The organism is Pseudonocardia spirodelae, from assembly GCF_037727765.1.
Lineage (GTDB): Bacteria > Actinomycetota > Actinomycetes > Mycobacteriales > Pseudonocardiaceae > Pseudonocardia > Pseudonocardia spirodelae.
The window spans coordinates 1-57671 of the sequence record NZ_JBBJUP010000015.1; the positions used below are offsets into that span (position 1 = coordinate 1).

Here is a 57671-nt window from a genome sequence, read left to right on the forward strand (position 1 = left end):
GAAGCACACCGACAAAATCGGCGAACCACCCGGGGGTCACTGTCCGCGGGACCTGTTGACCGGGCCTCTCAGGGCCCGTTCTGTCCGGCTCTCTCGCTGACAGGAACTAAGTTACACGGCGCTTCCGGGCCCGTGAACAGGGGGGTCGGTTCACGGGATCACCGCAGGTCAAGGACCGGTTTCAGGCCGCGCGGGCCGCCGCACCGCGACGGAGACCGCGACGCTCGCGCCGGTGCTCCCGCTCGCGGACCCCGCGTGCGGGCAGCGAGAGCCGCCAGATCGACCGGGTCGCCTGCCAGAACTGCCGGGGGAAGGGCCCCGTGGTGTAGGGCAGCTCGTACTTCTCGCAGAGCGCGCGCACCTTGACCGCGATCTCGGGGTACCGGTTGGACGGCAGGTCGGGGAACAGGTGGTGCTCGATCTGGTAGCCGAGGCTGCCCGACATGACGTGCATGACCCGGTTGCCCGTGAAGTTGGCCGACCCGAGCAGCTGGCGCAGGTACCACTCCCCGCGGGTCTCGCCCTCGAGCTCCTCCTCGGTGAAGACCTCGGCGCCGTCGGGGAAGTGCCCGCAGAAGATGATCGCGTAGGACCAGATGTTGCGGATGACGTTCGCCGTCGCGTTCGCGGCCAGGGTCTGCGCGGCGGCGGGTCCGGTGAGCAGCGGGAACAGCACGAAGTCCTTGCGCATCTGGCGCAGGTGCTTGCGGCCGACGTCGAGCAGCTTGCGGCGGAACTCCTCGGGGTCCTCGAGCTGCCACTTGATCAGGCCGTCGACGTCGAGGTCGTGCAGCGACACCCCGTGCTCGAACAGCAGCATGAGCAGCACGTTCCAGAACGGCTGGCCCAGGTAGGCGGGATGCCAGGGCTGGTCGGCCCGGACGCGGAGGATCTCGTACCCGACGTCCTTGTCCTTGCCGATGACGTTCGTATAGGTGTGGTGCAGGTAGTTGTGGGAGTGCCGCCACTGCTCGGCCGGGCACACGTTGTCCCACTCCCAGGTCGACGAGTGGATCTCCGGATCGTTCATCCAGTCCCACTGGCCGTGCATGACGTTGTGCCCGATCTCCATGTTCTCGAGGATCTTGGCGACCGACAGCATCGCGGTGCCGGCCAGCCACAGCGGCGGGATCCGGCTGCCGAACAGGGTCACCCGGGCGGCGACGTTCAGCCGTCGCTGCCAGGTGATCAGGGTGCGGACGTAGTCGGCGTCGGCCTGGCCCCGTCGCTCCTCGACGTCGGCGCGGACGGCATCGAGCTCGCGCCCGATCGCCTCCACGTCGGCCTCGGTGAGGTGCGCGAACTCCTTGACGTCGGAAATGGCCACGGTTCCTCCAGCGGTCGGGACGGGGGCACTCAGATCTCGAGGACGCAGTCGCCCGCGGCGGCGGTGACGCAGGTCTGCACCTTCTCCGCGGGCGTGTCCGGGTCGCCCCGGCGCTCGGAGCCGTCGCGCAGGTCGCGCACCGTCCCCGAGCGGAGGCCGACGGTGCACGTGTGGCAGATGCCCATGCGGCAGCCGTAGGGCAGGTCCAGCCCGGCCTGCTCGCCGGCGTCGAGCAGGGTGGTGGCTCCGTCGATCTCCACGGTGGCGGCGGTGTCGCCGCCGTCGGGGCTCGACGTGCCGCGTGCCGCGGAGCCCGCGCGCAGGAACGTCACGGTGCCGCCCTCGGCCTCACCGCCGCGCAGCGACGCGGAGAAGCGCTCGACGTGCAGCCGGTCCTCGCAGCCGGCGGACTCCCACAGCTGCTCGGCCTCGTCGAGCATCGCCTCGGGGCCGCAGGCCCAGGTGCTGCGCTCGCGCCAGTCCGGGCAGTACCCGGCGAGCCCGTCGGGGGTGAGCCGCCCGTGTTCGCCGGTCAGGTGCAGCTGCACCCGCAGCGACGGGTGGCGCGCGGCCAGACCCTCGAGCTCGCCGGCGAAGATGACGTCGCCGTCGCGCGGGGCGGAGTGCACGAGCACCACGTCGGGGACGGTCCCGCGACGGTCCAGGGTGCGCAGCATGGCCATGATCGGCGTGATGCCGCTGCCCGCGGTGAGGAACAGCAGCTGCCCCGGCGGCGGGTCGGGCAGCACGAACTCGCCCCGCGGCAGGGCGAGACGGACCACCGTCCCGGGGCCGACGCCGTCGACGAGGTGGCGGGACAGGAACCCCTCCGGCATGGCCTTCACCGTGATGGAGATGTGCCGGCGGCCGCGGCGGGGCTCGGAGGTCAGCGAGTAGGACCGCCAGTGGAACCGGCCGTCCACCTCGACGCCGATGCCGACGTACTGCCCGGGCCGGTGGTCGAACGACCAGCCCAGCCCGGGCCGGATCACCAGCGTGGCGGCGTCCTCGGTCTCCCGCACCACCTTCACCACCCGGCCGCGCAGCTCGCGGGCCGACCACAGCGGGTTGAGCAGGAGCAGGTAGTCGTCGGGCAGCAGCGGCGTCGTGAGCCGGGCGGCGGCCCGGCGCGCACGGCGCAGTCCCTTCGGCAGTACGGCCTCGGTCATGACCCCACCTCGTCGTCGCGGTCGGGAATCATCGGACCCGATCTCCGCGGCGACGGCAACTTGAAGACGCGACACCGTCATCACCAGTGCGAACGCGCTGCCCTGCTGACCACCGAAAACGTTACATTGATTTTCTCGGCAACGATGTCGAGATCGCGGGTCTAGGATCGGCCGGGTGCCGGACTTCCCCATCGAGGAGCTGGCCCACCGGGCCGGGATGACCGTGCGGACGGTGCGCTCCTACATCACGCGCGGGCTGCTGCCGCCGGGTGAGCGCGCGGGACGGGCGGTGCGCTACACCGACGTCCACGTCGACCGCCTGGACCTGGTGAACGGGCTCCGGCGCCGCGGCTTCTCCCTCGGCGCGATCGAGGTGCTCGTCGCCCAGCACACGGACCGCACGGCCGAGGACGCGCTGCGTCTCTACCGCGGCATGCTCGCCCCCTGGCAGCCCGAGGAGCCCGTCGAGGTCGCCGAGGACGAGCTGCCGGACCTGCTGGGCCCGGACGCGCAGGCCCCCGGCGGGGCGGCCGACGAGCTGCTGGTGGCCCTGCGCGAGGCGGGGGTCGTCGAGACCGCCGGTCCCGGACGGGTACGCGTGCTGCGCCCCGACCTCGCCCGCGCCGCGGCCGGGGCGATCCGCCTGGGCATCCCGCCCGGCGCGCTCGTGGGTATCCGCCGGCGGCTCGACGACCACACCGGCGCCGTCGCGCAGATGTTCGTGGAGCTGTTCGCCGGCCAGGTGTGGGCGGGGTACGTGGCGGCAGGCCTGCCCGCCGACGGGGCGCCGCGCATCCAGGAGACCGTCGAGCAGCTGCAGCCGGTCGCGACGATGGCGCTGCTGTCGTCGTTCCGGTTCCGGATGCAGGCCGAGATGGACACCTTCATCGCGCGGATCTCGCGCGACCTGTCCCCCGAGGCCGGTCGCGCGATCGGCGTCCGCACCACGGACCTGGACGATGGTTGACATCGCAACCATACTTCCGCAGGTGAGCGCCACCGTGACGACCGACGTCCTCGTGATCGGCAGCGGGCCCGCGGGCTCCTCGGCCGCCCTGTTCCTCGCCGGGCTCGGGGTCGACCACCTCGTGATCACCAAGTACCGCTGGACCGCCGACACCCCGCGGGCGCACATCACCAACCAGCGCACCGTGGAGATCCTGCGTGACCAGGGCGTCGAGGACGACGTCGTCGCCGAGGGAACGCCGTCGCACCTGATGGGCGAGACCGTGTTCTGCACCGCGCTGGCGGGCGAGGAGCTGGGCCGGGTGCGGACCTGGGGCACCCACCCCGCGCGGCGGGCGGACTACACGCTGGCCAGCCCGTCGTCGCACTGCGACCTGCCCCAGGACATCCTCGAACCGATCCTGGTGGGGCGCGCCGCCGAGCGCGGCAGCCGGTTCCGCTTCGACACCGAGTACCTGGGCCACGTCCAGGACGAGGACGGCGTGACCGTCACCGCGCGGGACCGGATCACCGGCGCGGAGCTGACGATCCGTGCCCGCTACGTCATCGGTGCCGACGGCGGGCGCAGCGCCGTCGCCCGCGACGCCGGGCTGCCCTTCTCCGGGCGCGGCGAGCTCGCGGGCAGCATGAACATCGTCTTCGACGCCGACCTGACCCGGCTGGTCGAGCACCGCCCCAGCGTCCTGTACTGGGTGCTGCAGCCCGGCGCGGACGTCGGCGGCATCGGGATGGGCGTGCTGCGCATGGTGCGGCCGTGGACCCGGTGGATGGCGATCTGGGGCTACGACCTCGCCGGTCCCCCGCCGGAGCTCGACGACGCCGCCGCCACCGCGATCGTGCACGACCTGCTCGGTGACACGTCGGTGCCGGTGACGGTCCGGTCGACGTCGCTGTGGACGGTCAACGAGCTGTGGGCCACCCGCTACCGCGCCGGGCGGGTCCTCTGCGCCGGCGACGCCGTGCACCGCCACCCGCCGTCGAACGGCCTCGGGTCCAACACCTCGATCCAGGACGCGTACAACCTGTGCTGGAAGCTCGCGATGGTGCTGCGCGGGCAGGCCGGCCCCGGGCTGCTCGACAGCTACGACGCCGAGCGCGCGCCGGTCGGCGAGCAGGTCGTGCGCCGCGCGAACCGCTCGGTCGAGGAGTTCGGCCCGATCTTCGAGGCGCTGGGGCTGGCGCCCGGGACCGATCCCGCCGTCATGCGCGCGTCGATGGCCGCCCGCGGCGACGACACCCCCGCCGGCGCCGAGCGGCGGGCCGCCCTGCGCCGCGCGCTGGAGCTGAAGGACTACGAGTTCAACGCGCACGGCGTCGAGATGGGCCAGCGCTACACCGGCGCCGTCGTCGAGGACGGCACCCCCGAGCCCCCGCCGGAGCGCGACCCGGAGCTGTACTACCGGCCCACCACCCGGCCCGGGGCCCGGCTGCCGCACTGCTGGCTGGGCCGCGACGGGCACCGCGTCTCGACCCACGACGTCACCGGCAAGGGCCGCTTCGCGCTGCTCACCGGCATCGCCGGCGGCGCGTGGGCCGGCGCGGCCCGCACCGTCGCCGACGAGCTGGGGATCGAGCTGGCCGCGCACGTCGTGGGGCCGGGCCGGGAGCTGACCGACCTCTACGACGACTGGGCCCGGCTGCGCGAGGTCGGCGAGGACGGCTGCGTGCTGGTCCGCCCGGACGCGCACGTCGCCTGGCGCAGCCACGCCGCGGTCGCCGACCCGGCCGGCGCGCTGCGCGGCGTCCTGCGCGCGATCCTGGACCGGGCGGCGTGAGCGGCGTCGTCCACGAGCCCCTCCCCCGCGGGGTGCGGGCCCTGCTCGGGCGGGCCTGGGCCGGGGAACGGCCCGGGCCGGTGACCGCCGGGTGAGGGTCGTCGGCCTGCACGTCGCCCCGGAGCGGGGCGCGCCGATGCACGACGTCGACCGGGTCGAGACCGTCGCCGGGCGGGGCGTCGTCGGCGACCGGTACTTCGGCACCCGGCACCGGCACGTGTCGGTGCAGAGCCGCACCGAGCTGGACGAGGCCGCCGCGCGGCGGGGCGGCCCGGTGCCCTCCGGCGCGACCCGGCGCACCGTCACCGTCGACGCGGGGACGGTCCCGATCATCCCCGGCACCCGGCTGCGGGTGGGCGGGGCCGAGCTCGAGGTGGTGCGCAGGGCGGCGCCGTGCCGGGTGATGGAGACCGCGGTCGGCCCGGGCGCGCGCCGCGCGCTGCACGACCGGGGCGGCGCGGTGTGCCGGGTTCTCGGGTCGGGCCCCGTCGCGGTCGGCGACGCCGTCACGATCGTGGAGCCGTGACGACGCACCGCATCGCGGGCGCCCCGCCCGTCCCCCACCGGTCACCCGGGGTCACCCGTCGGTGACGCGATGTCGGCACCGGACCGTCACGCGGGGGCCGTCCGCGCGTTGGACATCCCGAGGGACCGGGACGAGCGAGGAGCGGGACACGTGCCGAAGGCGACCACGCGCAGGATCCGGATCGCGACCGGTGTCGTGACCGGGCTCGTCGTCCTGGCCGGGGTCGCGACCGCCGGCGTCGCGGCGGCCGACGCCGAGGCCGAGAACAGCCAGGTCGCCCGGGCGACGCACGCGGAGAAGCAGGTCGCCGGCACCCCGTGCTCGGTGTCGGCCCGGGCGTGCGTGGACCTGGAGTCGCAGCGGGCCTGGCTGATCACCGACGGCGAGGTCGCCACCGGTCCGGTGCCGGTCGCGTCCGGCGGCGCGGACCAGGAGACCCCGGTCGGGCACTCGTTCCGGGTGTACCGCAAGGAGGCCGACCACCGCAGCGGCGAGTTCCGCACCCCCGAGGGCGAGCCCGCACCGATGCCGTGGGCGGTGTTCTTCGCCGACGGCGGCGTCGCCTTCCACGGCGGCGACCGCGACCGCGCCTCGGCGGGCTGCGTGAAGCTCGACCCCGGACCGGCCCGTCAGTTCTTCGACGGCCTGCAGGTCGGAGACAAGGTGCAGGTGCTGAACGCCTCCACCGAGCGCGAGCAGCGCGCGGCGCTCAACGCGCGCTGAGCGGCGGGCCCACGGTCCCGGGCGCGACCGGACCGTGCGCACCGAGGTGCACGACGAACTGCTCCACCGGCCGGCGCAGCTCGCCCGGCCACGGCCACTCCGCCCCGTACGGGTCGCGCCGGACGTGCCCGGCGAGCGGCTCGCCGAACACCGCGTGCGCCCACGCCTCGGCCCACGCGACCGGCGTCGTGACCTGACGGCCGTCGCGGACCCGGAACAGCGCGGCGCGCACGTGCCACACCGTCGTCGCGGGTCCGGCCGGGCCGGCCCCCGCGGCCAGCACGAGCCGGGTGCCCGCACGCGGCCCCGGCACCCGGGCGTGCGCGTGGAACGCGGGTTCGGCGCCGCCGGGTGCGGGGTGCGGGTGCAGCACGTCGCGCAGGTGCAGCACGACGTCGGGATGGCGCTCCCGGATCCGCTCCGCGGCGGCGCGGACCCGGGCGGCGCGACGGCGGGCCGTCACGGCTGCTGGGGGCGGCCGCCGTCGTCGGGCCGGCCGGCCAGCTCGCGGTGCGCCCCACCGGTGATCCGGTCGTCGTGCTCGGCGAGCTCGCGCTCGTGCGCCTGGTCCCGGGCGCGTTCCAGCGCGGCGGTCTCCCCCGCCGGGTCCGGCGTGAGCAGCGAGCCGGGCACGGCCCGCCCGGAGTAGCCGAGCTGGTTCATCCGCTTGGGCACCGAGGCGCCCTGGTAGGCCAGCGGGACCGGGTGGCCGTGCGCGTCGACCCCGGCCAGCGGCTGGTGCACCTCGATGAACTCCCCGCCCGGGGTGCGCCGGATGACGCCGGTCTCGATGCCGTGCTCGAGCACCGCCCGGTCCGAGCGCTGCAGCCCGATGCACCAGCGGTAGGCCGCCCAGTAGGCGATCGGGGGCAGCACCAGCATGAGGATGCGACCGGCCCAGGTCGTCGCGTTCAGCGAGAAGTGGAAGAAGTAGGCGATCCAGTCGTTGAAGCTCGACAGCACGAGCACCATGTAGAACGCGATGGCCATCGCGCCGAGTGCGGTGCGGACGGGCACGTCGCGCGGGCGCTGCAGCAGGTTGTGGATCGCGTCGTCACCGGTGAAGCGCCGCTCCAGCACCGGGTAGGACGCGGCCAGCACGAACAGCACCGGGAGGAAGCCCGCGGTCGGCAGGAACACCGACGGGATCGTGTAGCGGTCGAAGAGGTAGAACTCCCACGGCGGGAAGATCCGGGCCATGCCGTCGGACCACATCATGTAGAAGTCCGGCTGGGAGCCCGCCGACACCTGTGAGGCGTCGTAGGGGCCGAGGTGCCAGATGGGGTTCATCTGGAACAGCCCCGAGACCGCCGCGAGCACCCCTGCGACGACGAAGAAGAACGCGCCGCCCTTCGCCGCGAACTGCGGCATGATCCGCACACCGACCACGTTGTTCTCGGTCCGCCCGGGCCCGGGGAACTGCGTGTGCTTCTGGTACCAGACCAGGCCGAGGTGCGCGGCGATCAGCGCCAGGATGATCCCGGGAAGGATCAGCACGTGGATGATGTAGAGCCGCGGGATGATCTCGGTCCCGGGGAACTCGCCACCGAACAGCGCCCAGTGCACCCAGGTACCCATGATCGGCACCGACATCGTGATGCCGGACGCGATGCGCAGCCCCACCCCGGAGAGCAGGTCGTCGGGCAGCGAGTAGCCGGTGAAGCCCTCGAACGTGCCGAGCAGGATCAGCACGATCCCGATCGTCCAGTTCGCCTCGCGCGGCTTGCGGAACGCTCCGGTGAAGAACACCCGGAACATGTGGACGATCATCGCCGCGACGAACAGCAGCGCCGCCCAGTGGTGCAGCTGGCGCATGAACAGCCCGCCGCGGACCTCGAACGAGATCTCCAGCGCCGACTCGTACGCGCGCGACATCGGCACCCCCCGCAGGGGGTCGTACGGGCCGTTGTAGACGGTCTCGGCCATCGACGGATCGAAGAACAACGCCAGATAGGTGCCCGACAGCAGCAGGATGATGAAGCTGTAGAGCGCGATCTCCCCCAGCATGAACGACCAGTGAGTCGGGAAGACCTTGTTGAACTGCGTCCGCAGCCCGCTCGCCGGGTGGTACCGCTGGTCGGCCTGGTCCAGCGCCGCTGCCGCCCGGCCGGGCCCGCGTGGGGTGGTGCTCGTCGCCGGACTCATCGCCGCTCCCTCGCTCGCCCGTCGTGTTCCTTCCAGCATGAAACCCCGCGGCGGAACGGCAAGTCGATCTTGTGGTCAGGCCCCGGCGGTGGACGCGGGCCGCGGGAACGTCGTGTGCCCGACGGTGGCGGCCTCGCCGACCTCCTCGAGGACCCGGGCCACGTCGACCGGGCCGAAGGACCCGCAGAGCTCGATCAGCCGGACGCCCTCGTCCTCGACGAGCGCGCGGGCGACCAGCGGCGCGTCGAGGACGTCGGGGACCGCGACGAGCAGGGTGCGCCTGCCCTCGCGGTCGAGCTCGGTGCGGTCGAGCGCGGGGTCGGTGCCCGGGTGCAGGAACACGTGTGCGCGGATCTCGGTCATCGGTCGGTCCTCTCCCGGCCGCGGCCTCGCTGTTCGAGCCGCTCGGCGCCGGAACGAGGGTAGGTCGATCTTCGCCCGGTCCGCGCGCCGGACCGGGCCGGGTCAACGCGCCCGGGACGCGAGGCGGCGGGCGTTGGACCGCACCCGGGTCCGGACGGGCTCCAGCGCGCGGGCGACCGTCGCCGGCCCCGGCGGGGAGGTGAGCAGCACCGTCACGGACCGGGAGAACCCGTCCACCTTCTCCGCCCCCATCCGGTGGAACTCCCGCAGGTCGGCCGCCCGTGGCGGCAGGCCGGCGGTGACCATCCGGGCGGTCCGGCGCGCGATCACCAGCGGCGCGAGCGCGGCGATCTCCACGACGGAGCGCACGACACGCGCGGACGCGGACACGGAGCGGGGCACGCCCGGACCGTAACCGGTCACCGAGGGCCCGGGACCGGTCACCGCCGGTTTCCGGGCGACACCCTGTCCCCCGTTAACGATGGAGCGGCCGAGCGCGACAGGCAACCGACCGCGAGCCCGGGGAGGAACCACACGCATGGCCGTCGAGACGTTCTGGGACGGGCTGGAACGGCGGATCGCCGCCGGCGAGACGCTGCACACCGAGCACGCCGGCGCCGCACCGGACGGTGTCACGCCCGAGGCGCTGCGCCGTGTCCTGGACCTCGAGGCGCACCACCTGCACCGGCCCGGGCCGGGCGCGGTGGCCCAGCAGCTGCTGGCGGGCGCCGTCGTCGCGGGTGAGGCCGCGCTGGCCGGCGCCGCGCGGGCCCGGCTGACCGCGCAGGGCGTCCCGGCGCTGGCCACCCGCTGGCGGACCCGGCCGCCGTCACCCGCGCTGTCGCGGGTGCTGGACGGCCACGGCGACGCGGTCGTCGCGCTCGCCGCCGGCCCGGACGGGCTGCTGCTGTCCCTCGACGCCTCCGGTGAGTCCGGTGCCTGGGACACCACCGGCGGGCAGGCCCTCCCCGACCCGCTCGCGGGACCGGGCGGCCCGCGCCCGGCCGCGGCCGCGCCCCCGGCCCGGGTGCTCGCGCTGTCGGCCGACGGCGGCCTGCTCGCCGTCGCCGGCGACGGGCCGCTCGTGCGGGTGCTCGCCACCGACGGAGCCGCACGCGGCGCCGAGGTCACCGCGCTGGCCGGCGCGTCCGCCCCGGTCACCGCGCTGGCGGTGACCGCCGGGCGTCCCACCCGGGTCCTGGCCGGCGGCGCCGACGGCGTGGTGCGGGTGTGGGACGCGACCACCGGCTCGGTGCCGGTGGCCGCGCACGGCCACCGGGGCGCGGTGACCGCGCTGGCGGAGACCGGGTGGCGCACCGTCGTCTCCGGCGGGGCGGACGGCACGCTGCGGACCTGGGACCCGGTGACCGGCGCCGCGCTCGGGCTGCTGGAGGGCGGGCCCCCGGTCGTCGCCGTCGCCGAGGCCGCGCCCGGACGGCTCGTCGCCGCCACCGCCGACGGCGCGCTGCACGTGTTCGCGCTGGACGCCGGCGTGCCGCACGACCCCGTCCGGCTCGAGGTCCCCGGCGACGGCGTGCCGGTCACCGCGGCCGCGGCGGCGGGGGCCGGGCGGGTCGTCGTCGGGCGCGCCGACGGGTCGGTGCAGCTCGTCCCGGTCGCCGGGGCCGGCGACGTCCGCACGCTGACCGGGCACGGTGCGCCGGTGCGCGCGGTGGCCGCGGACCCGGCCGGAGCCGTGCTCGCCTCCGGCGACGACCACGGCCGCGTGCTGCTGTGGGACCCGCGACGCGAGAGCGGGCCCGCCGTCGCACCGCCGGCCGGCGCCGTCGGCGCGGTGGCGGCGACGGCGGGGCTGGTCGTCGCGGCGGGCCGGCGCGGCGGGCTGACCGCGCACGACCCGCTGACCGGGGCACGCCGCTGGGGCGTCGGCGCGGGGTCGGGACCGGTGTGGTTCGACCCGTCCGGGACACGGCTGTTCGCCGTGTCCGGGTCCGCGACGGTCGAGGAGCGCTACGCCACGACCGGCGTGCGGGCCGGTGCGGTGTCGCTGCCCGGGCGGGTGCTCGCCGGGCGGGGCGCGCTGGTCGTCGCCGCCGAGCCGGACGGGACCGTCGCGGTGCGCGACGCCCGAACCGGGCGGGCCTACCGCAGCATCCGGCTGCCCGCGCCGCCGCGGCACGCGGCGCCCACCCCGGGCGGGGCGACGGTGGTGCTCGCCGCCGACGGCGCGCTGACCTGCTGGCGCCCGGCGAGCGGGGAGACCACCACGGTCGGCCTGCCCGCGGGCCTGGTCACCGCGGTCGCCGTCGACGACGACGGCTGCCACGCCCTGGCCTGCGACGCCGACGGCCGGGTGCACGTCTGGGCACTCGGCGCGGCCGCGGTGAGCACGGTGCGCGCGGACGCGGTGCACCTCACCGGGGCCGTCGGCGCGGGCCGCTGCCGGGCGGTGACCACCGGCTCGGACGGCGTCGCCGTCCTGTGGGACCTCGCCGGTGCGACGGCGGCCGGGCGGGCCCCGCTCGACGCCCCGCTGACGGCCGTCGCGGCGGGGGGCGGCGCCGTCGTCGTCGGGGACGGGGCGGGCGAGCTGCACTGCCTCGACGTGCTCGCCGGGGCCGCGACCGAGCTCCCCACCGGCACGATCCCGGAGCAGGGCGCACCGGCGGCGGTCCCCGCACCGCGTACGGGGACCGCCGACCGGGAGGCCGCGGCTCAGCTCAGCGAGTAGCCCGCGAACTTCTCGCGCAGCGTCTTCTTGGAGAACTTCCCGACGCTGGTCTTGGGCACCTCGTCGATGAACTCGACGGCGTCGGGGAGCCACCACTTGGCGACCCGGTCGGTGAGGAAGGCGATCAGCTCGTCGGCGGTGAGGGTCTCGCCGTCCTTCACCACGACGCAGGCCAGCGGGCGCTCCACCCAGCGCTCGTGCGCGACCGCGATCACCGCGGCCTCGGCCACGCTCGGGTGGGCCATGATCTCGTTCTCCAGCTCGACCGAGCTGATCCACTCGCCACCGGACTTGACCAGGTCCTTGGTCCGGTCGACGAGCTTGACGTAGCCGTAGCGGTCGACGACGGCGACGTCGCCGGTGCGCAGCCAGCCGTCGGCGGTGAACTGGGCGCCGCCGCCCTCCCCGCCGTAGTACTCGGCGGCGATCCACGGGCCCGCGACCTGCACCTCGCCGGAGGTGACGCCGTCCCACGGCTGCTCCTCGCCGGTCTCGGGGTCGGCGATGCGCAGGTCGACCAGCGGGACGGTGGGGCCCTGCAGGGCGCGCACGGAGGCCTTCTCGTCGTCGGACAGGTCGTCGTGCTGGGTGCGCAGCACGCCCAGGGTCGCGACCGGGGAGGTCTCGGTCATCCCCCAGCCCTGCAGCACCGGCAGCCCGATCGCCGCCCGGAACCCCTCCGACATCGACTTCGGCACCGCCGAGCCGCCGCAGAGCAGGACCCGCAGCGAGGAGCAGTCGTAGTCGCCGAGCCGGGGCAGCAGGCCCATCCAGATCGTCGGGACGCCGGCCGCGACGGTCACCCGCCGGTCCTGGATCAGGGTCAGGACCGCGTCGGGCGTCATCCCGGGGCCGGGCAGCACCAGCGAGGTCCCGGCCAGCAGGCAGCCGTAGGGCAGGCCCCAGGCGTTCGCGTGGAACATCGGCACGACCGGCAGGACGACGTCGCGCTCGCGCAGGCCGACGCCGTCGGCGAACAGCGTCGCCAGCGAGTGCAGCACCGTCGAGCGGTGGGAGTAGACGACGCCCTTGGGGTTGCCGGTGGTGCCGGAGGTGTAGCACATGGCCGCGGCGCTGTTCTCGTCCTCGACGACGAACCGGCCGGCGTAGGGCTCGGCGGCGGCGAGCAGCTCCTCGTAGTCGAGCACGCGCGGGTCGTCCGGGATCTCGGTCGGGGCGCCGTCGTCGATCACCACGACGTGGCGGACCGACGGGATCCGGTCGACGTGCGGCCAGAACAGCCCGAGCAGGGAGCGCTCGACGAACACCACCTCGTCGTGGGCGTGGTCGGCCACGTAGACGAGCTGGTCGGGGAACAGGCGCAGGTTCAGCGTGTGCAGCACCCGGCCAGTGCAGGGCACGGCGAGGTAGAGCTCGAGGTGGCGGTCGGTGTTCCAGCAGAACGTGCCGACCCGCCCGTCGGCGGAGACGCCCAGGGTGTCGAGCACGGTCGCGAGCCGGCGGGTGCGGACGGCCCACTCGGCGACCGTCGTCGTGCGCACCGTCCCGGCCGGGGTGGCGGTGGCGATCTCCTTGTGCCCGAAGTACTGCTCCGCACGGTGGAAGACGTGCGGCAGCGTCAGCGGACGGTCCTGCATCAGACCGAGCATCGTTGCTCCTGGTGGCGTTCCGGAAAGGTCGGCACAGCCTACCGTAACTCGCGTTATGTAACGACGAAATCGGTCAGTCCGTCCGGCGGATCAGCAGGACGCACACGGCCCAACCGGACACCCGCCGTCAACACCGGTGACACGCTGTCCTACCGTCTTCTCCGGCGTCCCCGAGCCCTGCGGCCGGCGGCGCGAGCACGCAGGGTCAAGCAACCGGCCCGGCATCCCCGGGCTGGTCCCGGGGAACCGTTTCCGCAGACATCATCTGCCGGACACGCCGGGCCTCCGGTGCCGCTCGCGCGGCACCCGTCGAACCGTCGCTCCGGCGCGGCGGAGGTCGACATGCTTTCCGGGTCCTCGGACGCGCAGGTGCTGCGCGCCTGCTGCGACGATCCCGCGTTCCGTGCCACCCGCTGTCCGTACCTGGTCCTCGACGGGGAGCTCACGGTGGTGGGCGCGAACGCCGCCTTCCGGGCGGCGACGCTGCGCGAGCCCGGCGAGCTGACCGGACGTCCGCTGCCCGAGGTGTTCCCGGACGCCCCCGGCACCGACAGCGCCGACCTGACCGCGTCGCTGTCGCGGGTGCTGCGGCTGGGCCACCGCGACCACCTGCCGGTGCGCCGCCACGACGTGCCGGCCCCCGCCGGTGCGCCCGGTTTCGTCGAGCGGGTGTGGGTGACGGTGAACTCGCCGCTGGTGTCCCCGGACGGCCGCGTGATCGGGGTGCTGCACCACGCCGAGGACGTCACCGGCCTGCTCTCCCCCGGCCCGGACGGCGCCGACCTGCCCGCGGCCGCGCTGGCCCGCGCGCTGGAGCGGGAGAACTCCCACCTGCGGGCCCGCTTCGCCCGCCACGCCAGCATCGAGCAGGCCAAGGGCGCGCTCATGGCCCAGCGCGGGTGCTCGGCCGACGAGGCGTTCGCGCTGCTGCGCCGGTTGTCGCACGAGACGAACGTGAAGCTGCACGTCGTCGCGGAGGCGTTGCTCGCCGACACCGTCGGGGGGTGAGGGCCGCCGCGGGTCAGGACGTCCGGGCGGCCAGCTCGCTCCAGCCGGGCGCCCGGGTCCGCGCCCGCGCCCGCGCGTCGGCGTGTACGCCGGCCGCGAGCGCGCCGGACCGGACCAGGGCCGGGACGTTCACGTGCCGGGCGGCGCGGGCCGCCGCCACCGGGACGGCCGGGCCCCCCGACAGGCCGGCCGCCGCAGCCCGCCCGCAGCTCGCCGCGGCGACCGCACCGTGCGCGACGAGCAGCAGCTCCTCGCGCTGCGCCCGCCCGGCCGGGGTGAGTTCGGCACCGCCGGTCGCGGCCGCCGCCCGGGCGTGCACGTGGGTGCGGACGACCGTCTCCACCGCGAGCACGACGAGGGCCGGGGTCAGCGCACCGGAGCGCAGGTTCAGCCCGCCGCCGCGGGAGTCACCGCGGTAGGCGGTCTGGGCGAACGTCCGCACCGCCCGGTCGGGGGCCTGGGCGAGCCAGGTCATGCCGGGCAGCGGCAGACCCATCGGCGTCACGACGTCGGCGGCCAGGTGCGCGGCCCAGTCCCCGAGCGCGGCGGCGAACGAGGCCGAGGGGGTGTAGGCACCCGGTGGGGTCACGACGCGGCGACGGACGCCGTGCTCCCACCGGTACCCGGTGAACTCGCCGCGCAGCAGCTGCCGCAGCGCCGCGAGCGGCCGGGCGAGGTCGTGACCGGCCGAGCGGATCCGGTGGTCGGGTCCGCCGAACCCGGTCCCGGTGTGGTCGATCGGCAGGCCGCGGCCGCGCCGCTCCCAGCCCCGCACGGTGCGGGTGTGCCGGAGCCGGCCCAGGCCGCTGCGCACGGCGTCGTCGAGCCGGGTGTCCAGCACGGTCGCCGCCACCCCGAGAGCGACGGCCAGACCCACCACGGCCAGGTCGTCGGCCCCCCAGCTGATCCGCCGGTGGGCCGCCCAGGTGTCGAGCGCGGCCCGCTGCTCCGAGGTCAGTGCGGCGAGCAGGTCGACCTCGGTCCAGCCCTGCTCGGCACGGGCCCGGTCGCCGTCGCGGAGCAGGTCGTCGAAGCCGGCCGCCGGCGCCGGGCGGGATGTCGGCGGGCCCGGGTCCCGCTCGGCCAGCAGCGCCTCCGTGGCCGCCTCGAGCCGGCCGAGCAGACGGCTCTGGGTGTCGAGGGCGCGCAGCACGTCCCGACCGGTCATGCCGCGTTGTCGGTGCGGTCGGTGCGGTCGGTGCCGTCGGTGCCGTCGGTGCCGTCGGTCCCGTCGGTCCCGTCGGTCCCGTCGCGCAGCGGGGCCGCCCCGAGCTGCGGGACACCGTCCGCGAGCCGCTCGACCACGGTCTCGATCACGTCCCGCAGCCGCCGACAGCGCTCCTGCTCCCGCAGCAGCTCGGCGCGCAGCTCGCTGCTGCGCTCGCGCTCCTGCGCCAGCCGCTCGGCGAGCTCCTCCAGCCGCGCGCCGACCGCGGCCAGCCGCTCCTGCAGCGCCAGCACGACCCGGCGGGCCGCCTCGTCGTCGCCCTCCTCGGCCCGCAGGACCAGCTCGGTCACGACGCCGAGCCGGATCAGCCCGGCCTCGAGCTCGCCGTCGCTCCAGCCGCCGAGCCGCGACCCGGCCGCACCGGCGCCGAACCCGAGCAGCGCGCCGAGCGAGTTCAGCAGCATCATCCCGCCGGCCATCCCGGCCCCACCGGAGGCGAGCGAGCCGCCGCCGAGCGCCGCCAGCCCGGCCGACGTCGCGGCCGCGCCGGACAGCCCGGAGCCTGCGACGACCAGCCCGGCGACCACCGGCGCCGCGAGACCCGCCGCGACGACCCCGGCCCCGAGCCCGGCGGCGGCCCCGACGACCACCCGGCGCTTGCGGACCGACCGCAGCCGCAGCCGTCGCACGGTCGCGGTGATCTCCCGCTCGATCCGGACCAGGTCCGACGGCCTGGTCTCCGGCAGCGCGGCGGCCGCCTCGGTCGCGACGGCGCGGACCGGGCGGCTGCGCGGACCGGCGGCGTCCCGCCCGGACAGGCACAGGTCGATCAGCACCAGCATCGCGCGCGACCGCCCGGCGACGTCGGCGCTCAGCTCCGGGGCCAGCCACTCGGCGATCGCGGGGCGCATCTCGGGGTCGGTGTCGAGCAGCTCGGCCCGGGCCGCGGCGGCCCGCCCGACACCGTCGCCTGCGGCCTCGGCCAGGGCGCGGACCAGCTCGGCGACCGCCCCGGCGAGGCGCGCGCCCGCCGGGTCCGGGCCGAGGTCGGCGGTCCGGCGCAGCAGCACGACCCGCCACGCGGCGAGCGCGGCGCGCTCCGGGGCGCGCAGCTGCATCTCGACGGCGACGGTGGGGTCCGGGACGGTCCGGGTGCTCACGGCTGCTCCTCACGGCGTTCTCGGCGGTCGGTTCCTCCCGACCACCGCCACCGGGGGCGCCGTCGTTACCCGCGGTCCCCAGAGTTGATGACTGCTCCGTCCGGAGCAGCGCTGCGACCGGGTCACGGGTACGGCACGATGAGTGACGACGACGTCGATCAACGGAGGCGACATGACGGACCCCCGAGCGACCGTGCCCGGCCGCGTCGGCGGCACGCTCACCGGCCGTTACCTGCTGGTGCTGAGCGACGACCTGACCGGTGACGACGACGCGGCCCGGTCGGCGGTCGCGGAGATCACCGGGCTCGCCGAGGTGACGAGCAGCCGCGACGCGGGCCCGGGCGTGCGCCCGACGCTGTTCGCGCGGCTCGGGGTCGCGGTCGCCGAGCTCGCACCGGAACGGCTGCGGGCGGTCCGGGACGACCGGCGGTTCGTCGCCGTCGAGCCGGAGCGGGTGCTGCGCGCGCTGGGTACGTCGCCGGGCGGGCTGTCCGCGGACTACCTGCGCGGCTTCGCCGACGCCGCCGGCGTCCTCGCCGAGAAGGCCGCGGGCGCCGCGGCCGCCGACACCCCCGCCCCGGCGCAGTTCGCCGACGACGACCGGACCACCTGGGGGCTCAAGGCCACCGGCGCGGACGCCGCCGCCGAGACCGGCGCGGGGATCACCGTCGCCGTCCTCGACACCGGCCTCGACCTCACCCACCCCGACTTCGGCGGCCGGGAGATCGAGTCCCGCTCGTTCGTCGACGGCCAGGAGGTGCAGGACGTCCAGGGCCACGGCACGCACTGCATCGGCACCTCGTGCGGCCCGTCGGCCCCCGGGTCCGGGCGCCGCTACGGGATCGCGCACGAGGCCCGCATCATGGTCGGCAAGGTGCTGGGCGACGACGGCTCCGGCACCGACGCCGGGATCCTCGAGGGCATCGAGTGGGCGATCGCCGGCGGGGCGCACGTCGTGTCGATGTCGCTGGGCGCGGACCTGAACGAGGTCTCCGCGGCGTACGAGAACGCCGGGCGCCGGGCGCTCGACGCGGGCACGCTGATCGTCGCCGCGGCCGGGAACAACGCGCAGCGCTCCGCGGGCGACGTCGGGTTCGTCGGCGTCCCGGCCAACAGCCCGTCGATCATGGCGGTGGCCGCGGTCGACGCCGCGCTGGCGATCGCGGACTTCTCCGCGGCGAGCTCCGCGGTCGAGGGCGGCCAGGTCGACATCGCCGGTCCGGGCGTGGACGTCTACTCGTCGTGGCCGATGCCCCAGCGCACCAACACGATCTCCGGCACGTCGATGGCCACACCGCACGTGTCCGGGATCGCCGCGCTGTGGTCGCAGCGCACCGGGGCCCGCGGGCGGGACCTGTGGACCCGGCTCACCCAGTCCGCGCAGCGGCTGACGCTGCCCTCGGGCGACGTCGGCGCGGGCCTCGTCCGGGCGCCGGGGCGGTGACGGCGCGATGACCACCACCGGGCGGCTGCTGGTGTCGGTCGCCGACGGGCACACCGCCGACGACGTGGCGCGGGCCTGCGCGGCGGCCGGGCTGGCCGTGGAGAAGGTGCTGTCGGGGATCGGCGTCGTCGTGGGGACGTGCGCCGACCCCGAGGCGCTGCGCGGGGTGACCGGGGTGGCCGCGGTCGAGCCGGACCGCGAGGTGCGGCTCGACCGCGACGCCTGACCGGCTCAGACGACGGCGGGGAACGCCGGGCGGCCCGCCGCGCGGGCGGCGAGCCGCTCGGCGGCCAGCTCGTGGGCGACGGCGACGGTGTCGGTGCCGCGGCGGGCGGCGGCGTCGAGGACGGCGACGGCGGTCGTGCCGATCGCCTCGATCTTGGCCTCGATGCCGTCGTCGCAGCCGTGCACCTCGGCCTCGCACGCGATGACGCCACCGGCGTTGGCGACGAAGTCGGGCACGTGCGCGACGCCGCGGGCGTGCAGGGCGGCCGCGACGGCGTCGCCGGACAGGGGGTTGTTCGCGCCCGGGACCAGCGCGCGGGCGCGCAGCCCGTCGACCACGGCGGGGGTCAGCACGCCGCCGGCGGCGCACGGGCAGAGCACGTCGACGTCGGCGGTGAGGATCTCCCCGACGCCGACCGGGACCGCACCGGCGACGTCGCGGGCCTCGCGGACCCGGGCGTCGTCGACGTCGGCGACGAGCACGGTGGCGCCCGCGTCGCGCAGCAGGCCGACCAGCGAGCGCCCGACCTTCCCGAGCCCCTGCACGGCGACCCGGCGCCCCTCGAGCCCGGTGCCGCTCCACTCCAGCGTCGCGACGACGGCGCGCAGCACCCCGCGCGCGGTGAACGGCGACGGGTCGCGGCGGCTCGACACGACCGGGACGTGCTTGGCCAGGACGTCCATGTCGGCGGCGTCGGTGCCCATGTCGGCGCCCGGGACGTAGCGCCCGCCCAGCGACGCGACGTGGCGGGCGTGCACCGGCAGGAAGCGGTCCTTGTTCGCCCGGGTCGGCTCGGCGTCGATGACGCTCTTGCCGCCGCCGAGGTCGAGCCCGGCCAGCGCGGACTTGACCGTCATCGCGCGGGCCAGCGCCATCGCGTCGCGGACGGCGTCGGCGTGGCTCGGGTAGCGGCGCATCCGGACGCCGCCGAGGGCCGGGCCCATCGTGGTGTCGTGGACGGCGACCGCGGAACGGATGCCCGACTCCGGGTCCCGGACGAGGGTCAGCTGCTCGAAGTCGTCGGCGTCGAGGGCGTCGAGGATGCTCATGGGATCTCCGCGGTGAGACGGTCGTGTCGGGTCGCGACAAGCCCACCGCGCCGGCCCCGAGGAACGCAACGTCGCGCCGCGTTCCGGGGCTGCAGACGCAACAGAGAGCACGCCTTCGTCGATCTGCCGGTCGTTCGTTGCGCAGGACGGCCGCAACGCGCAGGCCTGCACCGGGAAACGGGTCGACGGCCGGGTCCGCCGTCGGTTACGGTGTCGCCCGTTCGTCGGCCGCACCCGGTAACACTCCGGCCGCGATCAGCGACGAACCGCCCGGACCGTCCCCGGGAGCCGCCCACCGGCGCCCCGGCCACGACCGGTGCCACGAACGCCGTACCGGCACCGCGCGACCGCGCGGCGCGGCAGCACGCCGCGGGCCGGACACCTTCTCGAACGGAACGACACGACTGTGCAGGCCTCTGTCCACCCTCCCTCCGACCCCACCGTCCGCGGGGCCGTCGAGCGGCTCACCGCCGAGTTCGCCGGCCGGTTCCCGCACGACCTCGTCGACCACGTCGTGCGCGGGTCGCGCCGCGACCTCGACGCCGTCCCGGCCGCCGCGCTGCCCGAGATGGTCGAGCGCCTCGCGCGCCAGCGCCTGATCGACGATCTCTGAGCCCGCCGGGCAGGATGGGCGCATGTCGCGTCCGCTGTCCGGTCTGCAGGTCGTCGAGTGCGCGAGCTTCGTCGCCGGTCCGACGGGCGGCATGACGCTCGCCCAGCTCGGCGCCGCGGTGATCCGCATCGACCCGCTGGGCGGCGGGCCCGACCACGGCCGCTGGCCCGCCGCCGGGCACGGCACCGGCGACTCCTACTACTGGGCCTCGCTGAACAAGGGCAAGCGGTCGGTCACCGTCGACCTGCGCTCCGACGAGGGCCGCGAGCTCGTCCTGGCCCTGGCGACGGCGCCGGGACCGGACCGCGGCGTGCTGATCGACAACGTCGTCGGGCGGCGCTGGATGGCCAACGACGTGCTCGTCGCGCGCCGCCCCGACCTCGTGCACGTCCGCGTGCAGGGCTACCCGGACGGCCGCCCGGCCGTCGACTACACCGTGAACGCCGAGGTCGGGATCCCGCAGATCACCGGCAGCGAGGAGGGCGCGGCCCCGGTCAACCACGTACTGCCCGCGTGGGACCTGGTGACCGGCATGTCGGTGTCCACCGCCGTGCTGGCCGGGGTGTACCAGCGGGCCCGCACCGGCGCCGGGGTGTACTCCGAGATCGCGCTGTCCGACGTGGCGCTGGCCGGCGTCGCGAACCTGGGCTGGCTGTCGGAGGCCCACGAGCGCGGCCACGACCGGCCCCGGCACGGCAACCACGTCTACGGCAGCTTCGGCGTCGACTTCGCCTGCTCCGACGGCGACCGGGTGATGGTCGTCGCGCTGACCCCGGCGCAGTGGACGGCGCTGGTGTCGGTGACCGGCACCGGCGAGGTGTTCGCCGCGCTGGAGCCCGCGCTGGACGCCGACCTGACCGCGGAGACCGAGCGGTACCGGCTGCGCGAGACGATCGCCGCGGTGCTGCGGCCGTGGTTCGCCGCCCGGGACTCGGCGACGGTCGAGGCCGAGCTGAACCGGGCCCGCGTGCTGTGGGGCCGCTACCAGGGCATGGCCCACGTCGCCGCCGAGCACCACGCGGGCGGGCACCCGCTGCTCGCCGATCTGGCCCTGCCCGGCGGCGGCAGCGGGATCACCGCGCGCTCGCCGATCCGCTGGGACACCGAGCACGGCGACGCCGGCGACGCCCCCGCACTGGGCCGGGAGACCGACGAGGTGCTCGCCGAGGTCCTCGGGCTCGACGCGCGCACCATCGGCGGGCTGCACGACCGGGGCGTCGTCGGGTAGAGAGTCCCCCGTGACGGACGGACAGCTGACCGAGGCGCGGTGGACCCATCTCGCGCTGCCCACCGGCGACCTCGACGCCGCGATCGCGTTCTACACGACGATGACGCCGCTGACCCTCGTCGAGCGCTTCGCCGACGACGCCGGGCGCAGCGCCTGGCTGTCCAACGCCGGCCAGGTGCAGACGCCGATGGTGCTCGTCCTGGTGTCCTTCGACGCGGAGGCCGGTGGGGAGCTGGGGCTGCTGCGGCCGTTCGCGCACCTGGGGATCGAGGTGCCGTCCCGGGCGGACGTCGACGCCGCCGCGGAGCGCGGGCGGGCCGCCGGGTGCCTGCACTGGGAGCCGCGGCAGATGCCGGGGCCGGTGGGCTACATCTGCGCGCTGACCGACCCGGACGGCAACGTCGTGGAGTTCTCCCACGGGCAGAAGGTGTTCAGCTCCGTGCGGGAGAAGTGGGGAGTGTAGGCGCGCCGTCGCGCGCACCCGCCGCCCGGCGGGTGCGCGCGCGGCACCGTGCGGGTCAGGACGTCGGCGCGGACAGGTCGTAGACGGTCTGCCCGCCGACCGTCGTCGCCGTGTAGTGCTCGGCGACCCAGGCCGCGATCCCGCTGCTCGTGGAGTCCGCGTCGCCGCCGGGGCCGCCGCCCTGGCTCGCCGCGACGTAGTAGGCGATCCGGCCCTGGGCCACGTCGGCCTGGAACTCGGCCAGGGTCACGGCCGAGTCGCTGCCGGACCAGCCGCCGGTCGACATCACCGCCGTCCCGGAGGCCAGCTCCAGCGACGCGGCCGTCTGCGAGGTGGACACCGCGGCCGACCAGGTCGTACCGGTCGAGGACAGCAGGGCGGTCAGCTCGGCCGAGGCCGCCCCACCGCCGGCGCCACCGCCGGGGGTGCCGCCGTCCGCGGCGGTGCCGCCCGGCGCCGTGCCGTCCTGCGGAGCGGTGCCGCCCGCGGCCGAGCCGTCCGGGCGGGCGCCCGACGGCGGCGCGCCGCCCGGGCCCCCGGCCCCGCCCGGCCCGCTGTCACCCGAGGAGGTCCCGAAGGAGCTCGACACCGTCCCCACCGACGGGATGCTGCCGCTGTGTGCGGCCGACGCCGTCGCCACCGCGTACACACCGGTCCCCAGCAGCCCGGTCAGCAGCACAGCGACCAGACCGGCGCGCAGCACCGCCCGCCCCCGCCCCGGGACGAGCACCAGCCCGGCCGCGAGGAGCGCGAGCGCCCCGACCGGCCACGCGAGCCACGTGAAGGACTCCGAGCTCGCCAGCAGCAGCGCGAACGACCAGCCGCCGGTCAGCAGCACCGTCACGGCGAGCACGGCGCGCGCCCACCCCGCGGCCCGCTCCCGCCACAGCAGCACGCCCCCGACGGCGACGACACCGGCGACACCCGGCGCCAGCGCCACCGTGTAGTACGGGTGCATCGTGCCGCTCATCATCGAGAACACCGCGGCGGTGACCAGCGTCCAGCCGCCCCAGAGCAGCAGCGCGGCCCGGCTCCGGTCGGTGCGGGGCGCCCGCCGGGTGATCCACAGCCCGGCCAGCAGGAGGACCAGCGCGGCCGGCAGCAGCCAGGAGATCTCGTAGGCGAGCTCACCGGTGAACAGCCGCAGCGGCCCGGCGGACCCGCCGAAGCCGGTGTTGCCGCCCCCGCCGCCACCGCCGTCGTTGCCGGAGCCGCCCAGCAGCCGTCCGATGCCGTTGTAGCCCAGTGCCAGCTCGAGCAGCGAGTCGGTCGTCGACCCGCCGATGTAGGGGCGCTGCGAGGCCGGCCACAGCTCCACCAGCGCGATGAACCAGCCCGCGGACACGACCATCGCGACGACCGCGCCGAGCAGCTGCACGATCCGGGTCCGCAGCCGCGGCGCGCCCGCGACCAGGTACACCAGCCCGAGCGCCGGCACGACCAGCAGCGCCTGCCCCATCTTGGTCAGGAAGGCGAACCCGATCGCGGACCCGGCCGCGACCAGCCACCAGGTGCCCGTCCGGACCCGGGCCGCGTCGACGGCCCGCGAGGTCGCCCAGGCCGCGACGACCAGCAGCAGCGTCAGCAGCGCGTCGGGGTTGTCGAAGCGGAACATCAGCACCGCCGACGGTGTCAGCGCCAGCGCCGCGCCCGCGAGCAGCGCCGCACCCGGCCCGGACCAGCGCCGCACCGTCGCGTGCAGCAGCGCCACCGCGCCGACCCCCATCAGGGCCTGCGGGACCAGCACGCTCCACGCCGAGAACCCGAACAGCCGCGCGGAGGCGACCATCACCCACAGCGAGGCCGGCGGCTTGTCGACGGTGATCGCGTTGCCGGAGTCCAGCGACCCGAACAGCCACGCCTTCCACGACTGCGTCCCCGCCTGCACGGCGGCGGCGTAGAACTCGTTGGCCCAGCCGGACGCCGACAGGTCCCACAGGTAGAGCAGCGCCGTGCCGGCGAGCAGCGCGAGCAGCCCGGGGCGGGCCCAGCGCGGGTCGGCGGGGCGCCCGCGCAGGAACGCCGCGACGCGGCCGGGCGGTGATCCGGGCGGACCTGCGGCGGGCCGGCGGGCGGGACGCCCGTCCGGCGCACCGGCCCCGGACGGGCCGGGCGGGTCGGCCGGGGCGGCGCGGTGCCGTCCCGGGGCCGGGCGGGCCGGCGTCGTGGTCGTCACGGGTGCTCCCTGCGGGTCGCGGATCGGTGCCGGGACCCACCCTCGGCGCGGGCGCTGTCGCGTCCCTGTCCGGTTCCTGTGGGCGCTCTGTGAGCGATGAGTTCCGGGTGCGACACCGGTCACCACCCTCATGAGCACCGAGCAGAGCACCGCCCTTCCGCCCGTCGTCGACCCCGCGACCTGGGAGACCGAGCTCGCCGCACTGCGCGTGCGGGAGAAGGCCGCCACCCGCGAGCTCGACGCCATCGCCGCCGCCCGCCGCCGGCTGCCGATGGTCGAGATGCCCGACTACGTCCTGGAGGGGCCCGACGGCCCCGTCCGCCTCGCCGAGATCTTCGGCGAGCACCCGCAGCTGATCGTCTACAGCCACATGTGGCACGACGGCGCCGAGTGGCAGTGCGGCGGCTGCACCGGCTTCACCTCGCAGTTCACCCGCCTGGCCGGCCTGGAGAAGTTCGACGCCCGGTTCGTCATCGTCACCCAGGGTCCGATCGAGGAGGCACTGGCCTACCGGGACCGGGTCGGCAACACGATGAGCTGGTACTCCACCGCGCACAGCAGCTTCGGCAGCGACGTCGACGCCCCGCCCGGGGGCGGGTTCGCGGTCAACGTCTTCCTGCGCGACGGCGACCGCGTGTTCCGCACCTGGCACACCGACGGTCGCGGCACCGAGCAGCTGTCGTACCTGTTCCCGCTGGTCGACCTGCTGCCCTACGGCCGCCAGGAGGTCTGGCAGGACTCCCCGCAGGGCTGGCCGCAGGGCCCGACCTACAGCCGGTGGGCGGGCCCGCAGGAGATCGCCGCCGCCTACGGGCGGCCCTGAGCCCGCACCCCGGCCAGCACCGTGTCGACGACGGCGACCGCGTACGCGTGCGGGTCGTCGCCCGCGGCGAGGTGCGCGGGAGTGGTCGCGACGTGGTTGCGCACCGCCCCCGCCACGAGGTCGGCGACCAGCGCGACGGAGGTGCCCGCGGGAAGCTCTGCGCGGTCGATGCCGCGCCGCACCATCGCCCGCGCCCCGCGGACGTGCTCGGGGTAGGCGTCCTCGGTCAGCGCGGAGCGGATCTCGGGCACGCGGTGGGCGTCGACGAGCAGGCGCTCGACGAGGCGGCCGTCGTCGCTCGCGGCGAACGCCGCCCACTGCTCGGCGAAGGTCACCAGGTCCTCGCGCAGCGACCCGGTGTCGATGTCGGCGACGAACCGCGCCCGGTCCCGGACGGCGGCGACGAGCAGCGCCGCCCGGGTCGGCCAGCGCAGGTACAGCGACCCCTTCCCGATCGCCGAGCGCCGCGCGACCTCCTCCAGCGACAGCCCGGTCCAGCCGCGCTCGCCGTAGACCTCGCGGGCCGCGGCAAGAGCGCGCCGGTCGACGTCCGGGTCGCGGGGACGTCCGCTGCGGCGTGGCGCCGGCGCGGGTGGATGTGACGTGGACACGGCGGGGATCCTGCCAGGGACCCTTTCTGGACGGTTCCCGTCCGTAATAGGATCGGCGCCGTGATCAGGACAGCGCTGACCGGCCTGCTGGGCGTCGAGCACCCGATCGTCGGGTTCAACCGGTCCCCCGCGGTGGTGGTCGAGGTGAGCCGCGCGGGCGGGTTCGGGGTGCTGGCGGCGGTCTCCTACACCGCCGCCGAGCTCGACGCGCAGCTGCACTGGATCTCCGAGCAGCTCGACGGACGTCCCTACGGTGTCGACCTGCTGGTGCCGGAACGGACCGCCGACGTCGACGCCGACCGGGAGGATCTCGTCGCCGCGCTGCGCGCGCAGCTCCCGCCCGGCCACCTCGCCTTCGTCGACGACCTGCTCGAGCGCTACGGCATCCCGAAGGTCCCGGCCGACCCCGGCCGCGACGCGATCGCCGCCGGGATGAGCCGCCGCGGCGCCGACGCGCAGCTCGACGTCGTCTTCGCCCACCGGCCCGCGCTCGTCGCGAACGCGCTCGGCACCGCACCGCCGCACCTCGTGGAGCGCGCGCACGCGGCCGGGACGGCCGTCGCCGCGCTGGTCGGGACCCGCCGGCACGCCGAACGCCAGCTCGCGGCCGGCGTCGACGTGCTCGTCGCGCAGGGCACCGAGGCCGGCGGGCACACCGGCACGATCGCGACGACCGTGCTCACCCCGGAGATCGTCGGCGTCGCCGGGGACCGGCCGGTGCTCGCCGCGGGCGGCATCGCCTCCGGCGACCAGATGGCCGCGGCGCTCGCGCTCGGCGCCGCCGGCGTGTGGTGCGGCTCGGTGTGGCTGTCCAGCGTCGAGGACGTCGCCCCGGAGTCGGTGAAGCGCAAGTTCCTGGCGGCCGGCAGCGGGGACACCGTCCGCTCCCCCGCCCGCACCGGCAAGCCCGCCCGCCAGCTGCGCAGCGCCTACCACGACGCCTGGGACGCACCCGGCGCCCCGGCCCCGCTGCCGATGCCGCTGCAGCCGCTGCTGACCCTGCAGGCCTGGTCGAGCATCGACGCCGCCGCCGACGCCGGGAACCCCGGCGCGCAGGAGCTGCAGTCGTTCTTCGTCGGGCAGGTCGTGGGCGCGTTCACCGAGCTGCGCGGCGCCGGCGAGATCACCCGGACGATGGCGCGCGACTGCGAGGCCCGGATCGCCGCGCTGTCCGGGCTGGTCCGGGACGGGGCCGCACGATGAGCCTCGACCCGCGCACCCCGGTCGTCGTCGGGGTCGGGGAGGCCTCGGAGCGGATCGGCGCTCCCGGCTACGCGGCGCTGTCCCCGGTCGGGCTCGGTGCCGCCGCGGCCGCCGCCGCCCTCGCCGACACCGGGGCGGACCCGGCCGCGGTGGCCGCGGCCCTGACCGTCGTCGCCGGGGTGCGGCAGTTCGAGATGTCGGTGCCCGGCGCGGTCGCGCCGCTGGGCCGGGCCGACAACTTCCCGCGCGCGGTCGCCCGCCGCATCGGTGCCGACCCGCCGCGGGCGGTGCTCGACGTCGTCGGCGGGCAGTCCCCGCAGCGGCTGGTCACCGAGTTCGCCGGCGCGATCGCCCGCGGCGGGGCCGGCGCGGTGCTGCTGGTGGGCGCCGAGGCGATCTCCACCGTGCGCGACCTGCTCGGCAGGCCCGAGGGCGACCGGCCGGACTTCACCGAGACCGTCGGCGGCACGCTGGAGGACCGCGGCCGGGGCGACGCGCTGCGCAGCCCGGTCGCCGAGGCGCACGGCGTGCTGTCGCCGGCCGCGTACTACGCGCTGTGCGAGAACGCCCGCCGCGCGCGGCTCGGGCTGGGCCGCGCGCAGTACGCACGCGGCATGGGCGAGCTGTTCGCCCCCTTCACCCGGGTCGCCGCCGGGCACCCGCACGCCGCCGCACCGCGGGTGCGCACGGCCGCCGAGCTGGTCACCGCCGGGGACCGCAACCGGATGATCGCCGACCCGTACCCGCGGTTCCTCGTGTCGCGCGACCAGGTCAACCAGGGTGCCGCCGTCGTGCTGACCTCCGTCGGCACCGCGCAGGACCTGGGCATCGACCCGCAGCGGTGGGTGTTCCTGCACGGCCACGCCGACCTCACCGAGCAGCCCCTGCTCGACCGCCCCGACCTGGGCGCCTCCCCCGCCGCCGAGGCCGCCGTCCGGCACGCGCTCGACCTCGCCGGGACCACCGTGGACGAGCTCGCCACGATCGACCTGTACTCGTGCTTCCCGGTCGCGGTGACCGCGGTCGCCGACCCGCTCGGCCTGGCCGCCGACGACCCGCGCGGGCTCACCGTCACCGGCGGGCTGCCGTTCTTCGGCGGCCCCGGCAACGACTACGCGATGCACGCGGTCGCCGGGACCGTGCGGCGGCTGCGTGCCGCGCCGGGCGCCTACGGGCTCCTCGGCGCGAACGGCGGGTTCCTGTCCAAGTACTCCGCCGGGGTGTACTCGACCCGCCCGGCGCCCTGGCGCGACGACGACGCCCCCGCGCTGCAGGCCCGGCTCGACGCCGCACCCGCCGTCCCGGCCGCCACCGCCGGCGCCGAGGGCGCGGCGACGGTCGAGACCTGGACGGTGCGCCACGACCGCGGGGGTCGCCGGCACGCGGTCGTCGTCGCCCGGCTCGACGACGGCGGCGCGCGGTGCGTCGCCTGCGGCACCGGCGAGGAGCTGCTGGAGCTGCTCGACGGCGAGCCCGCCGGTGCGGCGGTCCGGGTGCGGCCCGACGGCGACCTGACGACCGTCACACCGCGCTGACCCGGGGCGCCCCGGCACCCGGCCGGTCCGGGGTCACCCGGGGACGGCGGCCGCGCCGGTCGTGACCTGGGACAGGGCCGTCCCGAGGATCTCCACACCACGGCCGATCTCCGCGGCGGACGCGGTCAGCGGCGGCGCGATCCGGAACGTCCCGCCCATGCCGGGCAGCTGCACGATGTTCATGTGCAGGCCCAGCTCCGCGCAGCGGGCCGTGACCGCGGCGCCGAGCGCGTCGCCGTCGCGGGCGTCCAGCTCCAGCCCGACGAGCAGGCCGCGCCCGCGGACGTCGCCGATCGCGGGGTGCTCGGCGGCCAGCGCGCGCAGGCCGCCCTGCAGCAGCTCGCCCAGCTCCCGGGCCGCGACGTCGAGCCGGTCCCGTTCGAGCACGTCGAGCACGGTGGTGCCGACCGCGGCCGGGAGCGGGTCGTTGACGTGGGTGGTGAAGAACAGGAACCCGCGCTCGTGGGCGGTCTCCTCGATCTCGGCGGTGGTGAGCACCGCGGCCAGCGGCAGCCCCGCGCCGAGCGTCTTGGACAGCGTGAGGATGTCGGGGACGACGCCGTCGCGCTGGAAGGCGTACCAGTCGCCGGTGCGGCACAGCCCGGTCTGGGCCTCGTCGAGGATCAGCAGCATCCCGCGCTCGTGGCACTTGTCGCGCAGGGCGGCGAGGTAGCCCGGCGGCAGGTCCACGACCCCGCCGGAGGACAGCACCGGCTCGACGATGCAGGCCGCGAGGCTGCCGACGGACTGCGCGTCGACCAGCGCGAACCCGAGGTCGAGCTGGCGGCGCCAGTCCAGCTCCCCGGCCGCGTCGAGCAGGTCGGGGCGGTAGCGGTCGGGCACCGGCAGCGCGAAGTTCCCCGGCGCGGCGGGCCCGTACCCGTGGCGCCCGGCGACGTAGGTGGCGTTCGCGGCGGCCTGGGTCATGCCGTGCCAGGAGCGGACGAGGGACACGATCTCGTGCCGCCCGGTGACGAGCTTGGCCATCCGGATCGCGGCCTCGTTGGACTCGGCGCCGGTGGTGAGCAGCATCGCCCGGTCCAGCCCGGTGCTCGCGCACAGCCGCTCGCACAGCTCGACCACGGGGCGCGACAGCATCCCGCTGTAGAGGTGGTCGAGCCGCCCGACCTGCTCGCGGACGGTCGCGACGATCTCCGGGTGGGAGTGGCCGAGGATGGCGCTCATCTGCCCGGAGGTGAAGTCGAGCAGCTCACGGCCGCTCTCGGTGGTGATCGTGGTGCCGCGCGCGTGCGCGATCACCTCGGGGCTGAAGCCGCCGCGGCCGGAGTAGCGGATGAGGTGCTCGGTCATCCCCGGGAGTCTGGCAGCCGCGGCGGCGTCGCGATACGGACTCCGTGCCGCGCGGCGTGCGCGGCCACGGCGTCGGGCGACGGCGGGCCGTCCTGGCCGAGCGCGCCCATGCCGCGCAGGAACGACACCTGGCCCGCCCCGGTGACCAGCACGAGGAGCCGGGCCGCGGTGTCGGCGCGGTAGCGGTGCAGCACCCCGGCCGGGACGTGCGCGGCCTGGCCCGCGCGCAGCCGGTGCGTCGTCCCGTCCACCTCGACGTCGAGCTCGCCGTCGGCCAGGTAGAACACCTTGTCCGCGGACAGGGTGTGCGGCGGCGACGCCGCGCCCGGCCCGAGGGTGAGCTCCAGTGCCTCCCAGGCGCCGCCGGTGTCGGCGCCGGTGGCGAGCGGGAGGGCGCGGGTGTGCGGCATGGCGAAGCCGCCGGCGTCGTCAGTGCTGATGATCCGGGCGTCCATGGTGGGCCTCCGTGGCGTCGTCTCTGGTACGGACGACGGTAGGAACCGGCGGGGCCCGGTCCCATCCCTGCTTCCAGGGGGGTAGCCGTGCCGGTGGAGCCGCCCGACCACGTCGCGGTACGCCGTCGTGCCGCGGCGGCGCTGGCCCGCACGGTGCCCGCCGACCTCGCGGTGTGGGCGGTGCTGGACCCGGCGACGCTGCTGTGGTCGGACTGCGTGCTCGTCGGCGGGGAGCGCGACGTCGCGCTGGAGAACGCGGTGTTCGACAACGAGTACCGGGTGCCCGACGTGCTGAAGCTGACCGACGTCGCCGCGACCGGCCGGGCCGCCGGGCTGCGCTCGGCGACGGCCGGCGACCCGGCGTCGAGCGCGCGCTACCGCGAGGTGCTGGCCCCGCGCGGGTTCACCGACGAGCTGCGCGTCCCGCTGCACGACGGCCGCACGACCTGGGGTGCGGCCGTGCTGCTGCGGGCCGGCGGTGTCTTCACCGGCGACGACCTCGCGGCCGCGTCGGCGGTCGCCCGGCCGGTCGGTGAGGCGCTGCGCGACGCGCTCGTGCGGACCGGGCGCGACCTGGTCGGCGGGGCCCCGGCCGGCACCGTCCTGACCACCGTCGACGGCCGGGTCCTCGACCTGTCCGACGACGCCCGCGCCCTGCTCGGCCCGGCCGCGGTCCCGCAGGTGGTGCAGGCGGTCGCGGCCCGGCACGCGGCGGGCGGCCCGGCGGAGGGGACCCTGCCGCTGACCGACGGGCGCTGGCTGTCGCTGCGGGCGTCACCGCTGGGCGGGGCGCTCGCCGTCGTCGTCGAGGAGGTGCGTCCGCACCAGGTCGCGGACCTGGTGGTGCGCAGCAGGGGACTGACCCCGCGCGAGCGGGAGGTGCTCGCGGCGCTGGCCCGGGGCGCGTCGAACCGGCGGATCGCCCGCGAGTGCGGGATGAGCGAGTACACGGTGCTCGACCACGTGAAGAAGCTGTTCGCGAAGTTCGGGGTGTCCGGGCGGGGCGAGCTGACCGCGGCGCTGTTCTTCGACCACTACGCCGGGTCGCACCCGGGCGGCTGAGCGCCGGGGCGCAGCCAGGTCCGCTCGCGCGCCCGGACCAGCCGGGTGACGGTGTCGTTGACCGGGGTCGGGACGCCGAGCCGGGCGCCCTCGCGGGCCACGGCGCCGTTGATGGCGTCGATCTCGCAGCGGTGCCGGGCCAGCGCGTCGAGCAGCATCGACGGCCGCGCGTGCGGGATCGCGCCACCGAGGCGGCGGACGTGCTCGACCGGGTCGCCGACGTCCAGCGTCACCCCGCTCGCCGTCGCGACGGCGACGGCCTCCTCGGCGCAGGCGCGGGCCACGGCCCAGGCGTCGGGGTCCTCGAGCACTCCGCCGATGGTGAGCCCGGTCAGGCAGGTCGGGCCGGAGAACGCCGCGTTCATCACCAGCTTCTCCCACACCATCCGGCCCAGGTCGGTGTAGAGCGCCACCGAGAACCCCGACGAGCGCCAGATCCCGGCCGAGGCCTCCAGCTGCGCCGCGGGCAGGCCGTCCCAGGGGCCGAAGCGCACCATCTCCATGCCGTTGTGGTGGGCCACGCCGGGCTCGGGCAGCGACGCGCCGAACCCGCCGACGACGCCGACCGCGATCCGCCCGGGGTCCAGCTCGGCGGCCGCGACCTCCGGCGAGCCCAGCCCGTTCTGGATGGTCTGCACCACGGTGTCCGGCCCGACCAGGTGCGCGCAGGACCGTGCGGCGACGGCGACGTCGTAGGCCTTGGTCGCGACGACCACCAGGTCCGCGGGCCGGTCGAGGACGACGTCGGCGGCGTCGCGGACCGCGCCGGCGGGGACGACGGTGCGGTCGCCGCTGTGCCCGGTCACCCGCAGCCCGCGCGCCGCGATCGCCTCGACGTGCGGGCCGCGGCGGCACACGACGTGCACCGCGTGCCCCGCGTCGGTCATCAGCCCGGCGTAGACCGAGCCCATCGCGCCGCATCCGACGATCACCACCACCGCCACGGCACCAGCATCACCGATCGCCGGGATCCGTGCGACCGGCGGACAGCACGACCAGGCACAGCGCCGCGTCGCGGGGCCGGGCCAGGTCCAGCCCGGTGAGCGCGCGGAAGCGGCGCATCCGGTTCAGGACGGTGTTGCGGTGGCAGTACAGCGCCGACGCGACCCGGGTGACGCTGCCGTGCTCCAGCCAGGCCCGCGCGGTCGTGCGCAGGACCGCGGCCTCCTCCGGCGGGGCCGCGGCCAGGCCGGCCAGCACCCGGGCGGGCAGGCCGCCGTGCTCGTCGAGGGCGGCGCGGGCGACGCGCGGCCACATGTCGTGCGGGTCGTGCGGGCCCTGGGCGTCGCCGGGCAGCAGGTGGGCCATGGCCACGGCGGCCGACGCCGCGGCCGGGACCGCGGCGAGCCCCGCGACCGCCGGGACGAGCACGCACGCGACGCCGTCGGTGAGCCGGGCCAGCACCCGGCCGTCGTCGGGGGCGGCGGGGCGGAACACCACGACGCCCAGCTCCACGTCGCGCAGGAACAGGCCGGTCGGGCCGCCGTCGAGGCGGGCCGCGCGCCCGCGCAGGGTGGCGGCGGCGTCGCCGAGCCCGGCGCAGACGTCGAAGGTGTCCCCGGCGGCGACGCGCAGCCCGGCGGCCACCCGCGCGAGGACCTCCGGTGGGCGCGGGCCCGCGGCGAAGAGCACGTCGAGCAGCTGGCGGCGCTCGTCGCGGTGCTGCTCGGCCAGCAGCGCCCGCTCGGACAGGAACGCGACGTGCACCCGGCGGACGTAGGCGTCCACGACCGCCCACAGCCGGTCGGCGCGCCGGGCCGCGACCTCGACCGCCCCGGGCTCGCCGGCCGCCTCGGCCAGCAGCGCCGACCACACGACGGGGAAGTCGAGCCGCACGGCCCGCACGAGGTTGTCCGGGTCGACGCCCTGGCGGGCCCGCCGCCGCCCGAGCCGCTCGGCCTGGCCGGCGGGGTCGTCGGGACGGCCCGGGTCGGCGAGCCGGTCCAGCAGCAGGGCCAGCGCCTCCTGCGCGGTCTCGCGCAGGTCCGGGCCGGTGACCGGCTCGACGCGGTAGTGCCCGCCGTCGTCGAGCAGCCGCAGGAAGTGCTCGGCGAGGTCCGGTACCCGGCCCCGGACGCGCGCCACCAGCCGCAGCCAGACGGCCTCGTCCGCGACGTCGGTCGCGGGTCCGGTGACGGGCGGCGCGGGGTCCACGGGGCGAGCCTGCCAGCCCCGCTCACCCCACGGGCACGCCGTCGACGAGCCGGTCGAGCACCTCGGTGAGCAGGTCCACCCCGGCGGCGGCGTCGGCGTCGTGGGTGAGCTCGCCCTCGTTGTGGGTGACCCCGCCGACGCTGGGCACGAACAGCAGCACGGTGGGGACGACGCCGTTCATCGGGATCGCGTCGTGCCCGGCCAGGGTCATCATCCGGCGGTGGGTCAGCCCCAGCCGGTCCGCGCACCCGGCGGCCAGGTCCACCCCGGCGGCGGGCAGCGGCCGCACACCCCAGTGGTGGGTGCGGACGACCCGGATGCCGACCCGGGCCGCGTCCTCGATGCCGGGCACGCGCTCGGCCAGCAGCGCCGACGCCCGCTCCAGCACGGCCTCGTCGGGCGAGCGCAGGTCCAGGTGCAGGCGCACCTCGCGGGCGACCGTGACGGGGCTGTTCGGCTCCACCGTCAGCTGCGAGACCGAGGTGTGCAGCGGCGCCTGCGCGGTGGAGAGCCGGTCGGACAGCTCGCGGGCCAGCACGGTCAGGTGTGCGGCGCCCAGCAGCGCGTCGCGGCGCTCGTGCATCCGGGTGGCCCCGGTGTGGGACTGCTCCCCCTCGACGGTGACGGCGAACTTGTGCGCCGCCCACGTCGCCTCGACCAGGCCGATCGTCGTCCCGGTCTCCTCCAGGACCCGGCCCTGCTCGACGTGGATCTCGGCGTAGGCGGCGACGTCGGATACGGCAGGCGCGCCGGTGCCCGGGCCGCCGAGCCGGTGCTGGGCGGCCAGCAGGTCCCCGGCGCGCGCCCCGGCGAGGTCGCGGGCGTCCAGGGCGGTCGCGGCGTCGAGCAGCCCGGCGTGCACCGAGCTGCCCATCAGGCTCGGGGTGAACCGCGACCCCTCCTCGTTGAACCAGCTCACGACGGCGATGTTGTGCCGCGGCGGCGGGCCGCCCGCACGGCGCCGCGCCACCCGCAGCGCGGCGTGCCCGGCGGCGAGCACGCCGTAGGCGCCGTCCCAGCGCCCGCCGCAGGGCTGGCTGTCCAGGTGCGACCCGAGCAGCACGTACGGCGCCCCGGGCGTCGTCTCCAGCAGCCCGAACTGGTTCCCGGCGCCGTCGTGGACGACGCGGAAGCCGTACGCGGCCAGCCGTCCGGCCCACCACTCGTGGGCGGCGGCGTCGGCGTCGGAGGCCGCCTCGCGGTGCACCCCGCCGCGGGCGGTGGCACCGATCGCGGACAGGGCGGTGAAGTCCTCGGCGAAGCTCGTCACCACCCCAGCCCAGCACGGACGGCGGCGCCGCGGCAGCCCCCGGACGCCGCGTGTTCCGGACCCCGATGTGTGCATCTGCACAACGATCGCGGCGCAACGCGCGACGTCCGGCTGTTCACAGACGGACGTGGGTTGCGGATGCTGTGCGGAACTCCTGTCCCCCGCCCGCGCAGCGAGAGGCCGCCCATGACCGACCGCCCCGCCACGCCCACCGTGACCGACGCGGACGCCCGCCGGGTCGCCTTCGGCGCGTTCGTCGGCACCGCGCTCGAGTGGTACGACTTCTTCCTCTACGGCACCGCGGCGTCGCTGGTGTTCAACCGGCTCTTCTTCGCCACCGACGACCCGGTCGTCGCGACGCTGGCCGCGTTCGCGTCGTTCGCGGTCGGGTTCGCCGCGCGCCCGGTCGGGGCGGTGATCTTCGGTCACCTCGGCGACCGGATCGGCCGGCGTCGCTGCCTGATCGTCACGGTGACGATGATCGGGATCGTCACCGGGCTGATCGGCCTGCTGCCCACCTACCTGTCGATCGGGCTGGCGGCCCCGCTGCTGCTGACCTTGTTCCGGCTGCTGCAGGGCGTCGCGGTCGGCGGCGAGTGGGGCGGCGCGGTCACCCTCGCCGTCGAGCACGCGCCGCCGGAGCGCCGTGGCCGCTACGCGGCGATGCCGCAGGTCGGCGCCCCCGTCGGCACCCTGCTGTCCTCCGGCGCGTTCCTCGCGGTGGCGACGCTCCCGCCGGAGAGCTTCGACTCCTGGGGCTGGCGGCTGCCGTTCCTCGCGGCGTTCCCGCTGCTGGGGATCGCGCTGTGGCTGCGGCGCCGGGTCGAGGAGTCGCCGCTGTTCGCGACGATGCTCGAGACCGACGAGCGCGCGTCGTCGCCGGTGCGCGAGGTCGTGACGCGGGCCTGGCCGCAGCTGGCGGTCGGCGCCGGGTCGGCGTTCCTGGGGGTCGGCGGCTTCTACCTGATCACCACGTTCGCGATCAGCTACGGCACCGCGACGCTCGGCCTGCCCCGCTCGCTGATGCTGGGCGCGACGCTGGTCGCCGCCGTCGTCGAGATCGGGGTCGTCGTGCTCGGCGGCCGTCTCGCGGAGCGCCACGGCGCGTGGCGGGTCACCGTCGCCGGCGGCATCGCGTCGGCGGTCGCGGCGTTCCCGGCGTTCTGGCTGCTCGACTCGCGCTCGCCGGTGCTGGTCGTGCTCGGCGTCACGGTGGCGACCGCGCTGCTGTCGGTCCCCTACGCCGTCTCCGGGGCGCTGCTCACCGAGCTGTTCCCGGCGCACCTGCGCTACTCGGGGGTCGCGCTGTCGTCGAACCTGGCCGGTGTGGTGTCCGGGTTCGTGCCCCTGGCCGCGACGGCGCTGCTGGCCGCCGGCGGCGGCTCCTCGGCCATGCCCGCCCTGCTGCTCGTCGGGATCTCGCTGGTCACCGCCGGTGCCGGGGCGCTCGCGCCACGCCTGTTCGCCGAGCGGGACCGGGTGGTCGCCGCGGACCGCTGAGCCGCCCCGTGCCGCACGCCCGCCCCGGATGCGGCACGGTGGGCACAGGGCGGGAAACGGACGAGGGGGACGTCGTGACCTGGAGCACCCGTGAGGTGGCCGAGCTGGCCGGCACCAGCCTGCGGGCGGTGCGGCACTACCACGAGATCGGGCTGCTGCCCGAGCCGGAGCGCCGCGCCAACGGCTACAAGCAGTACGGCGTCGAGCACCTGGTGCGGCTGCTGCGCATCAAGCGGCTCGTCGACCTGGGGTTCTCGCTGACCACCGTGGCCGGGACGCTCGACGACGACGTCCACCCCGAGGAGGCGGTGCGGGCGCTCGACGCGGAGCTCGCCGCCACCATCGACCGGCTGCAGCGGGCCCGCGCCGAGCTCGGGCCGATCCTGCGCGGCGAGGTGCCCACCGACCTGCCCACCGAGCTGGCGGGGGCCACGGACCAGCCGATGTCGGACGCGGACCGGGCGCTGTCGGTCGTCCTGCCGCGGGTGCTCGGCTCGGAACGGCTGCGCGCCGTCGCGGACATGCTGCGCGAGGTGCACCCGGACCCGGCCCAGCAGGAGTTCGACGCGCTGCCCGCCGACGCCGACGAGGCCACCCGCGACGCGCTCGTCGCCCGGATGGCGCCCTACCTGCGGGCGATCCACGACGCGCACCCCGGGCTCCGGGCGCCCGACCACGACGCACCGGTGGGCCGCGCGCGGGCCGCGCAGACCCTGGGCCGGGCGATGCGCGAGCTCTACAACCCCGCGCAGCTCGACGTGCTGGTGCGCGCCACTCGGACCCTGCCCGGGGCGGCGGAGGCGGCGGGGTGAGCCGCCGGGCTCATCAGGAATGGGGATCTCCCCCGGTCGCGCGCCCGCGCCGATAACGCCCGTCCGCCCGCAGCGCGATGCGCCGTACGCAGCAGCGTGCCGGGCGCAGGAGCCCGGCGGGAACGGGGGCGTCCGTGTTCGGGAAGGTCATCGCCGCGGTGGTCGCGGTCGGCAGCGTCACCGCCGGGGTCGGGCTCGTGACGGGGGCGGCGTCCGACGACGCCGTCGTCACCCGCATCGTCGACGGCGACACGTTCGAGGCGACCCTGGACGGGCGGAGCACCACGATCCGCCTGCTCAACATCGACACCCCGGAGACGAAGGACCCCGACGCCGCCGTCGAGTGCCTGGGGCCGGAGGCCGCCGCGCGGCTGGCCGCGATGATCCCGGTCGGCAGCACCGTCGACCTGTCCTACGACGACGAGCGCCTCGACCGCTACGGGCGCACCCTCGCCGGGGTCCACGACGGGCAGGGCCGGCTGGTCAACGCCGAGCTCGCCCGCGAGGGGCTGGGCACCGCGGTGCTCATCGGCGGCAACGACCGCTTCCACGGCGACGTCGTCGCGGCGCAGGAGGAGGCGCGCGCCGCCGGGCGCGGGCTGTACGCGACCACGGTGCCCTGCACGGTCCCGGCGCAGGTGGAGCACGCGCGCAGCACGGTCTCGGGGCTGGGCCTGCGGACCTCGACCGACCCGGCCCGGCTCGACGCCGCCGCCCGGGAGGCCGACGACGTGGCCGCCGTGCTCGCCGCGCTCGACACCGACTTCCTCGCGAACCGGCCGGGCGTGGCCTGGGCCGTGCTGTCCGGGACCGACCGGGACCGGCTCCGGGACACCGTCCGGTCCTCGTGGACCGACGCCCGGACCCTGCACAGCGGCTTCGGCCGGCAGGCGGCCGACATCCGGCTCGCCGCCGAGCAGGCCGAGCGCGACCGCGTCGCCCGGGAGGAGGCCGCCCGCGTCGCGGCCGAGCAGGCGGCCCGCGACGCGGCGGCCCGCGACGCCGAGCAGCGCCGGCTCGCGGCCGCCGCCGCGCCCGACGTGACCGCGCCGGCCGCCGCCGCGCCCGCCGCACCCGCCCCGGCCGCCGGTGGCGGCTGCGACGCGAACTACTCCCCGTGCGTGCCGCAGTCGGTGTCCGACCTGGACTGCGGGGACCTGTCCGGCGGGCCGTTCCGGGTCGTCGGCACCGACCGGCACCGCCTCGACGCCGACGGCGACGGGATCGGCTGCGAGTCGCAGGGCTGAGCCCCGCCCGGCCGCCGTCGCCGCACGTCAGACGTGCCCGACGCACCCCCGGCCGACCACCCGCGCCGGGCCGCGCCCCACCCCGGCCGCGACCCCGGGCCCGGCGGGCACCGGTGCCCGCACGGGAGCCGGCACCGGTGCCGGCGCGGTCGGGTCCAGCACCACGTCGGGCAGCACCGCGCCCGCTCCGAACGCGACACGGGCTCCGCCGGGCGCGGCCCCCGCGCCGACCGGGGTGACGACGAGCAGGTGCGTGCCGGCCGGCACCCCGACGGCGAACCGGCCGTCGTCGCCGGTGGCGACCCGGTCGAGCTGGCGGCCCGCGGCGTCGACGACGGTGACCGTCGCCGCGACGGGGGCGCCGGCCGGGCCGCGCACCCGCCCGGTCGTGCGCGCGTCCGGGCCGGCGGACTCCACCAGCTCGGCCAGCTCCGCGGCGAGCAGCCCGGCCTCGCGGGCCGGCGCCGCGGACGGCCCCCGTCCCGCGGCGGGTCCGACGAGCAGGTCGACCACCGCGGCGCAGCTGCCCGCGGGCACCGGGCGCCCGGCGACGGCGGCCGCGGTGAGCCGGGCGAGCCGCGCGCAGGCGGCGGTGACGGCCGGATCGCCGTGCACGCCCTCCGCGGCGCGCGCGAGCCGCCGCGCGTGCCCGGCGACGGCGGTGCAGGCGGCCAGCACCCGTGACGCGTCCCGGTCGGGGGCGCCCGACCAGGTGCGGGTGAGGGGGCGGCCGATCAGCACGGTCTGGTGCAGCGCCGCGTCGACGGCCCGGGCCGCGCAGCGCCCGGTCGGTGGTCGCGAGCAGCCCGGCCAGCGCGTCGAGCAGGCCGCGGCGGGCCTCGTCGGCGGCCGAGCGGGTCCGCGTGGGCAGCACGAGCACCGACACGACACAGCCGATCAGCCCGCCGACGACGGTCTCCTCCAGCCGCAGCACCATGAGGTCGACCGTGAAGCTGCCGAGCAGCGCGTACAGCTCGCCGAGCATGAGCGTGATGAAGAAGATCATCAGCGCGTAGGAGAGCCGGAACAGGTACAGCGCGCCGAAGATGCTCACCAGGATCACCGGCAGCACCACGGCGACGTCGGACCCGAGCGCCGGGACCAGCGCGATCGCCCCGACCAGCCCGATCATCGTCCCGGCGACGCGGTGGACCGCCTTGCGCACGGTCTCGGCGACGGTCGCGGTGCCGGTGAAGGCGATGAAGGCCGCCAGCACCGCCCAGTAGTAGCGCTGCTGCGACAGCGCGTCGCCCGCGGCGATCGCGACCGCGGTGGCCAGCGCCACCTGCACCGCCTGGCGGGTCGTGAGCGACAGCCGCGACGCCGGCCGGTCCTGTTCGGCCGGGCGGTGCAGCCGCATGACGGTGCCCGCCGAGCCGGGCAGGTTCCCGCCGAAGAGCTGCACGGCGGGGGCGAACTCCCCCTCCCCCGGGTCCGCGGGCCCCGCGGGGCTCGCGAGCGCGGCGGTCCACTCGTCGCGGGCCGCGGCGAGCAGGGCCACGTCGACGGCCAGCCGCCCGAGACGGGGGTCGGCCGCCGTCGCCCCCACCCGCTCGGCGCGCTCCGCGGCGGCGGCCCACTCGGCGTGCCCGGCCGCGGAGAGCAGGGCGCGCGCGGCGCCGTCGCGGTCCGCCGCGACGGCGTCGGCCCCGACCCGGACGAGCGCGGTCACGGCCAGCTCGGCGTCGAGCACGGCACGGCGGACGGCGCGGGCGGCGTCGTCGTGGGCGACCGAGCCCGGGGCGCCCAGCTGCCCGTCGACGACCAGGGCCGCCTCGTTCACGCGGACCAGCAGCGCCGCGGTGCGGGCGTCGACGCGGTCCCGCTCGGGCGAGCCGGGTGACAGGTCGGCGGCGCGCAGCACGGTGCCGGCGATCCCGGCGAGGCGCGCCTCGTAGGAGGCGAGCATGCGGCGCAGCACGCGGTCGTTGCGCACCGGCAGCAGGACCAGCGTCAGCAGCATGACCCAGGCGATGGCGACGGCGACCGCCGCGGCCACACCGGGCAGCATCTGCGGGCGCAGGGTCAGGAACAGGGCGAAGAAGTAGCCCATGAACCCGCCCATGCCGCACACCAAGAACCGCGGCCCGAACCGTCGCACCCACACCGCGACGAACACGACGACCACGAACGTCGCCAGCGACACGGTGCGGTCCCGGTCGACGAGCAGGGCCACGCCCATCCCCGCGAGCATCGACGCGGCCAGGCACACCAGCGTCAGCGCCTGCCCGCCGCGGGTCGCGTCGAGCACGCCGAACGAGGCGAGCATCGCGACGACGGCGCCGAGCATCATCGGCACCAGCGGCGGCGTCCCCGTCGCGGTGGCGAGCAGGTACTCCACGCCCAGCGCGGTCGCGATCGCGAGCACCGCGCGCAGCGCCGAGGCCAGGCGGACCAGCCCGGGGTCGGACGCGATGAACCGGTCGCGGGCCCGGCGCAACCGTCCCGGGACCGTCGCGGCGGACGTCGTCTCGTTTCGTTGCACATGCTAACGATACCCGATCGTGATCTCCTTCGTACGGTGAGGTGAGGATCGGTCGCGGAGGGGTGCGGATGCGCGGGTACGGGTTCCTGCGGGCGGGTGGCCCGGAGCAGCAGGCGTTCATCGAGGTCGACGAGCCGTCAGCGGGGCCCGGTGAGGTCGTGGTGCGGGTCCGCGCGGCCGGGGTGAACCCGGGCGACCTGCGGATGCGCGACGGCGACTACGCGGTGACCGGGCCCGCCGTGCTGGGCCGCGAGGTCGCCGGGACGGTCCTGGCGGTCGGCGAGGGCGTCACCGGCGTGGCCGTCGGCGACGAGGTCTTCGGCGGCTGCCCGGACCTGCTCGGCGGCTGGGCGCCGCGGGCGCGGCTGCTGGCGTCGTTCACCGCGCACCGGCCGGACGGGGTGTCCCCCGAGGAGGCGGCCGCGCTGCCGGTGGCCGCCGGCACCGCACTGGACTTCCTGACGGACGTCGACCTGCCCGCCGGCGCGACGCTGCTGGTCAACGGGGCCGGGGGCGGCGTCGGCCTGCCGCTGGTGCAGCTGGCCCGCCGGCGCGGGCTGACCGTCGTCGGGACGGCGAGCCCCGGCAAGCACGCGCTGCTCGCCGGCCTCGGCGCCGTTCCGGTGGCCTACGGCGACGGCGTCGCCGACCGGATCCGCGCGGCCGCGCCCGGCGGGATCGACGGCGCCCTGGACCTCGTCGGCGGCGACGCGCTGCGGACCGTCGCTGCGCTGGTGCCGCCGGCGCGGCTGTACTCGATCGCGGACAAGCCGCTGGTCGCCGAGCTCGGCGGGCGCGACGTGACCCGCGACCGCAGCACCGCCGTCCTCGACGAGCTCGCCCGGCTCGTCGCGGCCGGCGAGCTGGACCCGCTGGTGCGCACGACCTTCCCGCTCGACGAGGCGGGCGCGGCGCTCGCGCTCGTCGAGGGCGGTCACGTGACCGGCAAGGTCGTCCTCACCGCAGCGGCAGGGTGAGCTCGGTCCGCAGGTCGGCGGGGTCCATGTCCGGCGAGGGCTCGGTCAGGTAGGCCTCCCGGAACTCCTCGCCGCCGTGCAGCCCCTGCGCGGCGACCCACTCCCCCAGCCGTCGCCACGCGTCGCCGAGCCCGTCGAACGACCCGGCGTGCACGACGCGGGCGACCCGCCCGGCCGGCAGCGCGGCGGGCACGACGTCGCCGTCCGCGGTGATCGGGCGGTCGGTCGGGAACCCGACCTCCAGCTCGGCGACGTCGGACGGGGCGCCCCGGTACAGCGCGAACGCCGGCCCGGTGATCGCGACGCCCTGCCCGGTGACGGCCTTGGGCAGCACCGAGAACGCGCGGTCGAAGAAGGACCGCAGCTCGCCCGTCGGGACGGTGCCGCGTACGACCGCGGTCGGGACGGCGGGGACGTCGACGATCTCGGGGGTGGTCATGGTGGGTCCTTTCACAGAGCGACATATGACGAGGAGGACCGGCGAACGCGGAACAACTCATCGGACACTTGTGGCACATCGAGTCACCGACACCACTCGCCCGAGTGAGACCCACTCATGGCACCCAGCGATCAGCGTATCGTCGGCGCACTTGGCGAGAGGGTGGTTCCAGTGGACCTGGAGTTCGAGCAGTTCGACGTGGCCGAGCACGGTTCGCTCACCGGGATGATCCCCGACCCCACTCGGCTCCGCGGCATCTACGTACTTCACTTCCGGGACGGCGAGGCCTACGTCGGCCAGACGGTAGACATCTGGAGCCGGTTCACGCAGCACCGGCGGACCTACTGCGACCTGCAATCACTCGAGTTCGCATCGGTCACGCCAGAAGCCGACCTCGACGCGTTGGAGAGAGCTGAGATCCAGCTGCGATCCGAATCGCGGGTCCTCCGCAACGTCCGTCATTACCTGCGACCGCCAACAGGCCCGAGCCCGCTTGACCCGATCGTTCCGCCGGAGCATCAGCTGCAGTTCCGACAGGGCGGCGGAGTCCCGGACCGTACGGATCGGAACGTCGACGACGCGCAGCGTGAACGGGGCAGACGCGCGTTCGACCGGTTCGTGTCACACCCGGAGGCCGGGTTCGCGCTTCAGCTGGCGGCGGCCTACGTCGCATCCACCATCCCGGTTCCCCGCGCGACGGAGCGACGCTTCTGGGCCGTGAGTGCCGCGCCGACCACCAATGCGGGCAACAGACTGTTCTGCTTCTCCGTGTACTCGCTCGAGACGTTCGTCCTCTTGGAGCACGGTGAGGGAGAGTACTCCGGTTTCATGAACGTCAGCATCGCGGCTCTCGAGGAGGCCTACGGCAGTCTCATTGACGTCGCGGCGCGGCTTCCCTTCGTCGAGGTGGACCGCGACGCCGGTTATGAAGCCTGTGGCGGCAACGCGGTGCAGCTGTTCTTCGAGGATCGAGATGGACTCGAGCGGCTGTTCAATGATCCCGATTGTTCTGACCTCCTCCACGCGGCCGCCGACCTGAATCTTCGGCTCATGCGGAAGGGGCCCACGCTCCAGGGTCGATGGCACAACGTCCTGCTCGCGGACGGCATCTTTCACCTCCTCGACGAGCCCGGGACCGAGGCACCCGGACGGCTGGACGCTCGCAGCGGAAGCGCAGGTCCTGTACTGCCACCCGCTGGGCAACCGAACAGCGACGACATTCGCGGCGCGGTGCTCGCCGTGATCGCGCAGGAAGGGCCCGTCGTCGGCACACGAGTCCACCGGGCGTGCGCCGGCGCGCTGGGCGTGACGCGGGTGGGTTCCAGTTTCCGGTCCGTTGTCGACGCGTGCCTGTCCCGGGCAGTGCGACGGGGTGACATCGTCAGCGATGCGCCGCTCGCCGAACACCGGCTCGCCGACCGTACCTACCGGCTCCCTACTCAGCCGCCGGTCGAGATCCGAGAACTCGGTCAACGCGAGTTCGGGCAGATCCCGCCCCGCGAACTCGCGGCGGTACTGACGAGAAGCGCCGCCGACGCAACCGATCCCCGAGGGGCTGCTCGTGCTGCAGCCGCCCACTACGGCATCAGCAGACTGGGCTCGACCGTCCACCGTCGTATCGAAGAGGTACGGAGACTCTGCGACGGGGAGACACCGTCACGGTCTTGAGCTGCCCAGGTGGGTCGCGAGGAACGCGTCGGCGGTCTCGAACATCGTGACGAGGTTCTCCTGGTTGACGATGGCGTGCCCCTCGTCGTCGAACACGAGGTACTCGACGTCGACCCCGCGCCCGCGCAGCGCCGCGACGAGGTTGTCGGACTCGGCCCGCACGACGCGGACGTCGTTGGCGCCCTGCACCACCATCAGCGGGGTGCGGATGTCGCCGGCCCGGGTGATCGGCGAGCGGGCCAGCATGTCCGCCTCCTGCGCGGGGTCGGCCGGGTCGCCGACGTAGCGGTACCAGTTGCCCGTCAGGCCGGGCTTGGCGAACTCCGGGACGGTGCGCATGAAGTTGGCGAGGTTCGAGATGCCGACGTAGGAGACGGCGGCGGCGAACCGGTCCGGGGTGAACGCGGCCCCGACCAGGGTCGCGTAGCCGCCGTAGGAGCCGCCGAACATCGCGACCCGCTCCGGGTCGGCGATCCCGCGCGCCACCGCCCAGTCGACGGCGTCGACCAGGTCGTCGTGCATGGCGCCGGCGAACTCCCCGATCGCGGCCTCCATGTGCGCGCGGCCGAAGCCGGACGAGCCGCGGAACTGCGGCTGCAGCACGGCGTAGCCGCGGTTGGCCCACAGCTGCACACCCGGGTCGAGGCCCCACCAGTCGCGCGCCCACGGACCGCCGTGCGGCATCAGGATCAGCGGCAGCCCCTCCGGTGCGACGCCGGCCGGCAGCGTCAGGTAGGCGAGCATCTCCAGGCCGTCGCGGGCGGTGACGGTGACCGCCTCGGTCCGCGCGAGCGTGGCCGGGTCGAGGTCCGCGCGGTGGCGGAACAGCAGCCGGCCCCGGCCGGTGGCGTGGTCGTAGAACCAGGTCTGCGGGTCGCGGTCGTCGACGAAGGTCACCAGCCAGCGACGGCCGTGCACGTCGCCGGAGAGCGCGGAGACGTCGCCGTCGTGCAGGTCCTGCAGCGCGGCGAGGACCTCGGCGAAGCACGGGTCGAGCGCCCGGATCTCCTGGCGCGCGCCGAGGAAGCGCACGCCGAGCAGGGCGCCGGTGCCGCGGTCGCGGATCAGCGTCGGCGGCAGCACCGGGAAGACCTGCGCCCGGGTGTCGAGGTCGAGGTCGGGGTGGCGGGCGACCTCGGTGATCTCGCCGGTGGCGAGGTCGAGGCGGCCGAGGTGCAGCCGGTCGCCGTCGCCGTGGGTGCCGACCCAGATCCCGGTGCCGTCGGGCGTGGGCTCGAACGGGTGCACCCCGAGCGGGTGCGCGTCGCCGTCGAACACGGTCACGAGCTCCTCGCCGCGCCACAGCCGGGTGCCCCCGTCGGCGGTGGGCGTCTCGCGCAGCAGCGTGTCGCCGGCGACGACCCAGCCGCCGCCCGCACCCGGGCTCTGCGCGAGCACGGTCAGCTCGCCGGTGGCGACGTCGAGCTCGCACAGGTCGAACCGGCTCCGGTCGCGGGCGTTGCTCTGCAGCAGGAGCGTCCCGGGCCGGTCGGGACGCTGCTCGACGCCGATCGCCGTCGCGCCGTCGAACGGCGTGAGGTCGACCGCGGGGGCGCCGGGGTCGTCGAGGTCGACCCGGTACACGTGCCAGTTCTCGTCGCCGCCGGTGTCCTGCAGGTAGAGCAGGTAGCGCGGGTCGTCGGTCCACAGGTGGCGCAGGACGGTGCGGGTCTCGTCGGCGGTGACGCAGCGCGGCTCGGCGTCGGAGTCCACCTCCGACACCCAGACGTTGAGGCGGCCCTTCCAGGGCGCCAGGTGGGCGATACGGGTGCCGTCCGGGGACAGCGTCGCGCCGGTGCGCTCAGGCATCCGCAGCATGTCGCGGACGGAGATCCGGTCGGGCAGGGCCATGGTCGTCTCCTTCGTGGTCCGGGTCGGGGGTGTCGAGATGGCGGAAGGCGGGCACGCACAGCGCGACGAGCGCGGTGCCCGCGGCGGCCGCGGCCAGCGCCACACCGGCGGCGCCGAGCCCGGCCGAGGACGCCAGCGCCGCGACCGGTGCGGTCGTCAGCGCGGGGGCGGCGAGCAGCAGGGTGTTCTGGGCGCCCAGCACGCGCCCGCGCAGGGCGTCCGGGGTGGCCTCGATCGTCAGCACGCCCAGGACCGCGCCGACCGGGGCGTTGGTGAACCCGACGAGCGCGGCGGCGCCGAGCACGACCCACGGCGAGGCGAGGCTCCCGACCAGGGCGAACCCGGTCCCGAAACCGGCCATGCCGAGCACGAACCAGGTCCGGCGCCGCACCCGTCCGACCAGCGCCGCGTACAGCGCGGAGCCGGCGAGCCCGCCCGCGGCCAGCGCGCTGAGGGTGAGCCCGGCCAGTGCGGGCAGGCCCTCGCCGGCGAAGTAGGCGGGCATCAGTGTCGTCTGCAGGGCGGCGACGACGGCGACGAGCACCGCGGACACCAGCGTGGCGCCGAGCACGAGCCGGTTGCCCGCCAGGAACACCCACGACGCGACCAGGTCGCCGACCGCCCGGCGCACCGCACCCCCCGCGGCGGTGCGCACGGGCGCCGCGACGGCCCCGGCACGCGGGTCGAGCAGTGCGGTCCCGAGTGCGGCGAGCAGGGTCGTCGACGCGGTCACCAGCAGCACCGCCGACGACGGCCCGGCGAGCGCGACCAGCAGCCCGCCGATCGCGGGACCGGCCAGCAGCAGCACGTTCGCGACGTTCTCCCGGATCGCGACGAGCCGGTCGAGCCGGCCCGGGCGCCCGTCGCCGAGCCGGACGAGCGCCGGCAGCAGGACCTCCTGCGCGGTCATCGCGGGGACCCGCGCGACCGCGCCCAGGACGCCGAGGACCAGCAGGGCGGTCATGTCCAGGCCCCACAGGACGTCGACGACGGGCAGCGCCGCGACCGACGCGGCGCCCAGGACGTCGGCGACGACGGTGACCCGCCGCCGGTCGACACGGTCGACGAGCAGGCCGGACACCAGCCCGGTCAGCGCCGACGCGGTCATCGTGACGGTCGCCAGCACCCCGGCGGCGAGCACGTCCCCGGTGCGCACCAGGACGAGCAGCGGCAGGACCGCCGCCATGATCCCGCCGCCCAGCAGCGACAGCCCGTAGGAGCCCAGCCACAGGACGGGACTGCGCCGCAGCGCGGCCACCCGTGGGCTCACGTGCGCAGCCGCTTCGTGCTGCGCCGGAACGCCCACACGATCACCAGCGCGGCCAGCACCGTCAGCGGCGTCCCCATGACGACGCGGGCGACGCCCAGTCCGCCGGTGGACTCGGCGACGTAGAGCCACTGCTGGATCGCGAACCGCGAGCCGAACACCAGCGCCGCGGCGAGCGTGGCGAGGTCGTGGGCGCGCAGGACCACGCGGTCGTCGCGCCACGGGTGGCGGCCGCCGTGGACGGCGTTCCACACCACCCCGGTGATCGGCCGGCGCGCGACCAGCGAGCCGGCGGTGACCACGAACCCGGCCAGCGACGCCCAGATCCCGATCACGAAGAAGTCGCGCGCCGACCCGGTCCACGCGACGACGCCGGCGGCGACGGCCACCCCCAGCAGGCTCCCGACGGCCGAGGAGAAGCGCTCGCGCCGCAGCAGCCGGTAGCCGAACAGGGCCAGCCCGGTCGCGACGGCGAGGCCGATGGTCAGGGTCAGTGGCAGGAACGCGTTCGCGGTCACGAACACGAGCACCGGGATCGTGGAGTACACGAACCCGACGGTGCCGCCCATCTGGTCCAGCAGGGTGGGCGTGGGGCGGGTCCGGTCGTCGCGCTGCTCGGTCATGCTCATCCGTCCTCCTCGGCGGTCGGTGGTGTGGAGGAGGAAAGGCCGTGCCGCTGCGGCACACTCAAGCGCGGCGCCCGATCGTGTGGCTCAGGTCACGCCCGGCTTGACCGTGCCGCGACGGCACGGTGTGCGGTGTCGCCATGACGTGGAGCACCCGGGAGGTCGCCGAGCTGGCCGGCACGAGCCTGCGGGCGGTGCGGCATTACCACGACGTGGGCCTGCTGGCCGAGCCGCGACGCCGCGCGAACGGCTACAAGCAGTACGGCGTCGAGCACCTGGTACGGCTGCTGCGGATCAAGCGGCTCGCCGACCTGGGGTTCGGGCTGCCGAGGATCGCCGAGACCCTCGACGGCGACGACCATCCCGAGCAGGCGCTGCGCACCCTCGACGCCGAGCTCGCCGCGACCGTCGACCGGCTGCAGCGGGCCCGCGTGGAGCTGGCGACGATCCTGGACCGCCAGGTCCCGGCGGACCTGCCGGCCGAGCTGACCCCCGCGGACCCGTCGTCGATGAGCGAGGCCGACCGGTCGTTCACCCTGCTGATGACGCGTGTGCTGGGCCCGCGCAAGCTGCGCGCCCTCGGCGAGGTGCTCCGCGGGTCCCCGGCCGAGCCGGCCGACCGCGAGTTCGACCGGCTGCCCGCCGACGCGCCCGACGCGCAACGCCAGGACCTCGCGGAACGGATGGCGCCCGCCGCGCGGCGCGTGCGCGAGGAGCACCCGGATCTGTTCGGCGACGACGACGACGCGCCGCAGGGCCCGCGGGTGCTGGCGCAGACGACCGGCGCGGCGATGCGCGAGCTGTACAACCCGGCACAGATGGACGTGCTGGGCCGGATCCACGCGCTCGTCTCGGGCGCGGGATGACGACGGAGAGGACCACCGTGTTCGAGCACACGATCGTGAAGTTCACCTGGGGCTGGAAGGGCTTCGACTACGCGGCGATGGAGCAGGAGCTGAACGAGCTCGGGGCGCAGGGGTGGGAGACGGTCTCGACCGTCGTCCCGTCGGTCGGGGCCGGGCAGTCGCTGGAGATCGGGGTGATCCTCAAGCGGGCGCGGTGACAGTGGTCCCGGCACCCATTTCCGGCCTCGGAGCAGGCGTCGTCCCAGGAACGACCGCCCGTCCTCGGGAACGCACGACGCGATTCCCCCCTTCGAGTGGACGGACATCGTGTTCACGTACGGACGGGCCGACCCGCACCACGCCGTCCGCTTCTGTGTCGCAACGGATCCGCCGACACGCACCGGCCCCGGGACCCGCCGCCTCGAGAGGTGTAACGCGGGCCCGTCACCTGACGGTATGCACTCTGCGGGGTGGGACGGTCACACGGCGGCAGCTGTTGTCGATAGCCTCGCGCCATCGGAACGGGCAAGGTCGAGAGGCGCAGCGTGGCGGACGGCGTGACGGACGAGCAGGTCGCGAGGATCTACAAGATCTTCCTGAAGTACGCGGACACGAGCTCCCCACAGGAAGCACTCGACGATCTGCAGTTGATGGGTCAGCCACCCGAGATGATCGACCGGATCCGGATCCGGCACGAGGACGAGACCGTCCGGATCCGCAACCTCGAGGAGCCGCCCTCGGTCTGGATGGACGGTCGGATCACCTGGTACACGGGCCCCGACATGACCAAGGACCGCAACTGGCCCGCCATCAGGACCGCCATGGACCGCAAGGGGTTCGGCGACGCCAACATCGAGTCCGTGGACGCGTCGTCGACGAAGGTCGTCGCGCTGCTCGACCACCCCAAGCAGGAGTCCTACCGGACCCGCGGCCTCGTGGTCGGCTACGTCCAGTCGGGCAAGACCACCAACTTCACCGCGGTGATGGCCAAGGCGGCGGATCGTGGGTACAAGCTGTTCATCGTCCTGTCCGGCATCCACAACACCCTGCGCCGCCAGACCCAGATGCGACTCGCCGCCGACCTGGTCCACGCCAATCCCGGGAAGTGGTACGAGGTCACCAACGATCGGCACGACTTCGTGCCGCCGGGAAATCCGAAGGCCTTCTTCGCTGCCAAGGACCAGCACCTGCTGATGGTGGTGAAGAAGAACGCGACCGTACTGCGCAAACTGCGGAACTGGCTCGCCTCGGCCGGCGAGTATCTGGACCGGTGTCCCACCCTGATCATCGACGACGAGGCCGACCAGTCGACGGTCGCCACGACGAAGATCAATCCTTTGCTCTTCGACGTGCTGAACAACTTCCCCAAGGTCGGCTACATCGGCTACACCGCGACCCCGTTCGCCAATCTGCTGATCGACCCCGCGGACGACAACGACTTCTATCCGCGGGACTTCATCGTCAACCTCCCCCAGCCGACCGGTTACCACGGGACCGAGGTTCTGTTCGGACGTGAGCTCCTCCCCGGGGAGGACGCCTCCACCCTCGACGGTGGATACGACATGATCCGCAGCGTTCCGGACTCCGAGATCGACGAGCTCAAACCGCGCAACAAGAAGGAGGCCGTCGACTTCCATCCGGGCACGGCGCACTCCCTCCGTCGCGCCGTCGAATGGTTCTGGCTCGCGACCGCCGCCCGTCGGGTCCGTGGTGGGGGCAACCCGCACTCGACGATGCTCATCCACACGACGACCGACACGACGGTGCACGAGCGGTTCAAGGATCCGCTCCTGGACCTGCGGAGTCGGATGCTCACAGGACTCGACACGGGCGACGGGACGTTGCTCGACCGGCTGCGGACGACATGGAGGGGCGAGACGGCACGGGTCCCCGCCGCGGACTTCGACGAGGTACCCGTGGCGTTCGACGCCCTGCTCGTGCACCTGCAGGACGTCGTCCGCGAGACCAAGGTGATCGTCGACAACTACCGGAGCACGGACCGTCTCGACTACGAGTCGGGTCCCGTGACCGCGATCGCCGTCGGCGGCAACACTCTCTCCCGCGGTCTCACGCTGGAGGGGCTCGTCTCCAGCCTGTTCGTGCGGGCGGTGTCCGCCTACGACACTCTCCTGCAGATGGGTCGGTGGTTCGGCTACCGCAACCACTACGGGGACCTGCCGCGCATCTGGATGACCGACGAGCTGCGCGAGTGGTTCTCCCACCTGGCGACCGTCGAGGCGGAGATGCGCCAGGACATCAACCGGTACATGAACCCGGGGGTGAACCCCCTGAACTTCGCGGTACGACTGCGGACCCATCCCAAGATGAGCATCACGACCAAGGCCAAGATGACCAGCGCGGTGAAGGCCTCGGCCGCATACGGAGGTCTGCTGGTCGAGTCCCGGTTCTACGACGTCTCACCCACGGCGCGCGAGTGGCTGGCCCGCAACGCACGCGCCGGACGGGAACTGGTCGCGGCGGCCGCACGGAACGGGGTGGCGGCGCCGTCGCACGCCGAATCGGCGCTGTTCACCGGGGTCCCGCACGAGGACGTGCTCGACTTCCTCGAGTCCTACTCCTTCCACGAACGGTCCGCCGACGGCGACAGCCGCCGCATCTCGGAGTACATCCGCCGACGCGTCCGGGACGGTGCACTCGGACGCTGGAGCGTGGGTGTCATCGGCAACTCGTTGGAGAGCGCCGACACGAAGCGGTGCGATCTCGGAAGCGGGGTCGACGTGCGCATGGTCCGACGAGCCCGGCTCCACTACGACGCGGACACGGCCTTCGACGGGGTCGCCGACATCAAGACGCTCAGCAGCCGACGGGACGAAGCGCTCGACCTGACGACCGATCGGCCGAGCACGCTCGACCGGAAGGAGCTGGTCGCCCTGCGGCGACGCCAGCGACCGTCGCAGGGGCTCGTGCTCCTCTACCCGATCGAGCCGCAGTCGGAACCGGCCCGGCTCAAGAACCGCGTCGCGCTCGCCGCGCCGACCGACGACGTCGTGATGGGTGTGGCACTCGTCTTCCCGGAAGCGCTCGGTCGCGACTCCGAGGTGGAGTACATGAGCGCCGACCTGTCACAGGTCGCCGTGGAGGAGGAGGACGACTCCGTACTCGACCAGCAGGACGACGAGTGACCCCGGATGCCGGGAGGCTCGCGACGCTCTGGGCGGCCGCCGCGAGCGCGCCGGTCACGTCCGCCTTCCGAACCGCCGACACAGGGGTGACGTCGAGACGCGGCTCCGTCCTCCTGGCTCTGCGAGACGACGACTCACGACACCTGCTCATCCCGATCGACCCACGCCACACCCTGCCGATCGAGCCCGAGGGGCAGGCCGTGACGCTCTCGCGTCGGGTGCTCGAGGACGACACGGTCCGTCGCGCCTACGCAGATCTCGCTCTCGTGGACGACCGCATGGAGGACCTGTTCCGAGCTCTCTGCGCCGAGGTCCTGACCCGGATCTCGGCCGAGCCGGAACGACCGGTCCGCGCGCTGCGCCGTGCACTCGCCGACTGGCGGGCGCTGCTGTCGGGCGCTCGCCGGCTTCTCGGCGCCTCCGAGTTGGCCGGCCTGTTCGGTGAGCTCTCGGTACTGCGCGACCTCGTCGGGGCGGATCCGGGTGCGGTCGTGTGCTGGACCGGACCGACCGGATCCGCACAGGACTTCCACCGTGGTTCGGTCGCCCTGGAGGTCAAGGCGACCATGTCGCCCGAGGGACGGACGATCCGGGTCCACGGTCTCGACCAGCTCGATGGCGGTGCGGGGACGCTCCTGCTGAGCTGGTTCCGGCTGCGCACCGACCGTGGACGCTCCGTGCCCGACATCGTCGAGGAGATCCTGGGGCTCTGCGACGACCCGGATTCCTTCCTCCGTGCCCTCGGTGAGGTCGGCTACCGGCATTCGGACGCGGACCTGTATCGGACCCGCGTCTTCGAACCGGTGGAACGACTCGACCACGAGGTCGGCCCCGGTTTCCCGCGGCTGACCACCGCGTCGCTACGCGGTGACGCGGTGCCGGCCGGCGTCGGCCACGTCGACTACGACCTGGACCTGGACGCCGCCCCCGCGGTGGCCGCGAGGATCCCCACCGACGACGTGGTCCGTCACCTGCTGGAGCAGCCGTGACGACCCCGCGGTGGTGGTCCCAGCCGTTCCCACCCACGGGGGCCATCGCGTCGGAGGGCATCCGTAACCAACTGGGCCGCCCGCCGGTCGATCCCTTGACCGTCTTCGTGCGCGAGACGGCGCAGAACTCCTGGGACGCACGGCTGCGTGACGTGCCCGTACCGACGACGTACCGGCTCGAGCTGACGACGGTCGCCCCGATCCACCGCCCCAACTGGGAACGTCTGCTCAGCCCGCCGGCGGAGACGGAGGCGCACCTCGGTGTGGGCAAGGTCGTCCGGACGCCGGACCTGCGGCTGCTGTCGGTCGTGGACCGCGGCACCAAGGGCCTGGGTGGACCGACCCGGGCGGACGAGCTGGCGACCGACCGCAAGGACTGGGTTTCGTTCGTCCTGAACGTCGGGGAGAAGCGCGACACCGAGCAGGGCGGCGGAACGTACGGCTACGGCAAGGCCGTCCTGTACAGGATGTCCAGGGTCGGCACGATCCTCGTCTACACACGGACCAGGGAGGCCGACGGCTCCGTGGCCTCGCGTCTGATCGGGATCGCGTTGGGCGAGTCCTTCGACAGCCGAGCGCGCGTCGACCGGAGCTCCCGTCCGTTCACGGGTCGCCACTGGTGGGGGGACGTGCAGGGTGACCACGTGGAACCTCTGCGTGGCGCGGAGGCCGACTCCGTCGCACGAACTCTCGGCCTGCAGCCGTTCGTCGACGACGAGACCGGCACCACACTCGTCGTCCTCGACCCGGAGCTCGACGACTTCGACGAGTCGGCCGACGCGGCCCGCCACCTCGCCGAGACGATCGCGTGGCAGCTGTGGCCCATCATGCTCCCCGAACGCGGCGACGACCGGCTCGTCCCGGACGTCGTCGCAGGAGGAGTCGGGTTCACCGTCCCGGACCCCACGGAGCTCTATCCCCTGGAGCTCTTCGTCCGGGCGTACCGGCGCCAGCGCGACGGGGACGGGACCGTCCTGGAGTGCGGCAACCCCCGTCGCAAGCTCGGGCGCTTCGCCGTCGAGCAGGACTTCGTGATCCCGATGGACTCCGGGGCGGCGACGCTCGCGGCGGAGTGCGCCGGTGTGCCCGGTGATCCGCACCACGTCTGTCTCATGCGCTCCCCGGAGCTGGTCGTCCGGTACCACGCCGGTCCGGAGACGGGATCGGTCAACAAGGCCTACGCAGGCGTGTTCCGCGCCCTCGACGAGCTGGACGACGTCTACGCGGCGGCCGAACCCCCCACCCACGACAACTGGGTCGACGAGCAGTTGTCGGGGCACGCCCGCACCTTCGTCAGGGTGACCTTCAGGCGTATCCGGGACCAGCTCGACGGTTTCCGCGGGAGCCGGGTGGCCACCACGAGAGCGGGTGGCGGGATCGCGCTGGGTGCCGCGAGTTCCTTCCTCGGGGGCATCGTCGCCGCGGCGTTCTCCCGTCCGGAGGACGCTTCCTCCCGATCCGGCCCGGGCAGCGGAACGGTGTCCGGGCGTGGCGGCGCGGGTACCCGCGGGGAGGGACGTCGCCCCTCCCCGGCGCCACGCGACCGGGTACGCGTCCTCCCGACCGGCGAGCCGGTGCTCGACGAAGTCGACGGACGGGTGGTGCTCGTACAGGGGTTCGCGGTGACGGGACCCGGACCGGTCGAACTGAAGGCGGAGGTCTCCGTCGGTCTGGGGGAGCGCTCGCGGGAGGACGAGGCCCCTGCGGGCGCCGACCGTCCGATGGTCCTCCACTGGACGACGGCCGGGGGTGTCCACGACGGGGCCGGCTGCGTCGTCGACAGCCCTGGCGACGTCGAGCTTGTCGTGCTCCCGGTAGCCGACACCGTGACCGACATCGCCGTGGTCGGGACCCGTGTGGAGAGCACGTCGTGAGCCGCGCCTTCCCGTACCGCAGACCGCCGGCGGACGTCGTGGTCCCGGGTCCGTGGCTCCGGGTCGGCGACGACGCGCTCGACGAGCTCGCGGACGAGCTCCACGACTGGGAGTACGGGACGACACTGCGCCTGCGACGGCCCCTGCGGATCGACGGTCTCCGCTCGCGGGAGTCGTGCGGTCTGACCGCCGACGCCGAACTCGACGTGTCCGTCATCTGGTCGTCCACGAGCTCCGGGCTCCGCGGACTCGCCGGACGCGCGTCCGTGGCCGCTCGCGACGAGCTCACGATCGAGCTCGAGTTCGAGCTCCCCGGAGGGGAACTCGGCGGACGGCTCGATCTCGAGACCGTCGTGACGCTGCGATCCTCGGGTGTCGAGAGCTCGTCGCTCGCGCCTCGACGCCCCGGAAGCATCCTGTGGCGCGACGCCCGCTCGGCTCTCCTGCAGGGCGACGCCGTCCTCTTCCCCCTGGCCGTCGTCGACTTCACCGATCTCCCGTACCCGGACGGCGCCACGTGGCATCTGGAGCTCGGCCACGACCTGGACGCCCAGGCGCTGGGCTCGGTCCTGCTGTTGGCGAACGAGCGACGCGAGATCGTCACCCGGGCACTCGCAGCCGCCGCGGACCCGTCGGACGCCGATCGCCGGGTTCTCTCGGCGATCCGGACCGACGTGATCCGGTCCCTGGTGGAGCGTGCTCTGGTCGACGAACAGTTCGAGCCCGACGAGGCACACCCCACCGGTTCCGTCGGTGCCCTGCTCGCGGCCGTCCTGCGCACGGCCTTTCCCGATCGGACCATCGACGCGTTGCGCACCGACCGTCGACACGACCCCGTCCTGTTCACCTCCCGCATCCAGAACGCGACCGATCTACTGGCCGGCTCATGAGCATCCTGTATCCGCGTCTGCTCGACCGGGCTGCACGCGACCTCCACTACCGCTACACGTCGCTCCCCGTCGACGACCTTCGTGAGTACCACGCCTTCCGGCATCCGTCGGCGGTGTTCGCGGCGACGGGCGGGCGCCGCGTACCGGTCGACCACCTCGACGACCTGCGCAGGCGCATCGTGAAGATCGCCGAGGAGAACGGCTACCCCAGCGGGGGCAGGCGACGGGACCACTCCGAGTTCGACCGCGAGATCGCGGAGCTGCTGCACCAGCGATGCGGCCTCGTCGCAGCCGAGGCCGCAGTCCGGCCGATCTGGGCTTTCATGGCGCTCGTCGTCCTGCCCGACGTGTCCTACTGGAGGTACCCGGATCCGCCACCGGACCGGGTCCTCGCCACCGACATCACGCGCCACGTGTGGGGCCGGCTCTGGTGGCGGGCGCATCTCCTGGCCCTGCACGAGGACTCCGCCGACCGCTACCGCCTGCTCGACACGTTCGGGGAGGCCGACTTCGACCAGATCTACGCCCGTCGAGCGCTGCTCGGCGGGAGCCGGAAACTCGTCCGGGCGATTGCCGAGACCTGGCCGACGGTGGACCGCGGCGGCTTCCAGAGCCGGGTCGTCCTGCGCGACCTGCTGAAGCGGTTGCTCCGTCTCGCCGCCGTGGTGGAGTTCGACACGCTCGACGACCTCGAACTGTACGAGCAGATCCGCACCGAGGCCCGCCGGTCCGTCCTCGAACTCCGCCGCGAGGCGGGTGGGGAGCCGGCTCGACCGTGATCCCGACGAGTCAGGAACCCGTACCCGCGGGCGCCCCGACGAGATCCCGGTCGGCGGCCCGACGTCCCAGCGGCGCGCGCGCCGCGTCACGCCACGATGCCCGAACACACTCGTCCAGGGCATCGGCGTCGAGCCCGATGTCGAGGGCAGCGGCCAGCACGTGCACGGCGAGTCGCGGCGGGATCGCGTTGCCGATCTGCTGCCCGATGTCGTTCCCGGACCACGGGTAGTCGTGCGGGAAGGTCTGCAGGAGACCGGCCTCGGAGTTGGTGAACCGTTCCCCGGTCGCGCCTCCCCGGCCGATCACACGATTGCGACGGATCTTGCCCGTGACGGTCGCGGAGGGCTCCTGAGAAGTTCGCCTCCCCCTCGCCCGAGGATCCCCGCCCGTGCCGTAGTTCGACACGACCGCGAACGGTCCCGGCCGGTCCAGGGTCCCACCCATGGTCTCCCACGGCCTCAGTCGCGGATCCCCCTGCTCCCTGTCCACGCCACTGCGGTACGGGCGGTGCGTCGGTTCGGGAAGATGCGGTTGCTCCCCGCGGCGCGCGACCAGGATGGCGCGCCGACGGGTCTGCGGCACACCGAACTGCTCGGTTCGGAGGATCCCGGTGTCCGTCCGGTACCCGACTCCCTCGAGCACAGCGGCCATCGCCTCCCACACCGGCAGCACCGCGGGTACCTGCTCGAGCACGACGACCTCGTACGCCTCGTCACGCGAGACCGCGTCGAGCGTCCAGCGCAACGGCTCCAACACGAGGCCGGTCCGCACGTCGTCCATGGTGTCGAGACGCTCGGCGACGTCCCGACCGTCGGCCATCAGCGCGACGAGTTCGAGTACCCGGTCGAGGGCACGGCGCCCGACCCCGGTTCCCGCGACGGTGAACGTCTGGCACGGCGGACCCCCGGCGAGGACGGAGGCGCCGGGAAAGGCCCCCGGACCGACGTCCCGCACGTCGCGCTCGACGGTGTGCAGCCCGGCAGCCGCCCGGGTCGCGCATGCGTCGGGATCCCATTCGACGCCGACGGCGGGCAGCCCGAGCCATTCCGCGGCGACATCGAGCCCGCCCGGCCCTGCGAAGAGATCGACGATCGACACGGCACCCGGCGCGGGGGCGAACGGTTGGTCGAGGGCCACGCCGCGGATGCTAGCGCCCTCCACCGACCCTCCCGACCACCGCGCCCGGTGCGGGCGGAAACGGGTCGGTTCACGAGCCGAGTGCCGCCTCGACCCGGTCCGCGGCCCCCATCACGTCGTCGTGCTCCCACACACGCACGACCGACCACCCCGCGTCCACCAGCCGTGCGTCGGTGTCCGCGTCCCGCGCCACATTGGTCGCGAGCTTCGATTCCCACCACTCCCGGTTGGACTTCGGGAACGTGGCGTGGGTCGGACAGCGGTGCCAGAAGCACCCGTCGACGAACACCGCGAGCCGATTGCGGGTGAACGCCAGGTCGGCACGCCGGCGACGCAGCCCGTCGATGTCGAACCGGAAGTCGACACGGAACCGTCGGCCGCGGCGGTGGAGCTCCCGGCGCAGCGCCATCTCCGGCGACGTCCCGGTCCGGACCTGCTCCGACATCCGACGGCTCACGTCCGGACCACTGCTCGGCGGCACCCCGGTCATGCCCCCACTGTGCGCCATCGCCCCGGAGTCCTCGCGACCCGGTGACGAATCCTCCCGGATCGGGCACGCTGTGCCGATCGGCCGCAACGGCGCGGCCGATCAGGACCGGGGGGCCGCATGACGACCGGACAGCGCCAGGACAGCTTCCTTCCCACCGCCCAGGGCCCCCAGGCCCCCAACGCCGGACGGGTGCTGGCCCTGCTGTTCGCGGCCAACACGTTCAACTTCTACGACCGTGCGGTCCCCGCGATCGTCGCCGAGCCGATCAAGCTCGAGTTCGGTCTCTCCGACCTGCAGATCGGCATCCTCGCCGCGGCGTTCACCGTGGTCTACGCGCTGTGCGGGCTGCCGCTGGGACGGCTGGCCGACCACCGCTCGCGGGCCCGGATCATGGCG

The 57671-nt window shown here is 75.1% G+C and carries 53 protein-coding genes and 1 pseudogene (1 of these 54 running past the window's edge); 29 read left to right on the top strand and 25 right to left on the bottom strand.

Features of this window, described 5'->3' with window-relative positions; genetic code table 11:
- Positions 1-181 precede the first annotated feature (181 nt).
- Both WJX68_RS17975 and WJX68_RS17980 read right to left on the bottom strand, forming a co-directional pair.
- Entirely contained in the window at positions 182-1327 is a 1146-nt protein-coding gene (locus WJX68_RS17975) for a fatty acid desaturase family protein (protein WP_340292430.1), read from the bottom strand.
- 29 nt (positions 1328-1356) lie between these two features.
- Positions 1357-2496, bottom strand: a complete 1140-nt coding sequence (locus WJX68_RS17980) for a ferredoxin reductase (protein ID WP_340292432.1) — start codon at positions 2494-2496, stop codon at positions 1357-1359.
- Positions 2497-2671: 175 nt separating this feature from the next.
- Between WJX68_RS17980 and WJX68_RS17985 the strand changes: the two genes are divergently transcribed.
- From WJX68_RS17985 to WJX68_RS18000, 4 genes are all read left to right on the top strand, one after another.
- Positions 2672-3463 carry a MerR family transcriptional regulator gene (locus WJX68_RS17985; RefSeq protein WP_340292434.1) on the top strand — a complete coding sequence of 264 codons (792 nt, stop codon included), beginning with the start codon at positions 2672-2674 and terminating at the stop codon, positions 3461-3463.
- Between the two features lie 22 nt (positions 3464-3485).
- Entirely contained in the window at positions 3486-5237 is a 1752-nt protein-coding gene (locus WJX68_RS17990; RefSeq protein WP_340292436.1) for an FAD-dependent oxidoreductase, read from the top strand.
- Between the two features lie 91 nt (positions 5238-5328).
- Entirely contained in the window at positions 5329-5763 is a 435-nt protein-coding gene (locus WJX68_RS17995; RefSeq protein WP_340292438.1) for an MOSC domain-containing protein, read from the top strand.
- Between the two features lie 150 nt (positions 5764-5913).
- Complete coding sequence (locus tag WJX68_RS18000; RefSeq protein ID WP_340292441.1) at positions 5914-6486, top strand: L,D-transpeptidase; 573 nt, start codon at positions 5914-5916, stop codon at positions 6484-6486.
- Here WJX68_RS18000 and WJX68_RS18005 read toward each other — a convergent pair.
- The 4 genes from WJX68_RS18005 to WJX68_RS18020 form a co-directional block, all read right to left on the bottom strand.
- Positions 6473-6949, bottom strand: coding sequence for a hypothetical protein (locus tag WJX68_RS18005; protein ID WP_340292443.1), 477 nt, complete (start codon positions 6947-6949; stop codon positions 6473-6475). The genes WJX68_RS18000 and WJX68_RS18005 overlap by 14 nt on opposite strands.
- Positions 6946-8631, bottom strand: coding sequence for a cytochrome bc1 complex cytochrome b subunit (gene qcrB, locus WJX68_RS18010; RefSeq protein WP_340292445.1), 1686 nt, complete (start codon positions 8629-8631; stop codon positions 6946-6948). The genes WJX68_RS18005 and qcrB overlap by 4 nt, the downstream gene beginning before the upstream one ends.
- Positions 8632-8706: 75 nt before the next feature.
- Positions 8707-8994 carry a DUF6506 family protein gene (locus tag WJX68_RS18015; RefSeq protein WP_340292447.1) on the bottom strand — a complete coding sequence of 96 codons (288 nt, stop codon included), beginning with the start codon at positions 8992-8994 and terminating at the stop codon, positions 8707-8709.
- Positions 8995-9096: 102 nt separating this feature from the next.
- Positions 9097-9396 (bottom strand): hypothetical protein, encoded by a 300-nt coding sequence (locus WJX68_RS18020; protein ID WP_340292450.1) that lies wholly within the window; start codon positions 9394-9396, stop codon positions 9097-9099.
- 136 nt (positions 9397-9532) lie between these two features.
- Here WJX68_RS18020 and WJX68_RS18025 point away from each other — a divergent pair, with 136 nt between their 5' ends.
- Complete coding sequence (locus WJX68_RS18025) at positions 9533-11686, top strand: WD40 repeat domain-containing protein (protein WP_340292452.1); 2154 nt, start codon at positions 9533-9535, stop codon at positions 11684-11686.
- Here the strand turns inward: WJX68_RS18025 and WJX68_RS18030 are convergent.
- A complete protein-coding gene (locus WJX68_RS18030; RefSeq protein ID WP_340292454.1) occupies positions 11671-13296 on the bottom strand; it encodes a long-chain fatty acid--CoA ligase in 1626 nt (541 codons plus the stop codon). The genes WJX68_RS18025 and WJX68_RS18030 overlap by 16 nt on opposite strands.
- Before the next feature lie 342 nt (positions 13297-13638).
- On the opposite strand from WJX68_RS18030, the gene WJX68_RS18035 reads away from it, so the two are divergent.
- Positions 13639-14304, top strand: coding sequence for an ANTAR domain-containing protein (locus WJX68_RS18035; protein ID WP_340292456.1), 666 nt, complete (start codon positions 13639-13641; stop codon positions 14302-14304).
- Positions 14305-14317: 13 nt separating this feature from the next.
- Here the strand turns inward: WJX68_RS18035 and WJX68_RS18040 are convergent, their stop codons facing one another.
- Complete coding sequence (locus tag WJX68_RS18040) at positions 14318-15472, bottom strand: hypothetical protein (protein WP_340292459.1); 1155 nt, start codon at positions 15470-15472, stop codon at positions 14318-14320.
- Positions 15469-16632, bottom strand: coding sequence for a hypothetical protein (locus tag WJX68_RS18045; protein WP_340292461.1), 1164 nt, complete (start codon positions 16630-16632; stop codon positions 15469-15471). The genes WJX68_RS18040 and WJX68_RS18045 overlap by 4 nt, the downstream gene beginning before the upstream one ends.
- Before the next feature lie 172 nt (positions 16633-16804).
- On the opposite strand from WJX68_RS18045, the gene WJX68_RS18050 reads away from it, so the two are divergent.
- Together WJX68_RS18050 and WJX68_RS18055 are read left to right on the top strand one after the other, a co-directional pair.
- Positions 16805-18076, top strand: coding sequence for a S8 family serine peptidase (locus WJX68_RS18050; protein ID WP_340292463.1), 1272 nt, complete (start codon positions 16805-16807; stop codon positions 18074-18076).
- A gap of 7 nt (positions 18077-18083) precedes the next feature.
- Positions 18084-18302 (top strand): hypothetical protein, encoded by a 219-nt coding sequence (locus WJX68_RS18055; RefSeq protein ID WP_340292465.1) that lies wholly within the window; start codon positions 18084-18086, stop codon positions 18300-18302.
- 5 nt (positions 18303-18307) lie between these two features.
- Here the strand turns inward: WJX68_RS18055 and WJX68_RS18060 are convergent, their stop codons facing one another.
- Positions 18308-19351, bottom strand: a complete 1044-nt coding sequence (locus tag WJX68_RS18060; protein WP_340292467.1) for a Glu/Leu/Phe/Val dehydrogenase dimerization domain-containing protein — start codon at positions 19349-19351, stop codon at positions 18308-18310.
- 406 nt (positions 19352-19757) lie between these two features.
- Here WJX68_RS18060 and WJX68_RS18065 point away from each other — a divergent pair, with 406 nt between their 5' ends.
- Genes WJX68_RS18065 through WJX68_RS18075 form a run of 3 tightly spaced genes read left to right on the top strand, consistent with a single transcriptional unit; the run spans position 19758 to position 21655 of the window.
- On the top strand, positions 19758-19964 hold the full coding sequence (locus WJX68_RS18065) for a three-helix bundle dimerization domain-containing protein (protein ID WP_340292469.1): 207 nt from the start codon (positions 19758-19760) through the stop codon (positions 19962-19964).
- A gap of 22 nt (positions 19965-19986) precedes the next feature.
- Positions 19987-21192, top strand: coding sequence for a CoA transferase (locus WJX68_RS18070; RefSeq protein ID WP_340292472.1), 1206 nt, complete (start codon positions 19987-19989; stop codon positions 21190-21192).
- 10 nt (positions 21193-21202) lie between these two features.
- A complete protein-coding gene (locus tag WJX68_RS18075) occupies positions 21203-21655 on the top strand; it encodes a VOC family protein (RefSeq protein ID WP_340292474.1) in 453 nt (150 codons plus the stop codon).
- A 55-nt stretch (positions 21656-21710) separates the two neighbouring features.
- Here the strand turns inward: WJX68_RS18075 and WJX68_RS18080 are convergent, their stop codons facing one another.
- Positions 21711-23672 carry a glycosyltransferase family 39 protein gene (locus WJX68_RS18080; protein ID WP_422785728.1) on the bottom strand — a complete coding sequence of 654 codons (1962 nt, stop codon included), beginning with the start codon at positions 23670-23672 and terminating at the stop codon, positions 21711-21713.
- Between the two features lie 289 nt (positions 23673-23961).
- Between WJX68_RS18080 and WJX68_RS18085 the strand changes: the two genes are divergently transcribed.
- Positions 23962-24654 (top strand): DUF899 domain-containing protein, encoded by a 693-nt coding sequence (locus WJX68_RS18085; RefSeq protein WP_340292478.1) that lies wholly within the window; start codon positions 23962-23964, stop codon positions 24652-24654.
- On the opposite strand, the gene WJX68_RS18090 is transcribed toward WJX68_RS18085, so the two are convergent.
- Positions 24639-25265 carry a TetR/AcrR family transcriptional regulator gene (locus WJX68_RS18090; RefSeq protein ID WP_340292480.1) on the bottom strand — a complete coding sequence of 209 codons (627 nt, stop codon included), beginning with the start codon at positions 25263-25265 and terminating at the stop codon, positions 24639-24641. The genes WJX68_RS18085 and WJX68_RS18090 overlap by 16 nt on opposite strands.
- A 60-nt stretch (positions 25266-25325) precedes the next feature.
- On the opposite strand from WJX68_RS18090, the gene WJX68_RS18095 reads away from it, so the two are divergent.
- Both WJX68_RS18095 and WJX68_RS18100 read left to right on the top strand, forming a co-directional pair.
- On the top strand, positions 25326-26468 hold the full coding sequence (locus tag WJX68_RS18095) for an NAD(P)H-dependent flavin oxidoreductase (protein ID WP_340292482.1): 1143 nt from the start codon (positions 25326-25328) through the stop codon (positions 26466-26468).
- Entirely contained in the window at positions 26465-28003 is a 1539-nt protein-coding gene (locus WJX68_RS18100; protein ID WP_340292484.1) for an acetyl-CoA acetyltransferase, read from the top strand. Before WJX68_RS18095 ends, WJX68_RS18100 begins: the two co-directional genes overlap by 4 nt.
- A 33-nt stretch (positions 28004-28036) precedes the next feature.
- Here WJX68_RS18100 and WJX68_RS18105 read toward each other — a convergent pair whose 3' ends face one another.
- Both WJX68_RS18105 and WJX68_RS18110 read right to left on the bottom strand, forming a co-directional pair.
- Positions 28037-29314 (bottom strand): aspartate aminotransferase family protein, encoded by a 1278-nt coding sequence (locus WJX68_RS18105; protein WP_340292486.1) that lies wholly within the window; start codon positions 29312-29314, stop codon positions 28037-28039.
- On the bottom strand, positions 29311-29769 hold the full coding sequence (locus WJX68_RS18110) for a cupin domain-containing protein (RefSeq protein WP_340292488.1): 459 nt from the start codon (positions 29767-29769) through the stop codon (positions 29311-29313). Before WJX68_RS18110 ends, WJX68_RS18105 begins: the two co-directional genes overlap by 4 nt.
- A gap of 87 nt (positions 29770-29856) precedes the next feature.
- Between WJX68_RS18110 and WJX68_RS18115 the strand changes: the two genes are divergently transcribed.
- The gene (locus WJX68_RS18115) at positions 29857-30831 is read left to right on the top strand and encodes a LuxR C-terminal-related transcriptional regulator (RefSeq protein ID WP_340292490.1); all 975 of its coding nucleotides are present in this window, start codon (positions 29857-29859) and stop codon (positions 30829-30831) included.
- Here the strand turns inward: WJX68_RS18115 and WJX68_RS18120 are convergent.
- Genes WJX68_RS18120 through WJX68_RS18130 form a run of 3 tightly spaced genes read right to left on the bottom strand, consistent with a single transcriptional unit; the run spans position 30804 to position 34255 of the window.
- On the bottom strand, positions 30804-31775 hold the full coding sequence (locus tag WJX68_RS18120) for a ketopantoate reductase family protein (RefSeq protein WP_340292492.1): 972 nt from the start codon (positions 31773-31775) through the stop codon (positions 30804-30806). The two genes, WJX68_RS18115 and WJX68_RS18120, sit on opposite strands and share 28 nt — an antisense overlap.
- 10 nt (positions 31776-31785) lie before the next feature.
- Positions 31786-32985 (bottom strand): RsbRD N-terminal domain-containing protein, encoded by a 1200-nt coding sequence (locus tag WJX68_RS18125; RefSeq protein WP_340292494.1) that lies wholly within the window; start codon positions 32983-32985, stop codon positions 31786-31788.
- 22 nt (positions 32986-33007) lie between these two features.
- Positions 33008-34255 (bottom strand): hydantoinase/carbamoylase family amidase, encoded by a 1248-nt coding sequence (locus WJX68_RS18130; RefSeq protein WP_340292497.1) that lies wholly within the window; start codon positions 34253-34255, stop codon positions 33008-33010.
- A gap of 186 nt (positions 34256-34441) precedes the next feature.
- Between WJX68_RS18130 and WJX68_RS18135 the strand changes: the two genes are divergently transcribed.
- The 3 genes from WJX68_RS18135 to WJX68_RS18145 all read left to right on the top strand — a co-directional run bounded on the left by WJX68_RS18135 (position 34442) and on the right by WJX68_RS18145 (position 37814).
- Positions 34442-35755, top strand: coding sequence for an MFS transporter (locus WJX68_RS18135; protein WP_340292500.1), 1314 nt, complete (start codon positions 34442-34444; stop codon positions 35753-35755).
- Between the two features lie 74 nt (positions 35756-35829).
- Positions 35830-36567, top strand: coding sequence for a helix-turn-helix domain-containing protein (locus WJX68_RS18140; RefSeq protein ID WP_340292502.1), 738 nt, complete (start codon positions 35830-35832; stop codon positions 36565-36567).
- Between the two features lie 134 nt (positions 36568-36701).
- Positions 36702-37814, top strand: a complete 1113-nt coding sequence (locus WJX68_RS18145) for a thermonuclease family protein (protein WP_340292504.1) — start codon at positions 36702-36704, stop codon at positions 37812-37814.
- Positions 37815-37841: 27 nt separating this feature from the next.
- Here WJX68_RS18145 and WJX68_RS18150 read toward each other — a convergent pair whose 3' ends face one another.
- On the bottom strand, positions 37842-38555 hold the full coding sequence (locus WJX68_RS18150; protein ID WP_340292506.1) for a carboxypeptidase-like regulatory domain-containing protein: 714 nt from the start codon (positions 38553-38555) through the stop codon (positions 37842-37844).
- Between the two features lie 202 nt (positions 38556-38757).
- Positions 38758-39879 (bottom strand): annotated as a pseudogene (locus WJX68_RS25255) (FUSC family protein); the annotation flags it as partial.
- Here WJX68_RS25255 and WJX68_RS18160 point away from each other — a divergent pair.
- The gene (locus tag WJX68_RS18160) at positions 39866-40306 is read left to right on the top strand and encodes a hypothetical protein (RefSeq protein WP_340292510.1); all 441 of its coding nucleotides are present in this window, start codon (positions 39866-39868) and stop codon (positions 40304-40306) included. The pseudogene WJX68_RS25255 and the gene WJX68_RS18160 sit on opposite strands and share 14 nt — an antisense overlap.
- A gap of 61 nt (positions 40307-40367) precedes the next feature.
- Positions 40368-41276, top strand: coding sequence for an NADP-dependent oxidoreductase (locus WJX68_RS18165; protein ID WP_340292512.1), 909 nt, complete (start codon positions 40368-40370; stop codon positions 41274-41276).
- Here WJX68_RS18165 and WJX68_RS18170 read toward each other — a convergent pair.
- Positions 41257-41715: a GyrI-like domain-containing protein gene (locus WJX68_RS18170; RefSeq protein WP_340292514.1), complete on the bottom strand. Its 459-nt coding sequence runs from the start codon at positions 41713-41715 to the stop codon at positions 41257-41259. The genes WJX68_RS18165 and WJX68_RS18170 overlap by 20 nt on opposite strands.
- 171 nt (positions 41716-41886) lie before the next feature.
- On the opposite strand from WJX68_RS18170, the gene WJX68_RS18175 reads away from it, so the two are divergent.
- The gene (locus tag WJX68_RS18175) at positions 41887-43383 is read left to right on the top strand and encodes a GIY-YIG nuclease family protein (RefSeq protein ID WP_340292516.1); all 1497 of its coding nucleotides are present in this window, start codon (positions 41887-41889) and stop codon (positions 43381-43383) included.
- Here the strand turns inward: WJX68_RS18175 and WJX68_RS18180 are convergent.
- Genes WJX68_RS18180 through WJX68_RS18190 form a run of 3 tightly spaced genes read right to left on the bottom strand, consistent with a single transcriptional unit; the run spans position 43372 to position 47130 of the window.
- Entirely contained in the window at positions 43372-45234 is a 1863-nt protein-coding gene (locus WJX68_RS18180) for a S9 family peptidase (protein WP_340292518.1), read from the bottom strand. The two genes, WJX68_RS18175 and WJX68_RS18180, sit on opposite strands and share 12 nt — an antisense overlap.
- A complete protein-coding gene (locus tag WJX68_RS18185) occupies positions 45185-46504 on the bottom strand; it encodes an MFS transporter (protein ID WP_340292521.1) in 1320 nt (439 codons plus the stop codon). The genes WJX68_RS18180 and WJX68_RS18185 overlap by 50 nt, the downstream gene beginning before the upstream one ends.
- Positions 46501-47130, bottom strand: a complete 630-nt coding sequence (locus tag WJX68_RS18190) for a DUF3159 domain-containing protein (protein WP_340292523.1) — start codon at positions 47128-47130, stop codon at positions 46501-46503. Before WJX68_RS18190 ends, WJX68_RS18185 begins: the two co-directional genes overlap by 4 nt.
- Before the next feature lie 137 nt (positions 47131-47267).
- Between WJX68_RS18190 and WJX68_RS18195 the strand changes: the two genes are divergently transcribed.
- The 7 genes from WJX68_RS18195 (at position 47268) to WJX68_RS18225 (ending at position 55647) form a co-directional block, all read left to right on the top strand.
- On the top strand, positions 47268-47993 hold the full coding sequence (locus WJX68_RS18195) for a MerR family transcriptional regulator (RefSeq protein WP_340292526.1): 726 nt from the start codon (positions 47268-47270) through the stop codon (positions 47991-47993).
- 17 nt (positions 47994-48010) lie between these two features.
- Complete coding sequence (locus WJX68_RS18200; RefSeq protein ID WP_340292529.1) at positions 48011-48190, top strand: DUF4177 domain-containing protein; 180 nt, start codon at positions 48011-48013, stop codon at positions 48188-48190.
- 339 nt (positions 48191-48529) lie between these two features.
- On the top strand, positions 48530-51115 hold the full coding sequence (locus WJX68_RS18205) for a Z1 domain-containing protein (protein ID WP_340292531.1): 2586 nt from the start codon (positions 48530-48532) through the stop codon (positions 51113-51115).
- 86 nt (positions 51116-51201) lie between these two features.
- A complete protein-coding gene (locus WJX68_RS18210) occupies positions 51202-52104 on the top strand; it encodes a PD-(D/E)XK motif protein (RefSeq protein WP_340292533.1) in 903 nt (300 codons plus the stop codon).
- Between the two features lie 95 nt (positions 52105-52199).
- The gene (locus tag WJX68_RS18215) at positions 52200-53978 is read left to right on the top strand and encodes a hypothetical protein (protein ID WP_340292535.1); all 1779 of its coding nucleotides are present in this window, start codon (positions 52200-52202) and stop codon (positions 53976-53978) included.
- Positions 53979-54244: 266 nt separating this feature from the next.
- Complete coding sequence (locus WJX68_RS18220; RefSeq protein ID WP_340292536.1) at positions 54245-54868, top strand: hypothetical protein; 624 nt, start codon at positions 54245-54247, stop codon at positions 54866-54868.
- Positions 54865-55647, top strand: a complete 783-nt coding sequence (locus WJX68_RS18225) for a DUF6339 family protein (RefSeq protein ID WP_340292538.1) — start codon at positions 54865-54867, stop codon at positions 55645-55647. Before WJX68_RS18220 ends, WJX68_RS18225 begins: the two co-directional genes overlap by 4 nt.
- A 10-nt stretch (positions 55648-55657) precedes the next feature.
- Here the strand turns inward: WJX68_RS18225 and WJX68_RS18230 are convergent, their stop codons facing one another.
- Positions 55658-56785 carry a DNA cytosine methyltransferase gene (locus tag WJX68_RS18230; RefSeq protein WP_340292540.1) on the bottom strand — a complete coding sequence of 376 codons (1128 nt, stop codon included), beginning with the start codon at positions 56783-56785 and terminating at the stop codon, positions 55658-55660.
- Between the two features lie 70 nt (positions 56786-56855).
- On the bottom strand, positions 56856-57242 hold the full coding sequence (gene vsr, locus WJX68_RS18235; protein WP_340292542.1) for a DNA mismatch endonuclease Vsr: 387 nt from the start codon (positions 57240-57242) through the stop codon (positions 56856-56858).
- Positions 57243-57392: 150 nt separating this feature from the next.
- On the opposite strand from vsr, the gene WJX68_RS18240 reads away from it, so the two are divergent.
- A protein-coding gene (locus WJX68_RS18240) for a spinster family MFS transporter (RefSeq protein WP_340292544.1) crosses the window boundary here: on the top strand, positions 57393-57671 show its 5' end (the start). The gene runs 1074 nt beyond the window's last position; 279 of the gene's 1353 nt are visible here — the first part of the coding sequence; it begins with the start codon at positions 57393-57395; its stop codon lies beyond the right edge, outside the window.

Coding starts and splice junctions, on each gene's coding strand:
- WJX68_RS18170 (WP_340292514.1), bottom strand. CDS start 41,715: ATGACCACCCCCGAGATCGTCGACGTCCCCGCCGTCCCGACCGCGGTC.
- WJX68_RS18165 (WP_340292512.1), top strand. CDS start 40,368: ATGCGCGGGTACGGGTTCCTGCGGGCGGGTGGCCCGGAGCAGCAGGCG.
- WJX68_RS18055 (WP_340292465.1), top strand. CDS start 18,084: ATGACCACCACCGGGCGGCTGCTGGTGTCGGTCGCCGACGGGCACACC.
- WJX68_RS18070 (WP_340292472.1), top strand. CDS start 19,987: ATGTCGCGTCCGCTGTCCGGTCTGCAGGTCGTCGAGTGCGCGAGCTTC.
- WJX68_RS18030 (WP_340292454.1), bottom strand. CDS start 13,296: ATGCTCGGTCTGATGCAGGACCGTCCGCTGACGCTGCCGCACGTCTTC.
- WJX68_RS18225 (WP_340292538.1), top strand. CDS start 54,865: ATGAGCATCCTGTATCCGCGTCTGCTCGACCGGGCTGCACGCGACCTC.
- WJX68_RS18135 (WP_340292500.1), top strand. CDS start 34,442: ATGACCGACCGCCCCGCCACGCCCACCGTGACCGACGCGGACGCCCGC.
- WJX68_RS18105 (WP_340292486.1), bottom strand. CDS start 29,314: ATGACCGAGCACCTCATCCGCTACTCCGGCCGCGGCGGCTTCAGCCCC.
- WJX68_RS18160 (WP_340292510.1), top strand. CDS start 39,866: ATGAACCCGCCCATGCCGCACACCAAGAACCGCGGCCCGAACCGTCGC.
- WJX68_RS18190 (WP_340292523.1), bottom strand. CDS start 47,130: ATGAGCATGACCGAGCAGCGCGACGACCGGACCCGCCCCACGCCCACC.
- WJX68_RS18180 (WP_340292518.1), bottom strand. CDS start 45,234: ATGGCCCTGCCCGACCGGATCTCCGTCCGCGACATGCTGCGGATGCCT.
- WJX68_RS18050 (WP_340292463.1), top strand. CDS start 16,805: ATGACGGACCCCCGAGCGACCGTGCCCGGCCGCGTCGGCGGCACGCTC.
- qcrB (WP_340292445.1), bottom strand. CDS start 8,631: ATGAGTCCGGCGACGAGCACCACCCCACGCGGGCCCGGCCGGGCGGCA.
- WJX68_RS18195 (WP_340292526.1), top strand. CDS start 47,268: ATGACGTGGAGCACCCGGGAGGTCGCCGAGCTGGCCGGCACGAGCCTG.
- WJX68_RS18110 (WP_340292488.1), bottom strand. CDS start 29,769: ATGGACGCCCGGATCATCAGCACTGACGACGCCGGCGGCTTCGCCATG.
- WJX68_RS18060 (WP_340292467.1), bottom strand. CDS start 19,351: ATGAGCATCCTCGACGCCCTCGACGCCGACGACTTCGAGCAGCTGACC.
- WJX68_RS18025 (WP_340292452.1), top strand. CDS start 9,533: ATGGCCGTCGAGACGTTCTGGGACGGGCTGGAACGGCGGATCGCCGCC.
- WJX68_RS18015 (WP_340292447.1), bottom strand. CDS start 8,994: ATGACCGAGATCCGCGCACACGTGTTCCTGCACCCGGGCACCGACCCC.
- WJX68_RS18100 (WP_340292484.1), top strand. CDS start 26,465: ATGAGCCTCGACCCGCGCACCCCGGTCGTCGTCGGGGTCGGGGAGGCC.
- WJX68_RS18040 (WP_340292459.1), bottom strand. CDS start 15,472: ATGACCGGTCGGGACGTGCTGCGCGCCCTCGACACCCAGAGCCGTCTG.
- WJX68_RS18085 (WP_340292478.1), top strand. CDS start 23,962: ATGAGCACCGAGCAGAGCACCGCCCTTCCGCCCGTCGTCGACCCCGCG.
- WJX68_RS18035 (WP_340292456.1), top strand. CDS start 13,639: ATGCTTTCCGGGTCCTCGGACGCGCAGGTGCTGCGCGCCTGCTGCGAC.
- WJX68_RS17980 (WP_340292432.1), bottom strand. CDS start 2,496: ATGACCGAGGCCGTACTGCCGAAGGGACTGCGCCGTGCGCGCCGGGCC.